The sequence below is a fragment of the Anaerobiospirillum sp. NML120511 genome, from assembly GCF_023050955.1.
Lineage (GTDB): Bacteria > Pseudomonadota > Gammaproteobacteria > Enterobacterales > Succinivibrionaceae > Anaerobiospirillum.
The window spans coordinates 1-41,950 of sequence record NZ_JALKIK010000040.1 but is presented as its reverse complement, the minus strand read 5'-3'; the positions used below and the strand labels follow the sequence as shown (position 1 = coordinate 41,950).

Here is a 41,950-nt window from a genome sequence, read left to right as displayed (position 1 = left end):
CAAGGAGAAGAATTCTGGAGCAAATGAAGAAGCGTTTTGAGCATATTGTTGAACGATGCAAAAATGGTCTGCGTCTGAACAATTCAGGCTACTGCTACTTCTATACAATTGGACTGTACCTGTTCAGACTTACATCTGAAAAGGCTCCCAGCTCTAAAGCTGTCAAGGAATACAAGGATAAGCTTACCCGTATGCTTGGATTTTGATATCCCCCCTGTATCCGGCTATGTCAGGGGGTGGGTCAAAACTTTTGAAATTTAGTACTAGGGGCCCCTGGCTATGCACGTTAGGATCTGTCGCAAAAGATTATAGCACCAACTAACTCAAATTAGCATATGCTAACTAAATTCCCTGTTATGGTGCAAAATTTCGATAAACCAGCTCAGCTGTTAATTGCTCCTCATAGCGGCGCCCGCCCCACATCATTACGAGCAAAGGCTATAAATATGGCCTTTAACTGCTCAACTCTGCTCTGCCCTGCCCTGCCCTGCCCTGTTATACCTTGCTCACTCATCCAGTCACCTGACACTTGCAGGGAGATTCCTCATGCTCAGTACACTTACTACACTGCCTGCTGCGCTGGCGCATCATTTGTCTCTGACCGACAGCTGAGAGTTACGCATTAAGAGCTAAGCGCTGGTGCGCCCGACGCAGTACCGCCAGAAGCAGCACTGCCCGAAGCATGGTTTTCCATACCTGACAACAGGAGCTGCAATGGACTGCTGTGCTGAAAGTGCAATGCATTTCAATGCATTGCTGAACATGGCAGAGCTGTTCTATGCTAAAGCTATGCTCCTGCTTTATTGAAGCATTGCGCCTCAGCTGCAAGGCCTTTGCTGACGTCCCTGCTCAGGCATGACTGCATGCCGTTTGGGGCATAGCCATGACCATGATCGGCCGGACTTGAATGGACGGCGCTGCTCCTTGATGCCTCTCCTGCTCATGCCTGTCCTGGTATGGCCACCCAGGCATGGCCGCCAGGCATCGCGGACCTGCTGATGGAAAATTATGGGGCTCAGAAAAAAGAAAAGCCAAGAGCTGTAAGTCTCTTGGCCATGCGCGTTAGGATCTGTGGACTCATTATAGCACTGGCTAACTTAAATTAGCATACGCTAACTAATTTTTCTTTTTTGGTGCAAATACCAGTCTAAAGCGCATAAATAAGCCCGGCAGAAAATGAGCTATATTCATTTGCCTGCCGGACTCTTTAATTTTTCTGCTTCAGCTCCTGATAAGGAAGCTGTTAAATCCGTCTTGCCTCAGCATGGCCCTCAGTTCGATCCCTGATGCACTCCGCGCAGGGGCTCATGCTGAGTATGGGTCCAGTGCTGCCTGTGCCCCAGCTCTGACATCGATACGGTATGGAGCCCGGGGCCGCAGCCATGTCCGAGGATCGTACACAGACTCGGTACGGGGCTATGGCCGCAGCCAGGTCCGAGGCTGTAGCTGGGCTGGCTGATCAGAGGCTCGAGCCAGGAGTCAGGCTGCTGCCTGCTGTCAGACTGGGGCTAAGCGGCATGGGTTGAGGTTGAGGTGGTTACCTCCTTGACCTCAAAGTGACGGGTCTTAACCCAGTTAAGTGGACGCATGGCGTTGAGTACGGCAATAATGCACAGGCCTACGTCTCCAAGGATTGCCAGCCAGATGTTGGCAAAGCCCAGAGCGCCGAGCAGCAGGATAATAGCCTTGGCGCCAATTACCAGAGCCATGTTCTGCCTGGCAAGAGCAAAGGTACGACGGGCCAGATCGACAGCTGTAGGAATGCGGGTAAGGTCGTCATTCATTACCACTACATCAGAGGCTTCGACAGCTGAGGCTGAGCCAAACTGTCCCATGGCAATACCGACATCGGCGGCAGCCAGTACCGGGGCGTCATTAATACCGTCACCGACAAAGGCTACAGTACCTTCTTTGCCCTTGATGTCCTTAAAGGTGCTCAGCTTGTTTTCAGGCAGCTGACCGGCATAGAAGTTGTCGATATGGCACTGACCGGCAATACTGCGGGCTACGGCTTCCTTGTCGCCGGTAATCATGTAGGATCTGATACCCATTCTGGTCAGCTCATCAAACATGGCTACGGCGCCTGGTTTGATCTCATCGGCAAGAATGATACGGCCCATGAGTACGCCATCTTCCACCACATAGATTTCAGTACCGGTGACATTTACCGGAGGAACACTCAGACCAAGACGGTCGGTTACCAGCTGCTCCTTGCCTACACTGATTTTGTGGCCGTCTACCATACCCTCAAGACCATAGCCTGCGATTTCATTTACCTCAGTGGCTGTAGCGGCACTGATGGAGTTTTCAAGGCAGTAGTTAACAATGGCTGTACCTACAGGATGGGTGGTCTGCTGCTCCAGAGAGTGCAGCAGGCTTAGCATGCGCATGCGGCGCTGCTCATCCTCACCCTGAGAGTGCTCAGCTCCTGAGGTAACAGTTTTAACCTTGCCCTGCTCATCAAAGAGTTCTACCTGTATGACGGTAAACTTGCCACGGGTAATGGTACCGGTCTTGTCAAAAGCAACAGCCTTGAGCTTTGACAGAGACTCGATGTGTACAGAGCCCTTTACCATGACGCCTGTCTTGGAGATAGCACCCAGACCGCCAAAGAATGACAGCGGTACAGACAGAACCAGGGCACATGGGCAGGATACTACCAGGAATACCAGAGCACGGGTAAACCAGTCGCCAAAATTCTCACCTGGCATTACCAGCGGAACCAGAGTAAGCAGCACGGCACAGCTGACTACAACAGGGGTGTAGTAAACAGAGAAGCGGGTAATCAGAGCCTCAGGACGAGACTTGTTGGCAGCAGCATCCTCAATGAGGTTGATTAAGCGGGTAATGGAGCTGTTCTTACTGTCTCGGGTAACAATAAGCTCAATAACACCGCCCATGTTGATAACACCTGAAGGTATTTCCTGACCACGGGTAAACAGAGCCGGCTCACTTTCACCATTGAGGGCACTCATATCCATGGCGGCACTTTCCTGAACCAGGGTACCGTCAAGGGCAACTGATTCACCGGCCAGCACACGGATACGCGAACCGAGCTTTACCTGACGTGGTTTGACAATGGACTCATTGCCCTCATCGTCAATAACACGAACCTTGTTAGGCTTGAGCTTAACCAGTGAGGCAATTTCGTTGTGTGAGCGTTGTGAGGCATATTCCTCAAAAGCATCACCAATGAGATAGAAAACCATTACTGCCAGAGCTTCAGCATAATCCTGCAGACCAAAGGCGCCAAAAGTGGCAATGGACATCAGGAACTGCTCTGACATGCGGTGACGGATGAAAAGATCGCGGGCAGCTGCAATTAATACAGGATAGGAGACCAGCAGATAAACAACTGTGGACAGTCCAATCTCAAACCACATATTGCCTATGACATCACCAAGCAGCAGAGCTATGGTGATTAAACCGGCTGCCAGCCTGACCTTTAACTGCCATGACATGGTCCTGAGCATGGTTATACCCTCTTAAACAAAGCAAATACGAAAGCAAAGAAACAAAGAAGCTTAACAAAGAAACTTAACACTCTGGCAGCCCCCTGAAGCTGCCGGACATCCCCGGTTCGTCAGAGCCCCGGCCAAATCAGAGCACATGCTTTATAACCCCGGCTTCACAGCCATCTCCGGCTTATGAGCCCGACCAGCATCTGTGCCGTTCTCTGACGCTCCGGGATGTCAGATACTAGTCGCGCAGGTCGATTTCGATACCGTCTTCAAAGTTGTCTGCAACCTTCTGAGCCAGCTCGAGGATCTGCTCCTCATCAGCATCATCAGCAACTTCCATGACCAGAGACTTCATAGGGAAATTGATATCGGCAGAGGAAATGGCATCTTCTTTGGCAAGGAGTTTGGACAGCTCAAGAGCGCAGTGTGGACAGTCCAGACCATTGATATCGCAACGTACTTTCATAGTTAACTCCCGGAAATACAGGTAAATGAGTATTGGGGGCCGCTGTGCAATGACGGGCAAGGCTGTGCGGCATATCTACAATATTTGAACAACCGTTCAAGTATGAGCTCATTATAACCAAATACTTGAACATTTGTTCAAATATTAGAAATAAATTTCCTCTCCAGATAACGAAATCGCAATTTTAAAGGCTTTTACAGGCCCCAAACCGACGCAACCCCAGCAAACCACCAAGCCCCACCCGTTTGCTTAAATCCAGCACAAGCCCGGCAGTTCCAGAGCTTTTGCCTGAACTTGCGCAATAGTAAGGGACCACCCACCATGGCACTGTACATCCATTCCCTGCCGCAATATTTGTGTCAGCTCAATGTAAGCTGCATGCTGCACCAGGCCGCAATCAGCCCAGTCAGCCCCTCTGCGCTGACCTGCCCAGTGCTTCGGACAGCACTGTTAACCTGCCACTGCAAACTAAGAGTCTTGTTATTGTCCAGGCCTGCTTATGCCGCATTTCACTGCTGCCGGTATCTCATGTACTGGCATGCTCACCACTGACGTCCTGCCTTACCCCTGCTCCATGGCCAGCCCCAGCCATTAGGTGCTCAGTTGTGAGCCCCCGGTTCGAAACAACATCACAAACTGTTTCATGGGCTTGCCCTGCCATGAGGTGCTCAGTGGTGAAGCCCTCGGCGCAGAGCAGCATCCGTCCATATTACATGGCCTTGCCCTGCCATGATGTTCTGATTTATGAGGCCCTTGGTGCAGTACAGCATCCATCCCTTTTTCGCGACATTGCCCTGCCATGAGGTACTGAGTTGTGAGGCCCTCGGTGCAGTACAGCATCCATCCCTTTTTCGCGACATTGCCCTGCCATGAGGTACTGAGTTGTGAGGCCCTCGGTGCAGTACAGCATACCTCCCTGCTTCATGGTCTTTGTCTATGCCATGTTGTAGCTGAAGTTCAGCTGCCATGCAGCTGCACCTCATGACTTGATGGATGAATGAATGGATGGATGGATGAGCGAACAGCCTGATGGCTGTTCGGCAAACTGGCCGGTTATGCTGATTGCCAGATGGCAGCATGGCCAGATGGCTGGCCGGGCTGTTCAAGACCTGGCAGGTCCGGGCACGGTTAGTGTTCAATTAAGTGCAGTAATTAGCTTGCAGACCACAATAATTACAGGAGAATGCACGTTTTCCGGCAATGCGATGTGAAGGGGGCTCTGCCAGGATATGATACTTACACTGTACCTGAAGCCTGAGGGCTGTCCGCTGTGCTGATGTGATCAGCTCTGTCATACATCAGACAGGCTGTGCGGGGCTGACAGCAAGGTACCGACTGTATTGCATTAAGAGCTGGCCATAAGGCCAGAAATGAGGAGTGGTTATGGCTTTAACAATTTTAAAGGTGGGCGGATTTGACATGCTGCCAAGGCTGCGCGATGAGCTTGAAAAGCGCGGTGAGTACTTTGTAGACAGCAATCTTGCTCCTGAGGAGCGCAAGGCTGTCCGTGCCCGTACTGATATTGTTGTGGCCTCGGGCAACAGCTGTTGGCAAAAAGAAGACTTTGACGGAGCTCCCAGCCTCAAAGCCATTGTCTGCTTTTCTGTAGGCTACGACCGTATCGACTGGCAGGAGGCTGCCCGCCGTAATGTCTTTGTTACCCATACCCCTGATGTGCTCAATGATGATGTAGCTGACACGGCCATTATGCTCATGCTCAATACCATGCGTGAGTTCAAGGCCACTCAGGAATATGTTGAGGCGGGCAAATGGGGCTCTGCTCCTATGTACCCTCTTACCCACTCTCCGGCTCACCGCAAGGTCGGTATTGCCGGACTGGGCCGCATTGGCAGTGAGATAGCCGATCGCTGCAAGGCTTTCAAGATGGAAATTGGCTACTACGGCCGCAACCGCAAGGATGTCCCTTATCAGTACTTTGACAATCTCAAAGACATGGCTGCCTGGTGCGATGTAATGATTCTGGCCATGCCTGCATCTCCTGACAACAGACATGCAGTTAACAAAGAGGTACTCAGTGCCCTTGGATCTGAGGGCTATCTGATTAACATTGCCCGTGGCTCAATTGTTAATACAGCCGACCTCATTGAGTGCCTTGATAACAAAGTCATTGCCGGTGCCGGCCTTGATGTTTACGAAAACGAGCCTGAGGTACCAAAGGAGCTGATGAACCGTCCAAATGTTGCCCTGCAGCCTCACACTGCCAGCGCCACCTGGGAGACTCGTGATGCCATGGCTGACCTGGTGCTGCGCAATCTCGACGCCATTCTCGAAGGCCGTGCCCCGGTAACCCCAGTGCCAGGCACCCGCACTGTCTGAGACCAGGCCATATGACCGTACGCCGACAGACATGCCGGCATACGCCTGAATGCCCGGCCGGCATACCCCTGACTGCCAGGCCTGCATACACCAGACAGCCATGCCGCCATACGGCTGAATGCCCGGCCAGCATACGCCTGACTGCCATGCCTGCATACACCAGACAGCCATGCCGCCATACGGCTGCCAGCGCAACAGGCAGACATACTGATCCTGCCGCTGACCAGGAGCGTTGTGGCAGCGCCAGCGTCGCTGACAGCGCGTGACTTTACTCAAGCATACAGTGCCTGTCAGCGCGTCAGCCTGGATTGCAGATCCTGTTACAGGTCTGGTATGCCCATGGCTGTCACCAGGGCAGCAGGTCTGTCCTGCTGCCCTCCGCTCCTGCACTGGCAGGCCAGGTCCATCCTGGCGGGCATTGTATAATGCAGCAGCAGTCGCCTTTAGCCTGCAAGGGCTGTCTCATGGCAGAGCCGCTGTGCAGCGAAGTGAGTTGCAGGTGCAAGGCAATGCAGCTGTGCAGACAAGCAGCAGGTGCTGTTGCATGGCGGCGCTGCTGTGCAGGATGTGCCTGCAGCGCGTGCTGCAGGCGGGTGTTACTGACCTCTGGCTGCACATCATGAAATTCCCGGCCTGACTTTGAGGTAGAAGCTATGCTTAACAGAGCTGAATTTATCCAGTTACAAAGTACAGTTCTGAGCCATCTGGCCCGCACCATGTACGTTTTCTACATCAAGCCTCAGGCCCGTCAGGGAAACACTTTTATCGATCCTGTTGCCCTGGCATCCCAGCTGGTCTCAACCAGCACCAGCGCTCCGTGCTCTCCCTCTCTTGAGGATATTGAGGCTGCCTTAAATGAGCTTGAAATGCTCAGCCTCATTGAGCGTGAACAGGAAGACGCCGTATGGCAGAACGCCAGTGTTACCCTGCCTTTCTTCCTTGAGGAAACCAAAATTGTCCCGGGCATGCCTTTTACCATGTTTCTTGCCTGGGAACCGTCAGCCTCACTGCGTGAGGTGGCTCTTAACATGGGCCTTGCTGACTTTTCCTACCAGGAGTCTGAGCTTCGTGACTTCATCAGTTTCTGGATCAATAACAGAATGCGACGCAGTCAGCACGGCTGGGAAACAGCCTTTATCCGTCGCCTGATGAAAAACCGTGCCTCAGATGCCACCCGCACATACGCCGCCTCAGTAACACGCGCTCAGACGGGCTCATCACGCTCACGCATGCAAAAGCGTCTCGATTCTATCAGCACTGATCCCCTGCAGCGTGCTCATTTCCCTGATGCCAACAGCTCGGACCCGCGTGCTGCTGTAATGGCCATGCCGCCGGGATCTGCCATTGCAGGTCAGACTGTTTTACCTCAGGGCACAGGTGTGCAGCCTATTACCAGCTACAATCCCCAGCTGTCTGAACCTGCCCCGGGCAACCAGGCCGCCGCCCTGGCAGCAGTAAGCTCTGCAGCTTCCGGCCATGACGCTTCCGGCCATGGTGCTGCCGTCCCGGCAACAGCCGGGCATGTCGGTGCTGGCAATGCTGCATATAGCCATGCTGGCCAGCTGCCTCCTCAGCCTTTTGGCAAGCCGGGATTTGGTCAGCAAGACGGCTATGGCCAGTCCCCTTATAGCAATAAGACTCAAGGACAGACAGCACCTGCTTATGGCATGTCAGCCCATGGCATGCCGCCCCATGCCGCTGCATCACAGAATATGCAGCCTTATGGCAGGACAGCACAGGTTATGGAAGAGGGCCGCTTCGCCCGGCAAGGACGCCCTGATGCCCCTGGAGCTTATGCCAGTGGCTCCTATCAGGGCCTGCAGACAGCTGTGGGAGCAAACAGGACTGCTGTAAGCTCTGCCTCATATGGTGCAGGTGCAGCCAGTGCTCAAGGCAACACTGACAATATGCGCCATGGCCAGAATCAGTATTCTGACTACCGCCGAAATAACGGATCCTCATGGCAAAAGGCCCCTGTTCACCCTGATTTTATCGAGCATAACAATAACGATTCACAAAACCGTTCATGGCGCGACAGAGAAAAGGATGCTTACGGATCAGAGCCGGTATGGGATGACCGCCAGCTGGGTTATGAATCAGGATATCAGGCCTCGCAGCCCCTGCCTCCACGTCGTGATGCAGCCCAGCGTACCGCCGCACGCGCCGGCATCATGCAGAGCAGTAACAGCCCTGACAGCGAGGCTTACAGCCCAGGTGTATATGCCGTCCCAGGTGTCACTGGCGACCAGTCACCTTACTATGACCAGAGCGGCCAAAGCGGCCAGAACGGCCAGCCAGGTTATGGAACCTCTGGCCCTCAGGGTGCTGCAGGCGGGCCATATCAACATCACATGCCTTATCAGCAAGCTCAGGATCAGGGCCGCTATTACAAGCAGGCCCAGGGTCAGGGCCATGGTCAGACGACTGGCCAGCTCCCCGGAAATGGTCCGGGCCAACTGCCGGGCACCAGACAGGGATATGTCCAGGCCAATGGTCACAACGGACAGCCGTATGAGCAAAACTGCCAGGGCCCACAGTACTCTCCTGACATTCAGGCAATGTACTCCCGTCAGTGCAAAGATGAGCTCTATGGCAATAATTCCCGGTCATACCAGGGAGCATATCAGTCTCAGCGCTATACCAGCCCTCACGGAGACCATGGCATGGCTGCCCAAGGTCAGCAAATGCAGAATGGCGCCCATCCAGGTCAGTACCAGAACGGCAGCATGAGCAATGGCTCTCCTTATGGCCAGCCCCAACCTCAGCCTCAGTATTCTCCTTATGGCAGCTCTCAGGGCCGGAGCCAGGCAGCTGGCATGACAGACACTGCTGTAACTTGCAGCAATACTGCCGGGAACAGCCTGGTATATTCAGCCAGCGCATCAGCCAGTCCAGATGAAACTGGCAGCATGTCTCAGCCATATGCTTTGCAAAATGGACAGTACAGCACAAATGAAAAGGCACCATGGGCTCAAAGTGATGAGAGCAATGCCTTTAACAGTACTGCTCAGTCATCCCGGAGCATGGGCATGCGGGCTCACGGCGGCATGATGACTGATGCCTCAGTCTCAGGCTATGCCGCTGCTGCAGCCGCAGGCGCAGCTGCAGCCGGCCGTGGTGATGATGAGGACAGCGAAGAGAGGAAAAAGGCCGAGCGCGCTGAACAAAAAGAGCGTCGCTGGCTGGAAAAGCGCAATAAGACCAACTACAGTGCCCTTGCTCTGGAGCAGGCACGCAATCAGATTAATGATGCAGCAGCTGCAGCCAGTGCCATTACCTCAGCTGCAGGTGCAGGTGCAGCTGCGGACACCAGCTGTGGCAATGCCGCTGCCTCTGAGTCAGACAAAGGTGACAGTCAACTGACGGACGGCAGTGCGCCCCCTGTTGCCGGTCCTGCCAGTGCCGCCGGTGCAACGGGTGCCTCTTGCGCAGCAGGAGCAGCTGACAGCTCCCAGGGCAGCAGCTGTCCAGGCACAAAAAAGTCCTGGCATCCCGAGGGATCTGCTGACACACAACTGGCCCGTCCCCGCGCTCTGCGCAAGCCTACCCTGCGCTCCATTGCCTCAGGAAAACCTGAGTATGAGCTGATAGCCCCTGGTTACAGTGACCCGCTTAATGCTGGTCCTTTTGACGAAGGCTTTAATGGCGATGACCTTAATGTCAGTGGCACTCAGACCTTCAGCCAGGCTCAGGGCATGGGACAGGGCTTTACTGGCAGCGCCCGCACCGGCAATCTGGAAGGAGCACAGCTCCCGGCAAATCCTTTTGCCAGCTTTGGCATAACTCCATCAGCCACGAACACCATGGCCACTGCAGACACAGCCGCCCCGGCATGGCAGCATACTGCGCCTGCCACCAATGGCGCCCATGGCGCAGGCGCAGCCCCTGCAGCCGATGCCGTCAACATGGCTGGCGGCCTTAGCCCGGCTGCCACATACATCCCTGATGGCAGTGCAGACATGTCCGCCCTTGCTGACGTATCTGCCATGCAGCCAGAGCTTTACAGCCCTGACGCACTTAACAATGGAGAACCAGCTCCGGAAATACTGCCGGGCTTTAATCCTGATGATGCCAGTGGTGGCCTTATCATGGCAGCTCCCCAGACCTTTGAGCAGGTCATGCTCATGCAGGAGCGGCAGCTTGCTGACCAGAACGACCTGAGCGCCGGCGGCTTTGACCAGAGCTTTATGGAAGAGCTCAACCGCGAGTTTAACCAGGTCCCCCAGGCCCGGCTCGCCGCCATGGAGCCTGAACAGCTAAATCAACTGCATGCTGACAGCACCACTCCATCTGCCCCGACCACTGTAACAGCAGCTGACGCCAGTGCCGTCCCTGACAGCATTTCAGCACCAGATGACTTCCCAGCTGCAGTTCCCCCTGACTGTACTGCAGCTGCGGCCGCTGCCACTGCGGCCACTGAAGCCGCCGCCAATGCCGATGCAGGTCATGATGAGGTAGCTGATGGTGCAACTCAGGCCGCTGTTGAGTCTGGTTCTGATGTCCGTGATGAATGTGAGGCTGCGGCTGACAGTGCTGCAGCTGAAGCTGCTGCGGCTGATTGTGCTGCAACTGAAGCTGCGGTTGACGGAGATGTTCCTGATGAGGCTTGCGGTGCAGTTGAAGCTGCGGTTGACGGCTATGTTCCTGCCGAGGCTGGTGCTGCAACTGCGGTCTACGGCGATGTTCCTGATGAGGCTTGCGGTGCAGTTGAAGCTGCGGTTGACGGAGATGCTCGTGCAGATGCTGGTGCTGCAGCTGAGACTGACAGGGAGTCTGGCAGTGGCTGGGACAGCCTGAGCTGAAATAGCCATGATGGCTGGCTTTGAGCCTCGTGAGCTCAAGTGAGTATGGGATGCGGGACCTGATGGGGCCTGGGTGGCCGCAATGGCCATGGCCTCTTTGTCCGGTTACTGGCCGCAGGAAAGCAACAGGGCCTGCACAGCTTTTGCCGTGCAGGCCCTGATTATTTATGAGATGACGATGTGTCTGTCATCAGTCAGCGCGCTCGATACGCAGGATGTATTTGCGGCCGTCTTTGACGAAAAATGCCGGCCAGTTTTCGTTATCGGCTATACGCAGCTGATTGAAGAGCTCGCTCAGGCTTTTGTTCACATCAAGCTCGCTGTCTGCAGCGGTGCGCTTGCGGTAAAAGCTTTCCTCGCCTGTCTGATCATGGGGAGTGAGCTCACTGCAGCGCTGCTTAAATTCAAGACACATGTCTACACAGGCCTGAGCCTGAATGTCTCTGATTTCATCGTAGAGCTCATGGCCGCTGAACTTTACTGTCTTTTTGAGATACCACGGACCATTATCTGCTTTGGCATCAGCCTCAAAAAGAGTGAAAACTATATCGTTGCGGCCCTCAAGTATCTGCCATGCAACCGGTGCCCAGCCCTTGCCCTGAGGCAGGTCTGAGGCATGCACCACTATGTTGTGACGGTGACGTGAGAGGTACTCCTGAGCAATCAGACGATGATAGGAGAGGATAAAAACGACGTCTGTATCCCCGGGAATATCTTCATGTCTGAAGTAAAGCGGCATATCTGCCGTGCTGGAAAGTGTCTGCGCATATGGGACAAACCACTGATCAGGGGAAGTAAGTACCGAAAATTTCATAAAAGCTTTAATATGCCGCAGGCTCAGGCATAGTCCTTGATAAACAGGTATGTTGGCGTTATGGGAGGCAGGAGCTCCCCTGATGTGTCAGACTGTGACAGCTCAAAAATGCAGCATGTATATCTTTCCGGTAACCCTGCCAGGTGTGTCTGGCAATTACCGCCTGCATTGCACAGGACTGAGCTTTGAAATTTGTCTGCAGCGGCCGGAAGCGCAGCGGCTAAAAGCACAGCGGCTGTAGGCGCAGCAGCTGTAAGCATGTAAACAATGCCCGGGCACTTCCCGGAGAGTGTAGCTGTCTTATAACCAGTGTCCAGATTATAGCGTGGTCATATTTTTCGTTCAGAATATTTTTTTGCATCAGTACAAGGCAGTGGGGCTTACCCCTTAAGGCCTGTTTAAGTCCCGAACTCCAATCCAGTCCAGTCCAAGAGGACATTCTGAACAGGCTGTATGGCACTTTATCATACATATTACGTATGAACTTGTATAGACACTTCAAGAACTGTCTGCAGTTTACTTTGCCCCAAAATATGTCCTGGTTAGGACCATGCTTGTCAAACGAACTCTACGCGTCATGGACCTGCCCCAGCCAGGCACTGAATAGCCCGACATAATAGCACCGGCTCCTGCCCTGCTCCCGGAACTCTCCATGCTCCCGGTATCTCCTCTGGTTCCGTCCCCAGCCAAAGGCCTGTAATTTCCACTGCCACTTACACTTACACTGCTCAGCAAGAACACTGCCCCTGCAAGGAGAATGCACCTGGCTGTCCTGCTGCCCCATGCTGGCCCTGCTGACCATGTCAGCCAGCCTCATCAGGTCAGTCTGGGTCCATGGCCCATTAAGCTCTGGCAGCCGTTGCAACTGCAGTGGTGGCTGCAGCTGCCCTGCAGAGCGCCCGCCACTGCTGTCATGAGCCATGGCCGGGCTCTGGCTGGACGAATGGTCCCCTGGGCCAGGGATAAGGCTGCTACTGTGGCTGATGGGGCTGACTGAAATGCTGGGGCTGCTGGTGCCGCTGGGAATGCCGGGGCTTCAGGTGCTGCTGGAGCTGCTGTCAGGCCCTGGGCGGCAATATGGCTGCGTATTACCTTGATTGGAGCTCTTTTTCGGGGCTTTTGGGCTGACATGGGCCTATGCTAATCCAGTTCTCAAAATAGCCAGGTACTGTAACTGATGTTTTTCTGTTTTCAGCTGCAGAGTAACAGTTCTACGCAACGTGATAATTGTTCTATCATTGCGCAATATCACATCATGGGATCAGCATGCTTACCACGGCAGGTGCTTTAGTATTATGATCAGCCCCTGAATTAATTTTGGAGGAAAGCCAGTGAATGAGCTAATCTTTAACGCCCGTGGCCGCAGTCTTGACCTGTCAACCCCTAAGATCATGGGTATTCTCAATGTAACCCCTGACTCTTTTTCTGATGGTGGCAAATTTCTTGGACGGGATCAGGCCGTAGCCCAGGCTGCCCTCATGGCTGAAGCCGGAGCCTCCATTATTGATGTAGGAGGCGAATCTACCCGACCTGGCGCCGATCTGGTACCGGTAGAGGAAGAGTTAAGCCGCGTAGTTCCTGTGGTTGAAGAAATTGCCCGTGAGATTGATGTCATGATCTCCGTTGACACCTCAGCTCCTGAGGTTATGGAAGAGTGCGTCAAGGCCGGTGCTCACCTGTGGAACGACATCCGTGCTCTGCAGCGTCCGGGGGCTGTAGAGACTGCCGCCCGTCTTGAGGTTGGCATCTGCCTTATGCACATGCAGGGCGATCCCAAGACCATGCAGATTAACCCTGTCTACCAGGACGTAGTCAAAGAGGTTACCCAGTTCCTGCGTGAGCGCGCTGATGTCTGCTCAAAGGCCGGCATTCCCGCTGATCGCATTATCCTTGATCCTGGCTTTGGCTTTGGCAAAAACCTCGACGAAAACTACATCCTGCTCAACAATCTGAGCAAGATTACCGAGGGCACTGATTACTTCCTGCTCTCAGCCCTTTCCCGTAAGGGCATGATTGGCAAGGTCACCGGGCAGAGCATTGCCGCTGACCGCATCACAGGCTCTGTGGCAGCTGCTTTCTACTCCTTCATGCAGGGCGCAAACATGGTCCGTGTCCACGACGTTGAAGAAACAGCTCAGGCCCTGGCCGTCTACAACGCCATCATGCAGTACCGCTAATCACCAGCCCTGTAGCACAAGCAAGACGGCATAAGCCATCAGGCCCAATCCAAAGGCACAGGGCTATCATGTCCTGACCTTTCAGGCCCGGCAGCTGCCTCAGGCACAGCCTGACCGGATTAATGCCTGACAGAGACACTGCCAGAGCGCCAGCAGCCAGCACCGTATAACCGGCCTACTGGCCCGGATGCTGACAGTCTGCGTTCATGGTAAAGCCCAACTCAAGGTAAATCTGCAGGCTCAAGCTCCCACGTGGCTCATGGCATATATGGCCGTAAAGCAAAAAGCACCCTCTGGGGTGCTTTTTGCTTTTGTGCCGGGCCGAAAATATACTGCCGGACGAACACAGCTGGACAAAAAGTCGGCATCTCAATGAGCTACGTATGCTGCCCGCCTCAACCTCAGCAGAGCATGAGGCCATCTTTTCGGCCAGGCTTACTTGCCTGCTGACTTACTTTTACAAAACGAATCAGGCATACAGCATGAGCAGCAGCCCGGAGTGAGCGGATTTGTCAGGGCCCTGCATGCAGATTACGTCGCAGGGGCCGGTGCTGGCACTGGGACTGCAGACGGGGCAGTCACCGGGACCTGGGCTGGGGCTGACGGTTATACATGCAGGCATACATGCCGACAGACAGAAAACTGTGTCTGCGGGGATGGCGCTGACATGCATGATGTCACTTGCTTATGCCGGAGTCAGAGTCTTAGAAGACAGGTATCATGGTCCTGATCTCAGCCCAGCTGTCCATGGCCATGGCAATGACGTAGGCAGCCAGCAGGCAGCTGAGATCAATCCATAATCTGATTTGCCTCTGGCGCTCTGTTGAGCAGTATAAAGCTGTGCCTGACTCAATGAAAAAGCGTAAAGTACGGCTGGCCACAATTACAGCTGCGGCATTTAAGAAGGTCATCAGGCCATCGCTGTGGGTATAAGTAAAGCTCTCAGCGGCTACTGTTCCGGCCAGGACTGCTGAAGCCTTATACAGGGGGCTCGGCAGCGCACACACAAAGAGCAGAACCAGACCGGCTCTGTCCGTCAGCCACCATCTGTTATCTGCAAACACCTGCTCAAGGCCCAGCCATTTGATAAAGCTGGCCAGATAAGGGTCATAAGCAAGGTATCCGCCATAATATCCGGCGCCCGCGCACAAAAAGATTGATACGATAAGATAAATCAAAGCCAGCATTTGCCTCTCCCATGGTCCCCGACTGGACTTAAGATCATTCCTCAAATGCCAGGATCAGGTCAATCATAAAATCACGGCTGCATCATGACCGCTACCTGCCTGCGCCCTCAATGTGCTGTGCCGGCACCGGCCGCGCAGCTGCACATTTACCGCTCTGCCCCTGGCCTGACATTGCTGTATGACCGCCCAAAATCGCCTGGCGCCTGGCGCCAGACACAGTATGCCCGCACCGACCTGCTATTGCCTGAGGCATGGATGAGCCTGCCATGAGCTTTCCCTGAGATAGTCAGGCACCTGCCCTGATATTGCCTTAGGGAGAACCGAACTTGCACTGATGCGGACTGACATATTGCACGCCTTGCATCTGCCAGACACAGTACAGACCAGGCGCCTGCCAGGCACATGAGCGTGCCCATGGTCCCGTGCAGCTTGCTGCAACTTTTTTATGGTAAACCTGATGTTAGCAAAGCCCGTAAACAGGTGCGAACTGAGATCATGTATATCTTTTTTCTCACAGCTATGGGCATGATGGCTCATTTGATATATATTTGTCTGTCTCTTTTGGTTAGCTATACCTTACCATCTGTGGGGCTGGGCCTGAGCCTGAAAGTGAGAATCTGACATTTGCTGTTGTCAGAGCCATGGCTTTTGCCTGCCATTAACTCAGTGCTGTCAGGCCCTGCCTGATAACTGTGTACCCATTTAACCAGGATAACATCATGCTGAGCAGTATTGTTCTTGCAACAATGGTCCCTGCCCTGTGCGGAGCCATTGTTATTTCAATTATTCCTCCCTTTATCCTCAGCCGAATGGGCAAGGCTCTGAGCCTTATTGCAACTGGTCTGCTTCTGACCATGGCTCTGACTCACCTGCTGCCTGAGGCCATTGAGCTTGGTGAGGACATCCACAGTATCGGTCTTACCATATGGTTTACCATCATGGTGCTCATTGCTGTTGAGATGTTTTTCAACAGCGGCCATCATGCCGAAACCTGTCCCGTCTGCACTACCACCCACCACTCATCATCCTGTCCGGTATGCACATCCACCAATGGCAAAAAACCAGCAGACTCTGCCAGCACAGCCCAGTCTGGATCTCCGGCAGCTGACGCTGCGTCAGCTGCAGCTGCAGCTGAACATGATGGCGCTGCAGGCGCTATGGTGCTTAATATCAGGCGTCCGGTCAGCGCTGCAGACCAGGGACAGTCACTGAGCTCCCGATCAGCAGCCTTTGATGACTGCCACCGCAGCTCCTGCACCGACCCGGAGTGCGGCTGCCACGGTCACAGCCATGACCATGGTGACGGCCATGAGCACTGCTTACATGACCATGGACATGAGCACAGTCATGGGCATGATCACGACGATGCCGGGTACAGCACTGATAACCGCTCTACCCTTCATCACCTTGGTCACAGCCATCTGTTCAGTCTGCGTACCAGCGATATTCAAAATGCCAGAGAAAGAGCCCGCCGCAACAGTGAAATGGGCCGTGGTTCGATAAAGACAGGTCTGCGCAATGGTGGTGCCCCGGTACTGGCAGGATCACTCTTTCACTCACTGTGTGACGGTATCATCATAGCCTCTTCCTTCATGGTCGATTTCCATGTCGGCCTTGCCATTACCGCTGCCATCATCGCTCATGAAATGCCGCAGCAGGTCAGCAATTATGTGCTGATGCTCAACTTTGGCATGAGCCGTCTGCAGGGATATATTGTCAACCTGACCTCCATGCTGGGCTCGCTTACTGGCAGTATCATTTTCTACCTCATCCTGGACAGTGCGCAGAATATCCTGCCTTTTGCTCTGGCCGTTGCCGGAGGCAGCTTTATCTACGTAGCCCTTTCGGACATTCTGCCGCGCCTTAACAAGACAGAAAACAAAAAGGGTATGCTCATAAGCTTTGCCTGTCTGCTGCTGGGTGCTTTCATAGCCATGATGTTAAGCCATCAGGGCCATGACCATGGCCCTGATGGTTCAGGTGCTCATGGAGCTCACTATCATGATCATGGCCACAGTCATGGTCTTGAGGATACCCACGATCATGTCCATTATCACGGCACTGAGCCAGGGCACGACCATGATATCTACCATGAGCATACTCATGAGCCCCCTCACGATCATGGTCCAGATCATATGCATGGCCCAGAGCATGAGCACGTTCACGATGAACATATTCATGAGTAACATGATTGCAATGAAGACGTTCATTCTGAGCATGCCCACGAATATCATGTTCATAATGGGCATTATGTCATTGGCCGAATTAAAAGATTAAAAGGCTGCAGGCCTGCCTCTGTCACAGGGGCAGGCCTGTTTTGTCTGAGCTCAGCTCATCAGTCTTAGTCCAGTTAAAGCGCCATACTGCTCCCTCCTGCGCCGCAGCAGCAAGCTCCCGCCGTAGCAGAGCAAGCCGCATCAGTCAGCGCCATGCTGCGCTCTCCCGCGCCGCAGCAGTCAGAGCATGACTGTTACTGCCCATGCTTAAGCAATATGGGACTGTCTGGAGCGTGCCGGGATCAAAAAACATGTCAGTTAATGAATGTTCAGCTTGACAGCAGGCGACACTAACTGGAAAAATCTGATGCATATGCCCATCAGCAGTCAAAGTCCAGACCAAAGCCGCTGCATAAGCAGCCGCATCAGGATCTGCAGCTCAAGCCGCCAGGGCCTCTCTGCCAGCCCAGTCCATTATCTGTAGGCACTCTCATAAATGTGTGAGCTCAGGGCTCCAGCAACGGCATCAGGTCCTAGTGAGCCAGCTTCTATATCAGGCAATTAGCAGAAGGCAGTTAGCTGGCAAGAACAGTGCGGCGGCCTTACGTAATTTTGCGCGCTGGAGCTGGAGGGGCCAGGCTCATTGTGTGCGGCGTCCTTAGAACTGAACTGATCACTGTGCGTGAGCTTTTAGCTGACTGGTGGGCGGGCAGTGAAATACAGACTACGAGGAGAGCGTGTCCTGTCAGATGCAGCAGATGCTGCGGCTGTTTCAGGATGCCAGTGATGTTATGACAGCCAGTAATACCGGGCTATCCCGCCCTGCAGGAAAATATCCGTCCTGGGACGATGAGGGCGGTGCCGGAGCTTTCTTTGACAGAATTGAAGAGCTTAACAGTCAGGGACAGTTTGTCCTGTGCTGTGAGGCCATTGATCATCTGCCAGTACGGGCTCGCGATTATCGTACGGCCTTTGTGTACGCCCGTGCAGTACAGAATCTGGCTGTATGCGGCTATGAGCCCTCACCTGATTTTGCCTCTGAGACCAGGGACAATGGCTTGCCTGATCTGTCAGACAGTGCTGCCCTTGCCTCACTTGCTGATCCTGCTGCCCTGATGACTGCGGTATCAGAAGCCACAGCCTTCCGCCAAAAGCGCGCAGCTGCCACAGCCGCCATGGCTATAGAGCAATATGATTCTGCCTGTGCTCAGCCTGCCACGCGCTCCTCCCGTAAAAGCACCGCTGCCAGAAACAAATCCCTCTCCTCAGGACGCACTGTCAGCAAAGGCATGCCCCGCGCACTGGTCAAAATATTAAGAAGGGCTGATACAGCACGCTTTACCCCTTTCCTGCCTGACACTCCCGGCTGCAGCGTTACCGTACAGGGACCACCTGATGCCGGTACTTTGCTGATGATTACTTCCCTTACTGTGCTTGATGAAGTCAGTAACGACGGCATTCATGATCCCCGCTTTCATTTGCGCAAGGCATGGGCCTGGCTCTTTCTTAACGAGCCTGTAAGGGCCAGAGCCTGTGCTGCGGCCTGCAAATCAATCAGCAATGATGCAGCAGCTGCACTGATACTGGGATGGGCTGACACCTTCAAAGATGAAGACGACCTTGAAGAAAAGCTCAGTTCAGCAAGAAAGAGAGCACGTCTGTTCTGGCCTGCAGGCCGTGACCGTCCCTATGGTCTGCCAGCTGACAAGAGCGATGAAGATGTCTACCACGCCCAGGGCGATGAGCTCGTGCCACCAGATGGCCGCGATTTAATTGAGCTGTGCTACCGGCGCCATGATCCCTGCACTCAAAGTGAGTTTTATCACCATCACTTTCACGCTACTCTCATATCAGGCGACTCTGAGCTCAACTTCAGGGCCTTTTTACTGTGGCTCAATTCCCTGTGGGACATACAGATTGAGGCTGAGGACATTTTCACCACTGAGTCCACTCATCTCAATGCCCGCAGCGAAATAGTCTATGGCATACGCTATAACAATATGACGGCTCTGCTGTCATTTCTGGGCGGTCAGGTTGATGTGCATGACCTGATTCGTCATGGCCTTGGAGCAAGCCAGGTTGCCCATTTCAGCTATCGTGACAGCTTACTTGCCCATGAGGCCGGCCTTGAAACCTGGGAAAAAGCCGGCATAAATCCCCATGGCTCCTTTGGCGCCATAGACGCCCTGGCAAAGAACACCACCACAGCCGCTGGCCTCAGATCAGGTGCCAGGAGCGAACGCCCGCTTAAGCCATGGAAAGAAAGAGCCCGCAGACTGCTCAAAAGACGACTTCCTCATAAAGAGGGCGATCCTCCTGAGCTTACAGCCATGCAGGCAGCTGATGACATGTATCTGCACCGGGGCCGCATTGAGGTCAGCCTGCACAGCTGTGGACAGCATCCTCTGGCTGCTGGAGTGTTCTTTACTCAGATAATGCGTACCTTATGCATCAGCAGCACAGTAAGAGGCATGGTCATAAACGGAGGCCTCTTCCGAACTGATGTTTTCTGCATGGAAGCCGAGCGCATCTTTAATCAAATCCTGCCCGTCGATGCCTTTATTTTCTTTGGCATTAATGACGACGGCCCGGTCCCGTCTGTCTATACCCGGGGGCTGCGCAGCCTGGGAATGAATGAGATAGAAGTAAGCTATCCAGGCGAGGATCCTGAGGTACTGCTGTCCTTTTTACGTGATGCCGTGAATATTATCCTTACCCGCGACATCACACTTCAGGACGGTCAGGATGCCGATCTAAGAGGTCTGCTGCACCATAAAATCGAGCTGAGCGCCGGCATCAACATTCCAGACTACACCTTCAAAATCAACTACGATCTCAGCTACGGCGCCTCCACCACATCAGCATCCACAGCCCGCACCTCCAAATCTGCAGATAAACCAGACAAATCTGCTGACAAATCTGCAAATAAATCAGCTAAAGCTGATAAAGCTGGTAAAGCCGCAGACAAAGCAGCCAGCAAAAGTGCCAGCGGCAGCGCCAGAGCCAGTCGTGCAGCCAGCAAGACCACAGCCGGGCCAGACAGTCAGCCCCTGTCTCCTGTTTCAAAATCAGCCCCACCAGCCTCAGCTTCAGCACAATCTGCCCCGACTTCACCAGCCACGGATGTAACTGCCGCTCAAGCAGCTCCAGCTTCTCAAGCCACGGCTGCAACTGCCGCTCAAGCTGCCACCGCATCAGCTTCAAACACATCCTCCCTGTCAGGCCGTGCTCAAACTCAAACTGAGCAAAAGTCAGCCGCCACAACAGAGCAGCAAACAGCCAACACAAAAGAGCAGACACTTTCCAGAGGAGAAAGTATTAACAGCAATGCAAGGCCAGTCACTGCTGCTCAAAGCACTGTTACATCTGAAAATACACTTTATAAAAAGGAAAGTACAAACGGCACCGAAACCATTACTGATACTGCAGCTGACTGTGGTCATGGCAGAAGTGCCAGTGATGAAATCAGCCATAAAGATGGAAGAGAGCAACAGTCAGCCTGTGCAGCGTCATCGCTACCTGCCGCCGCTCATGCGCCGGCTGAAGCTGCATCGCTTTCAGCTGCCAGTTATGGTTTTACACCTGGTGATCTTTCTGGCAAGGACCTGGGCATCACTGTGCCATCAGGTACACGGCCATGGCCTCGTCATGCTGCCGTGCTGGTTGATGACAGCCATGTGTACTCACGAATGCTCAAGGGCACACAACGTGGTCAGGACCGTCTGAGCACCATAACCCATATGGCTCTTTTTCTGCGCTGGGCCATACGCCGTCATCTGATCAGCTCTGCCCTGGAGCAGAAATATCCCCATGTTATTGAGCAGGTGAATTTTGGCAATGAGAAATTCGATCTGCGCCAGTTTATTTATGATGAATTTGCCGGACGCATCAGTGATGATATTTTCAATGATGCAGGCCGGTCCTTTGTGCAGGCCTACTGGCAAAAGGAAACACTGCCTAACTATTTTGAAGATTTGCGCATTATTGCCCAGGACAGTCCAGCTCTGGAACAGCTTGACTCTCCTGCTGAATATGAGCTGTCTTTTACTGCCCTGCCTTTTAATGACAGCACCTGGGACTGTGTACGAGCTGTGCTTAACAGTCGTCTTAGCTCCCATCACAATCAGTATGTGCAGCCAGTAAGTCAGGAGTGCGAGGCTACGGCCTGGCAGCTGATGCGTTTTCTGGACTGCCCATGCACTTTATTCCCGGCCATGGCTGATGACAGTCCGCTTATTGCTTCATGGCAAGCCGCTAAAACAGAGGGCGAAAAAGCCGGTTTTGTACCGGTAATGATTCCAGCTGAGCCACTGATGCTGCAGATGCTTATCAACCGCTCGGGCTGCCGTGCTCCTCTGTCACGTCAGGACACCATGGGTCCATTTGATCTGACCAGACTGCAGGCAGTAAGACAGAACATGGTAAGCTCGCCCCTGCCTGATGGAGCCGCCCTGCTTGAGGCACAAATAGAAAAGTCGCGCAAACGCATTGAGGAGCACGGGTGGAGCTGGGAGGATCATGTAACCGGACGGGCCATGCGCAAAGTTACAGTAACGCGCTTTCAGTGTATCTGGGACTTTCAGACCAGTCTTACCCGCCCCATGATTCTGGCCCGCATTCCTGCTGCACAACCATGGCAGGTCTTTGCCTGGCTGCCTTGGGAATTACGTCGTTACGATATTGGCGTAACTGAGTTTATGGCTGTAGCCCGTTACTTTTATGAACAGTACGGAGCCGTACTTTCCGTAATGTCCAGTCAGGAGCTTGAGTTTTCTCTGCCAGCTGCGCTTAAGAAGAAAGACAGAAGCCTTAAAGCTGCCTATGAGTACTTTGCTCTTTGCCCTAATATTATCGAGCTCAACTCAGGCAATTTCCGTCCTGACCTTTATGACAAAATAGGCAATGTAGCCACACTGGCCAGCACCTTAAGCCGCTCGCGCATCTGGTACTTCAACTGGGAGCTGATGTGGCGCCGCTCCTTTGCCCGCAACACCTGACCAGGGATGCACCAGCCATGCAACGACATTTGCTCAGGCATTCTCTTGCCGGGCACTTGTCGTGTCCCGCAGCCCCATCTCTCACAGCTCAACCTTGTCCCGGCGCTCCAGCCGCCAGGACAAAACCACCTGTCTGCTCTTAACCTGACAAAAAGAAATGCTCCGGCATAATAATGCCACATAAGACTCATGCTTCCCCGCGAGCAGCCCCCTGACAGAGTGCAGCTCTAACAACTAAAACCTTTAGGCAAGCTTATGAGAGATGTTTATAAGACCTGCTTATGTGACATGCTTATGTGACATGCTTATGTGACATACTTATGAGACTGCTGATGGACGCCCTGATACACGCTCAACTGACAGGGTTGTTTATTTACTTTACATTTTAGAAAGCAAAAAGGCGGGATAAACCCGCCTCAATAATTCGTCTTAAGAAATCTGTAAGTATTACTGACCTAACAGGCTCAGAGCGATGGTAGGACGCTGATTGGCCTGAGCAAGAACAGTCTGGGAAGCCTGCTGGATTATGTTGTTCTGGGTAAGGGCAGCAGTCTCAGAGGCGAAGTCTGTATCACGAATTCTGCTGCGGGCATCAGCCTCATTTTCAGAGATGGAAGCCTGGTTACGAATGGTGCTTTCCATACGGTTTTGGATTGCACCCAGCTCAGCACGGCGGGAGTCTACTGCCTGGATTACTGAATCAATATGAGCAAGTGTGTACTGAGCGTTTGATGCAGACGAAATGGTCCAGCGAATCTCAGCTTTTCCGTTATTGCCATCGTAAACAATGCCATTTTTAGCTTTAGCATTTTGAGCGGTGACATCTACTGCAGCATCCAGTTTGGCCATCTTAGCCAGGCCAGACATAGTGAAAGCATCTGCCCAGTTAAGAGTAAGGGTATCACCAGCATTAGCGCCTACCTGGAAAATCATCTTACCAGCATTATTACCTGTGCCCGGGATAAGACTGTTGGTTACCTTGGTATGGTCCTGAGCAGTAGAATTGTTTTTTCCGTTAAGTACCAGTGCACCTGCAAAGGTGGTCTGGCGGGCGATACGGTTGATTTCCTGGGAGAGTTGGGTAACTTCTTCCTGGAGGGCTTTGCGGTCGGCCTGGGAGTTGGTGCCGTTAGCGGACTGTACTGCAAGGACGCGGATGCGCTGCAGCATATTGGTGGTTTCGTCCAGTGCGCCTTCAATGGTCTGGGCAAGGGCGATACCGTCATTGGTGTTACGGTTGCCCTGGTTGAGGCCATTGATCTGGGAGGTCAGACGGTCAGCAATCTGAAGGCCGGCAGCGTCGTCCTTGGCAGAGTTGATTCTCAGGCCTGAGGACAGTCTCTGGTATGAGGTATTTAAGCTCAGAGTGGCATTACTCAGCTTGCGCTGGGCATTGATGGAACTGACGTTCGTGTTGACGTAAAGAGCCATATCCGATCTCCTTGTATGGCCCCAGTTCGGCCACTAATTTATATCTGGTTGCATAGTCATGTTAAGACATGCTCCTGTTTCATTGACCATGAGCAATGAGTATGCCACTGCTCTGCCAGGGCTGTATTTACCGTCGCTGCATGCCTGTAAACATCATATTTATAACACCGAAAACACCTTAATAAACTGGCAATGCCATATGTCTTGCCCGCATGAAATTACGCGGGCATCAGGTCCCACGTCATATTTATGACCCGAAAAAGGTCTTTTCCAGACACTGTCCTACAGTCTGCTGAGCGCTGTTTGCTGAGTATGCAACGGGTCTCACGATGTTGCCATCAGCCAGCACGGTGCAAATTAAAGGGCCTGATCCCCATAATGGAGATCAGGCCCTTTAGTTTATTGAGTGCAGATACTTTCGGTCTGTCAGCTATGCGCCGCGCCCATCATACCCGGCAGCACCTGGAGGCACCCGGCGCCTGCAGTAGGACGGAGCGAGCCAGTGGATGCGTGGTGTGGCAGAGGCTCGGTGGCAGCGTGCATCGCGTGGTGCGGTGCCGGGGCTAGGCCTGGGGCTCAAGCAGTGCGTTTACCAGGGCCACGGCCTGCTCGTAGCGGGACTGGTAGTCGCCGCTTACGGTGACAAACCTGCGGTTGTGGCTCTCAAAGATGTCCTTTATCTGATTGGAGTACTTTTCACGCTGGCTGGCAATGACCATGGAGCGGTCGCCGTCGTGAATAAAGTCCACATCAGGCTCAAGGAAGATAATGAGATCAAAGCGGTTGATGCTGTCGATAGCATCAGACAGAGCCTTGTTCAGGCGACTTTGCGGATCTTCAAAGAAATTGATGTAGAACTGGGTAATAAGGGTGTCAGTATCAACAAAAAGCACCTTCTTGCCCTGCTCCAGAGCCTTGATTTCATTGAGCTTCTGCTGAAGCAGGATCTCAACATAATCCTCAGAGAGCATGCGATCAGGAGTACCTGACTTAAAGGAGAGCTCACGGCCGGCCTCATCAATGCTGATGGCATTAAATCTACTGGTAAGATTCAATGTCAGAGTGGACTTGCCAGTGCTTTCGCCGCCAATGAGCAGAACCTTACGGGTGTAATGAGGACGTACCACTGCTGGCAGCCAGTCCCAGTGACCATAAGGATCAGCACGCAGAACCTTGGAGCTTATACCCATGGTGTTGTCAAAATGATGAATGGCAGCCTCACGGCAGGTCAGTTTGAAGCAGCTGCGCTCATCAGTATCGTCATCGGTAAAGATTACATCGATACCGTCCTTGATCTGATCACGTATCTGACGGGCATGTTCAAGTGCCATTTCGTGAGTGTACTGGCTGAGCGACGGGGCATCATCCTCAACAGTAAGGATGGTGACATTGCCAATATGGGCGGTCAGGCGGTAAATCCAGCGGTAACGTACCAGCATGTCTATTTCATTGCGGTTACGACCTGCCCACAGCACTACAAAAAGTCTGACACACAGATTGGCTGCCTGAATCAGGCTGTCTACATGTCCCATGTGCAGAGGATTGAATGCTCCTCCGTAAAGACCGGTCTTATATCTCATTGCTCCTGGCCTCCCTTGACCAGCGTATGTACATGTAAATGGCATTGAGCAGGTAGACTACCCACATCAGCAGTACCGCCAGATTCTCCTGACCCTGAGCAAAGTTAATGGACCACATGACAATGGTTGCGGCATTAACCACAATCCACAATAGCCACTGCTCGGCAATACGGTAGATAGTCAGAATCTGAGCGGTAATGGACAGTACTGTTGTCAGGCTGTCGACCCATGGCAGGTTGCCACCCAGAGTGCGCAGGAAAAGACCATAGGCAAAGACGGCCACTACAGTAACAGCATAAATGTAGATCTTCTTTTTGCGGCTCAGGCGGCGCTTTTCCACCTCACCCGTATCAGCACTGGTATGACGGGCCCACAGGTAGAGACCAATGATATTCATTGGTGTGTAGTACAGAGTGTTGAGCATGACCTCGCCATAGTACTTGGCCTCATAGGCAATCCAGGCATAGCTGAGCACGTTGACCAGAGCAAAGACAAAGCAGATGCTCTTGCCCATACCAGTGAGCACCACGCACCATACACCGGTCAGTGCGGCCACAATACCCAGAGTGGAATCACCCCAGTAAAGAGACAGCGACAGAATAATGGCCGATGCCACCAGCATCCAGGTGGTTTCGGCCTTTTTCCAGCCAGTAAACTCATTTTTCAGATAAAGTGTCAGACCTTCGCCCATATTATTTCTCCTTAAAAGGCGTGGAAATGACAGCCCGGGCGCGCTCCCCTTGGAAACATCAGCAGGCAGCCGCGCTACCTTGCGGTCGCCTGGTCGTAAGGCGCTCTGCATCTTCAGCCAACACTGCTGTGCCCATCCTGCAGGGCTTGCAGCTGCGAAAGCTGCTGCTATGCCCCTGCCCGGCACAAGGCCTGTGAGCCGCTGTTGCAGCGCCAGCTGCTGCATATGCGCTGACTGAATGCTCCCAAAACGCGTCTGTATTTTCTAACCTGACCATAACAGTCCGTTCATTACCTTGCTTTCTCTTGCCCCAGCCCTGCTTATGCCTCCGCCTGGTGATGGCAAGGCCGGTGAAGAACCAGGCTCAGCCAGGTGATGGCAAGGCCGCTGATGCTTATGGCTGCGCCATGGGTTTCAGGGCCGGTCAAGCACCTGGCCGGCTGCTCACTCAGTACTGTCTGCCCGGCTGCGCCTGTGCCCTGGCCCATAGCTGGATGGGCGCTGAGAGCTGTTCTCTCAGACCCGGTTGCACCAGATTTTCTGGTGTGGTTGCCAGATAACGGGCGCAGGCCATCCCCGGGGGCTGCCTTGTGAGCAACCACGGTACGGCCGGGTCCGAATAGCGGGTACAGGTTATCCCCGGGGGCCACTGAGCATTTCAGTAACCACGGTACAGGCTGGGCCCGTTTCCGGGCAAAGGCTGTGGGTGAGGATAGCAGCGCAGCTGACAGGCAGCGTGAGGCTGCAGCAGGAAAGTAAAAATGAATCTGCAGTGCAGATCCATGCAAGCATGGTAATGACGGGATTTATGACGTCCATGGCAACTGCATTTTGCTGTCAGACAGCGCAGAGCGCTCTGCCAGCTCAGGCAGTTCATGAGCGTCAGTTACGTTTTTCGTCGGGCCTCGTGAAAAACAGCCGTTTGAGCTGCCGTGCCGCCTTTGCAGTTGAGCGAAAAGGCTTTGTTGCAGGCTGGCACAAGTGGCCGCAAAGCGGGCCGCTGTCGCGATGTTACTGGTAATGAACAGGTCAGAAAATACCAGGGCCAGTTGAGTTACTAACAATAACAAAAAAAGGCGGTATAGCAAACGTGCAATACCGCCTCTTTGAAATTTATTATGACTTGGAGGGGGTCTGGTCAGTCAGGATGATATGGCAACTGATATGACCCGCCCTGATCATAAGGTAATACTACAGGACAAAAGTTACTGTTAGACGTACTTGAAGTCAATTTCCTTGATCTTCTCAGACCAGATCTTAGGACCTACGGAGTGGATATTGTTACCCTCGGAGTCAACAGCAACGGTAACTGGCATATCGACAACCTTAAACTCGTAGATAGCTTCCATGCCCAGATCCTCGAAAGCCAGAACACGGGCTTCCTTGATGGCCTTGGATACGAGGTAGGCAGCACCACCTACTGCCATTAAGTAGGCAGCCTTGTGCTTCTTGATGGACTCAACAGCGGCAGGACCGCGCTCGGACTTGCCGATCATGCCATACAGGCCGGTCTCAGCGAGCATGGTCTCAACGAACTTGTCCATACGGGTGGAAGTGGTTGGGCCTGCTGGGCCTACAACCTCATCACCAACAGCAGGTACTGGACCTACGTAGTAGATGAACTTGCCCTTGAAATCAACGCCATCAGGTAAGGACTCACCCTTGGCGATCATGTCGCAGATGCGCTTGTGGGCAGCATCACGGCCGGTCAGAATGGTACCGGTCAGCAGCAGAGTATCACCCATCTTCCAGGTGGCGATCTCTTCCTTGGTCAGGGTGTCGAGGTTGACGCGCTTGACGTTGTCATTGCCACCAAGCTCGATCTCAGGATAGATGTCCAGTGATGGAGGAGTGAAGGTGGCCGGGCCTGAACCGTCCAGAGTGAAGTCGATGTGACGGGTGGCGGCGCAGTTAGGAATAATGGTGATGGCCTTGGATACGGCGTGGCAAGGATAGCTCTTTACCTTAACGTCCAGAACGGTGGTCAGACCACCCAGACCCTGAGCACCGATACCAAGTTTGTTGATCTTCTCGTACAGCTCAAGACGGAGCTCTTCGTCGGCATTCTGTGGGCCGCGCTTAATCAGATCCTGAATATCGATGTGCTCGTTTAAGGATTCCTTGGCCAGTAAGGCTGACTTCTCAGGAGTACCGCCTACGCCAACACCAAGAATGCCAGGAGGACACCAGCCGGCACCCATTAAAGGAATCTCATGGAGGATCCAGTCAACGATGGAATCAGAAGGATTGAGCATCTTCATGTGGGTCTTGTTCTCGGAACCACCACCCTTGGCAGCGATGGAAACCTCAACCTTGTCACCCTTGACCATCTCAATGTGAACTACGGCAGGAGTATTGTCCTTGGTGTTAACACGCTTGCCGGCAGGATCGACCAGTACGGACTTGCGCAGCGGATTGGTAGCGCAGGTGTAGGCACGACGGGTACCCTCGTCTACCATCTCCTGAACGGTCATGTCGCCCTCAAACTGGACTTCCATACCGATCTTGACGAAGCAGGTTACGGCACCGGTGTCCTGACACAGTGGTCGGTGACCGATAGCACACATCTTGGAGTTCTTTAAGATCTGTGCGATGGCAGCCTTGGCTGAAGGGTTCTGCTCAATATCATAGGCATGCTTCATTGCGTCAAGGAAATCACGTGGGTGATAGTACGAAATGAACTGGAGAGCCTCATAGATTGAGTCAATGAAGTCCTGATTCTTAATTAAAGTTGTCATTAGCCAATCCTTTTCCATTGGTGTTTCGGCCAGGCGGCCAGTTGTATCCATCAGCCGCGTACCGACGCCACTGAGGCCACATCCAGGCCGACTAAATTGCTCAAAAGATTATAAGCCGATTGAAACAAAATTGCAGCTTGAGACCATAGACCGGCCCTGACAAAATCGTAAAAATATGAACCCTGGCAAGCTTTTTTCCCGCACCAAAATAATCACCTGTGTCAATCGGATACCCCCATGGCATCTCACTGAATACCCCAACAGCTATCTGGAATCTCAGCACAATCAGCCTGCTCACAGACCCGCACTCAACGGAGAGACCTGCGCCCCATGGTGAGCCTTGCCCTCGCCCTATCCCCTTCCCCTTCCCCCACTCTTCCGTAATGAGCAGTCGCTCTGGAGTCGGCACTGCATCCTGTGCCCTCAAGGCCGGACTATTACTGCCAGGCCACAGACCCAGTCAACGCCTGTTGCACTGACGAACCGGTCCCGGTATGAAGATACCGGACGCCCTGATGTCAGCATGTTGCATGGTTGTAACAAAACCGCCTGAACTCGCTGAACTCAATGGTCGCTACTTAAGCGTCAGACGGGTGATGCCGACCGCCTCCGCATTGCAAAGCGCCCCTGCTCTCATGCTGGCAGGCCAGCAGGAGGGCTGCATGCATGCTGTTACTGTCTGCATTTTGCTATGGGTTTATGGATGAAATTCATGCTCAATCCCACATACATTGACCTGTCTGTGTTCAAAAGCGGGGCATTATTCTAATTATCAGCATGGCATTGTCATGATTTTCCTTATAATGCCGTTACAGATTGCGTCTGCACTTGATTGAAAGACACATAGTGAACAAAATATGGCCTCACAGACATATTTATGACATACATGCTAAGGCAGATAACACAGCACTGTCGGGAGTACGCAGCCATGGGCACTACGTCGTGACAAATTAACGCCACAGCCATGCTTTTTGCTGAAAAAACACTGTCATAAGGTATAACAACAGGCATAATCGTCATCAGAAAATGGCTGATAATTGCCGTTTTTCACTAAAGCACCATTTCGTGGCATACCTATTGCTGTAGTCACGTGAGCAGTCATCGCTTCGACTCCTTAACAGGTAATTAAGGTGTCTTTAGTGGTGTCTGGAGTTCGACAGAATAACAGTTACCTGAGCCCTGCAGCCTGACTTTAACTGCAATTGCAAGTCAGCTGTCATATTGCATGGCATCAGGATCTATTATTTTGAGGATACTTTGTTGCATAATATTCGGTTATCAGACTGAGTCCCTGATACACATTGAAATTCCTTACAGGAAATTGAGCCTAAAGCTTCAGGAGCAAGCCTTAAAGCCAGAAGAGACCTGATCATCAAAAAATGGAGTAACCGGACACCTCAGAGGCCTTAAGCCTTCCGGTTATATGTGTTAAAGCAGCCGTGCGGCTGAACACATCAGAGCCTCAAATTAGTGCAACACTGATTTACTGGTAAAATCGTCACTCAAACGACTGATTTTCCCAATGCGGATAAGACAGGCAGACTGCACCGCAATTCTAACAGGGCGGCTAAATATGCTATATTGCCGTTCTTCAAGCAGACAGGGTATCAGACAGAGCTGATAAAGGCCTGTAAAATGCACGATTAAGGACAGGATCTTTGCGTTTGTGGCTCAGACCTTTGTCGTAAACAGAATTCCTTAAGACAGAATGACCGGCATTTTGCCCGGCCTCTGTTGTATTACAACTGATTATTTTTCAACGTCTTTCAGGCACAACCATAAAGGGCTAAATATGTTAATTACGATTGCTGTAATCATCATTGTGCTTACAACGTTCATGTTAATCATTTACAACATGTACAGTGATTACATGGCTAAGCGCGAAGAAGATATGCGTGTTATCTATACCCGCTGCCGCAATATCGTTTCCGAGTCTGAAGAGCTGCTGATCAATCAGAACCAGCTGCCTTACTCCAAGACTATGGTACTCATTTTGCGCAACCGTATTTTAAGTGCCTTAAAGCGTATGAAGGGCGACCCTACCGCCCGTGGCATTGAAGAGCGTATTGCCGAGCAGACCAAGATTATTGAAGACATCAAGGTTAACTACAAAGAGGATCTGGCCTTCCGTAATCCTGAGAATGACAACGTTGCTGTTATGCAGTTACGTACTATCCGCCGTCTGCGCAAGATCATTCAGTCTGAACTGCGTGCCGGCACCACAGTAGACGTAAACCTGTGTCAGAAAGAAGACCGTCGTCTCAAGCTGCTGGTTCTGAAGATTAACGTTTCCAACCTCATCCAGAACGTAATCATCATGCGCGAGAACCGTCAGGTAGGTTCATGCCGTACCATGATTACCAAGGGTCTTGAGGTTATCCGCCGCTCCGGCATCAAGGACAACTGGCTGATGGACAAGTCAGACGTTCTCAATCAGATGCTGCGCGAACTTGAGCATCAGGTACGCGAGAAGAGCAAGGAAGAAGTCGAAAGAGTCAACGAGAAGACCGAGACCGAGTCCGAGCTGGACGAGATCTTCGGCGACAAGAAGAAGTGGTAAAAGCCACCCTCTTCTGAAAAAGCCCTTTTTCAAAGGCCCTGCCCAACCGGCAGGGCCTTTTTGTTTACCCCAGCAGCCAGCATCATTCCCGCAAGAGCCCTTCTCAAAACGCCCCGCCACAACAAACGTTTTTCAAAACCGCCCGACAGCCATTTAAATCCCTGTCCGAACCATCGCTGCCTCTGACCACGACAGGCACAGCCAGGACTCCATATGTTCATGCAAGGCATTGCAGCCCCCTGCACTGCCCAGGCTCCAGCCCCTTAATTGTCCGGGCCTCCCTGCACAGATATCCCAACCAGGGGCTCCGCAAAGCCATGCGATGGTATGCCCCTGACCCGCACTCTCACCTGGCACTGCCCTTAACAGCCAGGCTGCCAGCGCCCGCCCCTGCCAAGTACAGAGCGCCATCCCACTTGTCCGCTGCAGCCCCTGATTGGCTGACCAAAGGCATAAACCTGACAACCTAAGCTCTGTCCGCGTAATCCATCAGGTAACACATCTGTCTGAATGCAGCATCAGGACCAGAGCTGCACACCAGTCCTCCCCTATACAATCCCATCCTATCCTATCCTATCCCATCCCATCCCATTCAATCCAATCCTCCCCTGTCCTATCCCATCCCTTTCAATCCAATCCTCCCCTGTCCTATCCCGTCCCATTCAATCCAATCCTCCCCTGTCCTATCCCATCCCTTTCAATCCAATCCTCCCCTGTCCTATCCCGTCCCATCCAATCCTATCCCATCCCAGTCAGTGCCTGGCAGTTGCTAAAGGAACTGAATTGCGTTTAGTGCCTCTTTCTGTACTCTTTGAAAAGCAAAGCAAGCTGCATACTGCAGGCTGAAGATACACGCTGCAGCATTCAACCGGCAGGCTGCTGAACACAGGATCAAATAACAGCTGCCTTATGACTGCAGAACAGCTCATCTCATGCCTGATAATGATTTACAAAATATTTTATGATTGCAATTTTTAAGTAGTTTGAGAATGCAGGACAGTGGCTGTTGCGTACTTTCAGCATATCGTCGGTTAACGAATTTGGCAGTTTTTGAGCTGGTTTTAAGTGTTTCTGGGCAAAAAAAATGGCAGATTTGATAACAAATCTGCCTTTTTCATTATTTGCTGTACCAGGACAGCTTATGCGGCACTGCTCTTTTGTGCAGTGCCATCTGGCTTTGGGTATTTTTTGCTGGCCATGAGGCTGCAAAGTGCGGTCTTAGATAAAGTCAAAGCCCTGCTCTTTGAGGTAATCAACAATGGCACCGGCTGGTGCTGTGGTGCTCTTGAGCATGGTATTGCAGCTTTGAGTCCAGTCAGCTGAACGCTGATTGTACTTGCGGTTTTCAAGGTAGGCCTTGAAAGTCTGGTTGTACTGAGCCAGCTCTTCTTCATTGAAGGCGTCTTTGTACTCCTCGTCCATGATGAACCAGTGACGTGGCAGACGAGGCTTCTGCTCCTCAAGGTACTCCTTGTCAGGAACACCAAGAGCAAGGGCCAGTAAAGGTACTACGCCCTTTGGCAGCTTGAGCATTTCTGACAGACGCTTAATGCCTGACTTGTAGCCACCTATAACTACGCCTCCCAGGCCCATGGACTCAGCAGCGGTCAGAACATTCTGGCAGACCAGAGAACAGTCGTTAAAGCCGCCTGTTATGAACTTGAAGCCATATGGTGGCTTGATATCCGAGATGCGGGCCAGCTTGGTTACATCGAGGCAGAAAACAAAGAAAGTAGCGCACTTTGCAATGTGATCCTGATCTCCGGAGAACTGGGCAATCTCAGCAAGCTTGACCGGATCTGATACCTTAATGGTGGTAACAAACTGGTAGAAGCAGGTGCTGGAGGTCTGAACAATGGCGTCATCAATGGCGGTCATCTGCTCAGCGGTGATTTTCTCACCAGTAAATCTTCTGATTGACTGGTGGGACTTTATGGTCTCAAGAGCGTCCATGGTTAAATCCTGTAAAAGCTCTGCTAAAACAGAGTCTGTGGTTGCGGGGCTTAGATACTCTCATCAGCCCCCTTGCAATAATCTGAGGCCTGCAGCCTCAGCATGTTCGTGTTCTGTCGGACCTGTCCGTCTGTTACCACCAGGTCCAGTCCCGTCATCCGCTGCAGCTCGCCTGACTGCAGCATGTCGACTGCAGCCGCTGCGTATAGCCTGAATGCAGCTATGGTCGGCTGTAGCCTGTGCAGGTCGCCTGACTGTGGCTATGGCAGGCTGTAGCCTGTGCAGGTCGCCTGACTGTGGCTATGGTCAGCTGGAGCTGGCAGGTGCTGCCTCGAGCTGCCTGACAGTGCCGTAAATGGATATCAGTTGCCTGCCGGGATGCGGAAGATAGCATCACGGTCTACACTGCCGCACTGGGCGCGATCCATAAGGACGGCATCGAGAATGGTCATGGCCATCATGGCCTCGGCAATTGGAACGGCACGCAGACCTACGCATGGGTCATGGCGGCCTTTGGTAACAAGCTCGTTTAAAGGATTACCGTTTTTGTCGATGCTGCGGCCAGGAACCATTATGGAGGAGGTAGGCTTGAAGGCCATGCGTACCCTGATAACCTGACCTGTGGAGATACCGCCGAGGATGCCACCGGCATGATTGGACAGGAAACCCTCAGGGGTAATTTCATCACGGGCCTCACTGCCTTTCATGGCAGCCATGGCAAAGCCGTCGCCAATCTCTACGCCCTTGACGGCGTTTATGGACATCATGGCCTGAGCAAGTTTGGCATCAAGGCGCTCAAATACAGGAGAGCCCATGCCGGCAGGTACGTTATGGGCACGCACCTCAACTACAGCACCACAGGAATCGTGCTCCATTCGCAGATTGTCCATGAAATCGTAAATCTTCTGGAGTTCATTTTCATCAGAACTGGCAAAGTTAAGCTGGTTGTTAAGGGCAGCCTGAGGGTCATAAGCTTCAGTACTGAATGGGCCTATGGCAGTAACGCAGCCGTCAATGCTGATACCAAAGAGCTCTCTTAGCACAGTCTTGGCAATGGAGCCGGCAGCAACACGCATGGCGGTCTCACGGGCAGAGGCACGGCCACCGCCACGATAATCACGGATACCATACTTCATATTGTAGGTATAGTCAGCATGACCAGGGCGATAGGCATTCATAATCTCAGAGTAGTCCTGAGAGCGCTGAGCTGTGTTTTCGATAATAAGACCAATTGGGGTGCCGGTGGTCTTCTCCTGGAAGACGCCGGAGATCACTCTGACCTGGTCAGCTTCGTTACGTGGGGTACCAAAACGGGTACTGCCAGGACGACGACGATCGAGATCGACCTGGATCTGTTCCTCACTGATGGTTACACCTGGAGGGCAGTTATCGATAATACAGGCCATAGCACGGCCATGAGACTCACCACAGGTAGTTACAGTAAAGATCTGTCCGAAGGTATTTGCACCCATAGAATTAATCAGGCTCCTCGAAAATAAAAGGTTGCGACTGCTGCGCCGTCTGCTGCACGACACTAAAGTCGTCTTGACAGCAGCAAAACCGACTGGCTGAAAACTTTTCCAGCCCATATATCTTAGCCCATCAAACCAGGAAATAAGCACAGGCTTACTTCATATGTCTGAGTTTTCTCATTTTCAGGCCAAAAGAAAGGACCTGAGTATCAGCCCGCACCAAAAAAGCACGGTCCGACCACTCAGGTCCCTTCCTGCAGCTTACAGTTTGCCGTCCTCTGCGCACTCACTGCGCCAGTCCCGCCTTCTTGACTGGCGGCCCTGCTGCCACTTCAGACTGGCGGACGCCGCGCCAGTTCTGAGCGGACGCCGCGCCACTGCTGAGAGGCAGCCTTCGCGCCAGTTATGACTGGCTGTAACCAGGCTACTGATGACGGGCGGCCGCTACGCTACCTCTGACAGGCTGAACTCCTGCAGCTTAATACTGACGACCTGCTGAGCCTGCTTAGTCAGTTACCAGCCCGGCATGCTTTTCTTAATTGCGCTGGTCATTGCAGGCATTGACGAAGTGTTGAGCACACAGCTCAAGCTGATCAGCTGTCAGCATGAATACACCACTGCCACCTTTCTTCAGGTCGATAAAGTGGAAAGGCACGTTTGGATAGGCCTCAATGAGGTTTTCCTCGGTATTGCCCACCTCAACAATGAGAATGCCCTCATCGGTCAGGAAGTCACGGGCCTTGAGGAGAATGCGGCGCACGCAGTCAAGGCCGTCAGCACCAGAGCCAAGAGCCAGCTCAGGCTCACGGTGGTACTCATCAGGCATGGAGGAAATGTCTTCGGCGTTGACATAAGGAGGGTTGGCCACGATAAGGTCGTAGCGGTCACCCTCTGGCAGATTGTCAAAGAGATCGCTCTGGATTGGAGTTACCAGGTTTTCCAGCTCATAGCCCTCAATATTTCGGGCAGCAACCTCAAGGGCATCGGCGCTGATATCAACAGCATCAACCTCACAGTCGCCCTCAAACTGCAGAGCAATGGCAATGGCTATACAGCCTGAACCTGTGCACATGTCCAGAACACGCTCAGGACGGCGGTTGAGATAAGGGTGGAACTCATTGTCGATAAGCTCGGCAATAGGAGAACGCGGAATGATGACGCGACGATCCACATAGAACTGGTGGCCGGCAAAGAAAGCGCGGTGAGTTAAATATGGAGTTGGAATACGGTATCTGGTACGGGCAATGGCCATCTTGCCGATAAGATGACGCTCGCGGCGGGTCAGACGGGAAGTCAGAGTGGAGTCATCGCATGGTGGCTGCAGGAACATGACAGCCTGCACCATCTCCAGAGCCTCATCCCAGTAGTTATCAGTTCCATGACCAACATAAACACCGTGCATGGAGAACAGTGACACCAGATAGCGCACTACATCCTGTACGGTGAACAGCTCTTCATCAAGGGTCTTTAACACCTCCTCGTCATCAGGCATGTGATAAAAGTCTTCGTCGATAGGAGCAATAATTGAGTCGATCAGCTCTTCAGCAGATCTGGTATGAGAGTTAAGGTCCTCTGACTCGTTTACGTTTTGCGTGGTCATAAAATGATATAAATCTCTATACAAACAGCCTGGCGCTTTCCATAAGCAATAACAGAAAGCCCAACAGGCCCAATTAACCTGGTATGGCTATTTTACCTGAAAAACAGCCTCAATCCCCAAAAATACGCCCGCACCGCCACGACACAGAGCGCTGCAGATACCGCTACGGACGGCGCAAGGCTCCAGGCATAATCCCCAGACCTGACCCACAAAAGTAACTTCCAGTAAGCTCCGCCTGTACCTGTCTCATGAGCACTGCAGTGTAATGCAGGAAATCAGCTGTGCTACAGCTTGATGTAGTGCAGGAAGAGCAGGAAGAGCAGGATAGAGGGCAATGCAGGAAGAGCAAGATGGGTGACAATGCTGGGATAGCTGGATGGGCTTGCTGAAAGGGCTGTAATGCAGGAATAGCGGGATAGCTTGCTGGAGAGGCCTGAAATGCGGGAATAGCGGGATAGCTTGATGAAGGGGCTGCAATGGCAGCAAAAGGCAAAAAAAATGAGCGTCTGAGTGCGCTCTGTTTTTGTGGGCAGATGCCTGAATTAACTGTGATGATACTGGACACAGGAACACGACGGCTGAATGGCTTACCGGACCTCAGCCGCCGGTCATTCCCATGTCTTATACATGGACCAGTCCTCTGATCAACACAGGCATAGCGATGGCAGGTGACTATTCGTAATGAACGTCCATCTTGCGGGATGAGGCCAGAAAATCAGAGATTAAATCGTTGATTTCTCTGCCAATGACACGCTGCTTTTCGCTGCAGTCCTCGTTGATAACAACCTTGCCGCCATCAAAGGTGAATGTTCCCTGCTCCTCAATGACGAACTGTCCCTTAAAGAAAGAGGCTACGTGCTTTGCGATCATTACTGGGGTGTATTTTCTGAAAGTACGCATAGACTCACTGACTCCTGTGTTGTCTGTGTGTATTTTAGTCTAGTTCCCGATTGTAAAATTTGCATTAATCTGGTGCAAAAACTCTGGAAACTTTTAAGGCTTCTGTGCAGGTTACACAGTCGCCATGACCGGGCTTTCGGTAAATTCAAATCAGGTAAATCACCAGGACAAAAATATCTGTCAATCTAAGGTAAATACCTGTTTCTGCTTAGTTTGCTTTGATGTGGTAATTATCTGGCCTACTGCGATCTTAATCAACCGCAATTGTCTATATCCGCCACATTTATCAAGATTTTTGCCAACATTGCGTACGTGATCACAAATCATAAAATGGTGCAGAAGATGCACTTTTTTACCTCAGTAAAATTTTATTTTACACACACATTTTCAAATAACACCCAACATTTTCAATTTTGGCATGGATTATTCCAGACATGATGTTTGAAGCCCTTAGCATGCCGTATCTATGATATTCAGGCCCCTGCCATCGATAAATTGTTTAATCCTGATTAAGCCTGTTTCAGCCTTTTTATGAGGTGACTTAGATACTGACTGTATATCTGTGCGACAGGTGAAAAGGAATGTAAACAGTTTCATTTCCCATATCTATGGGCTCCAGAGGCTGATTTATGTTACCGATAATAACAGTGTAAAACCCCTGCACAAAGTGCACATATGGCACACATACCATCACCACCACAGATCTGCCCGCCTCAAATGTTAACCCCCGCAAAAACAGCATAAATATAGCATTTATCAGCATATCAACAGCTCTATCATTAGCGCATTCATGAACTTAATTTAATAATAACCTAACACTGGGCGATCAAACTTTTCCATCACAATGCATGGCATAAATGCAACATCACTCCAAAAAACTGGAGTAAACACTCCACCTGGGTCTTACTCACTACATACAACAAAAACACTGTTTTCAGGGAAAATGCCAGAACATAAACCAAAAATACCAGTGACCGAAAAATCCCTGCTTTGAAAAAACTTAATGAGCCCAGCCCTGTCGCTCCAGATTTAATCCCTGCATCCGGCATGTCCAACTCCCACTGTGCACACACGTGCATACACCTTCGTGCACACACCGGCACGTACACTCCCACAACTCTCCTGGATAAACAGCAGCGACGGCGACAACTGAATACCAGTACAGGTTGCTCATCAGTCTAATGCCACGAGGACTAAACACCGCTTTCAGCACCAATAGCCAGCAGATGCAATTGAGGCTCTGGGGCTTATCTGTCCCTATTGGCGGGCAAGGACGCCAAGGTCGGCATTGAGACCACTGTCAGACCACGGACATCACGGCTGGTATCGAGACCACTGTCAGGCCACGGGCGTCACGGCTGGTATCGAGGCCTCTGTATGGCACGGGCGTCACGGCTGGTATCGAGACCTCTGGCTGGCTACGTATGCCCGGCAGGAATGAATGCCGATGGTCGCATGACTGCCCTTGCCTGCCGCCCAGATTGTCAGCTGTGCTCCATACCTGGTCCGATATGAAAGGATTACGACCACTGATGTTGGAGGTTACCGAGGTCTGCAGATAAAGGGCATGGATTTGTATACAGAGGTAATGAGCTTGTAAAGCTATGAGGGCTACTGCTGACGGCAAGATGCGATACTGGCTCAGTGCGCATCACAGGGCAAAGATAGCTGTGCGGGAATGCAATTGGAGAACACTGACTGACAGTACCTGGGGACGGAGGAAAGGACTATAGACAGTTATGGGAGGCGCTGTTCAGCAGCTTTATGGGCAGCCGGCTGTCAACAGTGGTATGACTGACGCGCTGAACAGGATGAGGGAGGCCGGGATTACAGGCTACTTTACAGCAGGGGCTGCGCTCGCTGATGAAGGGTTAAGTGAAAGAGGTAAGATCAATGCACAGGCAGCTGCGGCTCAAGGTGCAGTGCAGTGCAGTTCAGAGCAGATGAAGGAATGAGGCACGGCAGGACGGCAGTGAGCCGGCTGGCGGCACGGCAGGACGGTGGTGAGGCCGGACTGGCTGGACGGATGTACAGGCGGCACGGCAGGACGGCGATGGGGCCAGCCTGCCACAGGTGCCGGGTGGGCCCGTGCGAGCCCTGAATGCGGGAAATCAGAGGTGATCCTGAATCTCACCTTCGCCGGCTGGCTGGTAGAAATTGCAGGCGTGGAAGCGCTCGCTGCCTTCGTCGCGGCTGAGCACCAGGGCTGCGGCAGTATAAAAGGCCGGGAAGTCCTGATCGCGTGTGCAGAATTCATAGCTCAAGTTAACCACCTGAGGAATGTGAGAGACCAGCAGCACATGATCATCTTTGCCTGCTGTAGCCTCTACAAAATCCACTACGGCACGGGTATCACCCTCAGGGGAAAGCTCAGGGAGGATTTCAATTTCAGGTATATTGCGGCCGCGCAGCAGGCTGCGAACTACCTCGGCTGTTCTTACTGCACGCTGCTTTGGTGAGCTGATAATGCGGGAAATATTAAGAACTGAAGCCAGCTTCATGCCGGTCAGTCTTGCCTCCTGCTCACCGCGAGGACTGAGAATGCGGTCGCCACCGCTGAACATGGCATCGCCATGTCTCATTACTATGATCTTCAAAATCTACCTCGATTACCAGATTGCTCTGGCCAGCCTGTCGGCACTTTGCTCTGCCAGCTGCAGGCCTTTGCCACACACTAAACCCGATCTGCCACATCAGATCGGTTCCTGACCACCCATTGCCTGTGGTGGCAGGTAAGGGCGGCAGTTGAGATCATGGGGAAGCATAACCCCGAAGATGCTACTGCAGGCACCTGCAGTGAATTTCAGTCACAGCAAGCATCTGCAATGTATAACGCATCATTAATAACACGCCTGCATTGAGCTGTAAAACATTTTTTAATGACATTGCATAATTACCCTCAATCATATGCACAACCATCGTTAGATTGGGCATTTCAAGCCACGCCGTGCACTTTGGCGGGCCGTGCACGCAATGTGATCATTGAGCACTTATAATGGGTGCTTTCAGGTTTCCGCCGCGTCAGCAGACACAGCTGTCAGTGACACAAATGACCTGCAGCACAGAGCCTGATTTGGCACTGAAAGCTGAATAGTATGGGGCTCATATAATTATCCCTATTCAGTTTTTTGACATATTGATCTAAAATTTTCCCAGACGTTTGCATGGGCATCATGCCTGATACTTTCATGCACGCGGCCCTCGACTGGCCGTGCCTCTGATGCACATACACAGATATGGCCGGGGTACGTAACCTGCTCCATGGCTGCAGTCTGCAGCAACAGGCAAAGGAGAGCTCGACAGGACAGATGTCTATCCCTGATGGCCTGCTGCCTTCAAATTTGATCTCGCGTCCCTCTCCCTCCCTGCTGCAGGCACTGCCACTTTAAAAGCAGTTGATTTTGCCCATTTCCCTGTACATGGTATGTTATGCGCTTGTGAAACAGTGCTGGACCTGTGCTGTGCATCCATTTCACTCAATGCTTTATACCTGAGCTTTACCCGCAGTTTTACTTTTCCTTTGAAACTGACCAAAGACATTGCATGGTCTTATGCCGCTTGTTTCGTCCTGTTTTTCAGGTAGCGGCAGCACCGTAACCAAATAATGGTAATCACCGGCAGGACCTGAGCCTGCCGAACCGCCAAAGCTTCCGGAAATGGTCATAAATATCTGCCTGAATGAAAGTCTGCATACCTTACTTTCATTACAGCCAGCACAAACTGCAGCTCCAGTCCTCAATGTCCTGAGTACTGGCGACAAAGGCACGTCAAATAGAAAATTCACAGGCTAATGTCAGCCTGTTTTCTGCCCTTGAAAGCGTTAAACGCGCCAGGAGCCCGAATCCTTAAACCTTCCTTGCCTGTGTGAAAGTTACCTGGAAAATGTGTGCGTACACAGCATTTCCGAATATATAAGGCAGCCACGTGCACAGCATCATTCGTGCACGTGACTGTCAGGCAGGAAGTTAAGACATGTGCATGCCAAACAGCTTCACGTCAACCGTATGCATGCCACAGAGCTGCAGGTCAGGCTTATGCACACTACACAACTGCAGGTCAGCATATTTACAACTGTTAATAAGTGCTTAACATTACATCGTTAATATTTGCTGACTGGCAGCTGCGCCAAGGATTGTTTTAACTGCGCATACTTTAAAAGAGCATCAAAGCTTCAGAGCCCAGGCTTATAAAGCCTGCTGCATACAGCCCTGCTTGCCCTTATGCTCAGACCGTTTTTTACTTATTTATGCTGTTCTTCGACCCATTCGTTCTGCAATGAATACTTATGGCATTCCCTGACCGGCATTCCAGGCCGGGCCGGCTGCCCCATTCTGTATTCCAGTATGGCACTCTCAGGCAGCAACCCATGAGGTCTGCCCTTGCATCGCCTTATGCAGTCTGCCCTTGCAGTTGGCTCATGAAGCCTGCCTTGCATCGCCTCATGCAGCCTGCCCTTGCAGCTGGCTCATGAAGCCTGCCTTGCATCGCCTTATGCAGCCTGCCCTTGCAGCTGGCTCATGAAGCCTGCCTTGCATCGCCTTATGCAGCCTGCCCTTGCAGCTGGCTCA

At 52.4% G+C, this 41,950-nt stretch carries 23 protein-coding genes; 8 read left to right on the top strand and 15 right to left on the bottom strand.

Features of this window, described 5'->3' with window-relative positions:
• The coding region (locus MXE39_RS10250; protein ID WP_246978547.1) for a hypothetical protein at positions 1 to 206 on the top strand (206 nt) is incomplete at its 5' end.
• Between the two features lie 1,302 nt (positions 207 to 1,508).
• Here MXE39_RS10250 and MXE39_RS10245 read toward each other — a convergent pair.
• A complete protein-coding gene (locus MXE39_RS10245) occupies positions 1,509 to 3,473 on the bottom strand; it encodes a heavy metal translocating P-type ATPase (RefSeq protein WP_247074050.1) in 1,965 nt (654 codons plus the stop codon).
• A gap of 226 nt (positions 3,474 to 3,699) precedes the next feature.
• Positions 3,700 to 3,927 (bottom strand): heavy-metal-associated domain-containing protein, encoded by a 228-nt coding sequence (locus tag MXE39_RS10240; protein ID WP_246978549.1) that lies wholly within the window; start codon positions 3,925 to 3,927, stop codon positions 3,700 to 3,702.
• Positions 3,928 to 4,940: 1,013 nt separating this feature from the next.
• On the opposite strand from MXE39_RS10240, the gene MXE39_RS10235 reads away from it, so the two are divergent.
• The 3 genes from MXE39_RS10235 to MXE39_RS10225 all read left to right on the top strand — a co-directional run bounded on the left by MXE39_RS10235 (position 4,941) and on the right by MXE39_RS10225 (position 11,066).
• A complete protein-coding gene (locus tag MXE39_RS10235; protein WP_246978550.1) occupies positions 4,941 to 5,138 on the top strand; it encodes a hypothetical protein in 198 nt (65 codons plus the stop codon).
• Between the two features lie 172 nt (positions 5,139 to 5,310).
• Positions 5,311 to 6,264: a 2-hydroxyacid dehydrogenase gene (locus MXE39_RS10230; RefSeq protein WP_246978551.1), complete on the top strand. Its 954-nt coding sequence runs from the start codon at positions 5,311 to 5,313 to the stop codon at positions 6,262 to 6,264.
• A 653-nt stretch (positions 6,265 to 6,917) separates the two neighbouring features.
• Complete coding sequence (locus MXE39_RS10225) at positions 6,918 to 11,066, top strand: DnaT-like ssDNA-binding domain-containing protein (RefSeq protein ID WP_246978552.1); 4,149 nt, start codon at positions 6,918 to 6,920, stop codon at positions 11,064 to 11,066.
• Positions 11,067 to 11,256: 190 nt separating this feature from the next.
• On the opposite strand, the gene MXE39_RS10220 is transcribed toward MXE39_RS10225, so the two are convergent.
• Positions 11,257 to 11,880 (bottom strand): formyltransferase family protein, encoded by a 624-nt coding sequence (locus tag MXE39_RS10220; protein ID WP_247074048.1) that lies wholly within the window; start codon positions 11,878 to 11,880, stop codon positions 11,257 to 11,259.
• Between the two features lie 1,331 nt (positions 11,881 to 13,211).
• Between MXE39_RS10220 and folP the strand changes: the two genes are divergently transcribed.
• Positions 13,212 to 14,057, top strand: a complete 846-nt coding sequence (folP, locus tag MXE39_RS10215; protein ID WP_348647479.1) for a dihydropteroate synthase — start codon at positions 13,212 to 13,214, stop codon at positions 14,055 to 14,057.
• A gap of 704 nt (positions 14,058 to 14,761) precedes the next feature.
• Here the strand turns inward: folP and MXE39_RS10210 are convergent.
• The gene (locus MXE39_RS10210) at positions 14,762 to 15,244 is read right to left on the bottom strand and encodes a hypothetical protein (protein WP_246978555.1); all 483 of its coding nucleotides are present in this window, start codon (positions 15,242 to 15,244) and stop codon (positions 14,762 to 14,764) included.
• A gap of 719 nt (positions 15,245 to 15,963) precedes the next feature.
• Here MXE39_RS10210 and MXE39_RS10205 point away from each other — a divergent pair.
• Together MXE39_RS10205 and MXE39_RS10200 are read left to right on the top strand one after the other, a co-directional pair.
• Complete coding sequence (locus tag MXE39_RS10205) at positions 15,964 to 17,430, top strand: ZIP family metal transporter (RefSeq protein WP_246978557.1); 1,467 nt, start codon at positions 15,964 to 15,966, stop codon at positions 17,428 to 17,430.
• An 821-nt stretch (positions 17,431 to 18,251) separates the two neighbouring features.
• Complete coding sequence (locus MXE39_RS10200) at positions 18,252 to 22,457, top strand: DUF4253 domain-containing protein (RefSeq protein WP_246978558.1); 4,206 nt, start codon at positions 18,252 to 18,254, stop codon at positions 22,455 to 22,457.
• 447 nt (positions 22,458 to 22,904) lie between these two features.
• Here MXE39_RS10200 and MXE39_RS10195 read toward each other — a convergent pair whose 3' ends face one another.
• The 5 genes from MXE39_RS10195 to MXE39_RS10175 form a co-directional block, all read right to left on the bottom strand.
• Positions 22,905 to 23,888 carry a flagellin gene (locus MXE39_RS10195; protein WP_246978560.1) on the bottom strand — a complete coding sequence of 328 codons (984 nt, stop codon included), beginning with the start codon at positions 23,886 to 23,888 and terminating at the stop codon, positions 22,905 to 22,907.
• Between the two features lie 563 nt (positions 23,889 to 24,451).
• The gene (locus tag MXE39_RS10190) at positions 24,452 to 25,468 is read right to left on the bottom strand and encodes an AAA family ATPase (RefSeq protein ID WP_246978561.1); all 1,017 of its coding nucleotides are present in this window, start codon (positions 25,466 to 25,468) and stop codon (positions 24,452 to 24,454) included.
• Entirely contained in the window at positions 25,458 to 26,159 is a 702-nt protein-coding gene (gene pnuC, locus MXE39_RS10185) for a nicotinamide riboside transporter PnuC (protein ID WP_246978563.1), read from the bottom strand. The genes MXE39_RS10190 and pnuC overlap by 11 nt, the downstream gene beginning before the upstream one ends.
• Before the next feature lie 806 nt (positions 26,160 to 26,965).
• The gene (locus MXE39_RS10180) at positions 26,966 to 27,229 is read right to left on the bottom strand and encodes a hypothetical protein (protein WP_247074046.1); all 264 of its coding nucleotides are present in this window, start codon (positions 27,227 to 27,229) and stop codon (positions 26,966 to 26,968) included.
• Positions 27,230 to 27,370: 141 nt separating this feature from the next.
• Positions 27,371 to 28,897 (bottom strand): fumarate hydratase, encoded by a 1,527-nt coding sequence (locus MXE39_RS10175; protein WP_246978564.1) that lies wholly within the window; start codon positions 28,895 to 28,897, stop codon positions 27,371 to 27,373.
• Between the two features lie 1,792 nt (positions 28,898 to 30,689).
• On the opposite strand from MXE39_RS10175, the gene MXE39_RS10170 reads away from it, so the two are divergent.
• Positions 30,690 to 31,457 carry a hypothetical protein gene (locus MXE39_RS10170; protein ID WP_246978565.1) on the top strand — a complete coding sequence of 256 codons (768 nt, stop codon included), beginning with the start codon at positions 30,690 to 30,692 and terminating at the stop codon, positions 31,455 to 31,457.
• Positions 31,458 to 32,675: 1,218 nt separating this feature from the next.
• On the opposite strand, the gene MXE39_RS10165 is transcribed toward MXE39_RS10170, so the two are convergent.
• From MXE39_RS10165 to MXE39_RS10140, 6 genes are all read right to left on the bottom strand, one after another.
• On the bottom strand, positions 32,676 to 33,410 hold the full coding sequence (locus MXE39_RS10165) for a nitroreductase family protein (RefSeq protein WP_246978566.1): 735 nt from the start codon (positions 33,408 to 33,410) through the stop codon (positions 32,676 to 32,678).
• Positions 33,411 to 33,772: 362 nt separating this feature from the next.
• Complete coding sequence (gene aroC, locus MXE39_RS10160; RefSeq protein WP_246978567.1) at positions 33,773 to 34,882, bottom strand: chorismate synthase; 1,110 nt, start codon at positions 34,880 to 34,882, stop codon at positions 33,773 to 33,775.
• A 535-nt stretch (positions 34,883 to 35,417) separates the two neighbouring features.
• Positions 35,418 to 36,374, bottom strand: coding sequence for a 50S ribosomal protein L3 N(5)-glutamine methyltransferase (gene prmB / locus MXE39_RS10155; protein ID WP_246978574.1), 957 nt, complete (start codon positions 36,372 to 36,374; stop codon positions 35,418 to 35,420).
• A 780-nt stretch (positions 36,375 to 37,154) separates the two neighbouring features.
• Complete coding sequence (locus MXE39_RS10150; protein WP_246978568.1) at positions 37,155 to 37,382, bottom strand: DUF1107 family protein; 228 nt, start codon at positions 37,380 to 37,382, stop codon at positions 37,155 to 37,157.
• A gap of 2,111 nt (positions 37,383 to 39,493) precedes the next feature.
• Positions 39,494 to 39,979: a phosphohistidine phosphatase SixA gene (sixA, locus tag MXE39_RS10145; protein ID WP_246978569.1), complete on the bottom strand. Its 486-nt coding sequence runs from the start codon at positions 39,977 to 39,979 to the stop codon at positions 39,494 to 39,496.
• An 887-nt stretch (positions 39,980 to 40,866) separates the two neighbouring features.
• Positions 40,867 to 41,046, bottom strand: coding sequence for a hypothetical protein (locus MXE39_RS10140; protein ID WP_246978570.1), 180 nt, complete (start codon positions 41,044 to 41,046; stop codon positions 40,867 to 40,869).
• Positions 41,047 to 41,950 lie beyond the last annotated feature (904 nt).

Coding starts and splice junctions, on each gene's coding strand:
- MXE39_RS10230 (WP_246978551.1), top strand. CDS start 5,311: ATGGCTTTAACAATTTTAAAGGTGGGCGGATTTGACATGCTGCCAAGG.
- MXE39_RS10190 (WP_246978561.1), bottom strand. CDS start 25,468: ATGAGATATAAGACCGGTCTTTACGGAGGAGCATTCAATCCTCTGCAC.
- MXE39_RS10220 (WP_247074048.1), bottom strand. CDS start 11,880: ATGAAATTTTCGGTACTTACTTCCCCTGATCAGTGGTTTGTCCCATAT.
- MXE39_RS10240 (WP_246978549.1), bottom strand. CDS start 3,927: ATGAAAGTACGTTGCGATATCAATGGTCTGGACTGTCCACACTGCGCT.
- MXE39_RS10245 (WP_247074050.1), bottom strand. CDS start 3,473: ATGCTCAGGACCATGTCATGGCAGTTAAAGGTCAGGCTGGCAGCCGGT.
- MXE39_RS10210 (WP_246978555.1), bottom strand. CDS start 15,244: ATGCTGGCTTTGATTTATCTTATCGTATCAATCTTTTTGTGCGCGGGC.
- MXE39_RS10140 (WP_246978570.1), bottom strand. CDS start 41,046: ATGACCATTTCCGGAAGCTTTGGCGGTTCGGCAGGCTCAGGTCCTGCC.
- prmB (WP_246978574.1), bottom strand. CDS start 36,374: ATGCCTGATGACGAGGAGGTGTTAAAGACCCTTGATGAAGAGCTGTTC.
- MXE39_RS10175 (WP_246978564.1), bottom strand. CDS start 28,897: ATGACAACTTTAATTAAGAATCAGGACTTCATTGACTCAATCTATGAG.
- MXE39_RS10200 (WP_246978558.1), top strand. CDS start 18,252: ATGACAGCCAGTAATACCGGGCTATCCCGCCCTGCAGGAAAATATCCG.
- pnuC (WP_246978563.1), bottom strand. CDS start 26,159: ATGGGCGAAGGTCTGACACTTTATCTGAAAAATGAGTTTACTGGCTGG.
- MXE39_RS10165 (WP_246978566.1), bottom strand. CDS start 33,410: ATGGACGCTCTTGAGACCATAAAGTCCCACCAGTCAATCAGAAGATTT.
- MXE39_RS10195 (WP_246978560.1), bottom strand. CDS start 23,888: ATGGCTCTTTACGTCAACACGAACGTCAGTTCCATCAATGCCCAGCGC.
- MXE39_RS10170 (WP_246978565.1), top strand. CDS start 30,690: ATGTTAATTACGATTGCTGTAATCATCATTGTGCTTACAACGTTCATG.
- MXE39_RS10225 (WP_246978552.1), top strand. CDS start 6,918: ATGCTTAACAGAGCTGAATTTATCCAGTTACAAAGTACAGTTCTGAGC.
- MXE39_RS10205 (WP_246978557.1), top strand. CDS start 15,964: ATGCTGAGCAGTATTGTTCTTGCAACAATGGTCCCTGCCCTGTGCGGA.
- MXE39_RS10150 (WP_246978568.1), bottom strand. CDS start 37,382: ATGCGTACTTTCAGAAAATACACCCCAGTAATGATCGCAAAGCACGTA.
- aroC (WP_246978567.1), bottom strand. CDS start 34,882: ATGGGTGCAAATACCTTCGGACAGATCTTTACTGTAACTACCTGTGGT.
- MXE39_RS10235 (WP_246978550.1), top strand. CDS start 4,941: ATGAGCGAACAGCCTGATGGCTGTTCGGCAAACTGGCCGGTTATGCTG.